This is a genomic window from Pedobacter sp. BMA, assembly GCF_001027745.1.
GTDB lineage: Bacteria > Bacteroidota > Bacteroidia > Sphingobacteriales > Sphingobacteriaceae > Pedobacter.
In genome coordinates this window covers 346,029-403,699 of record NZ_LECU01000001.1, presented here as the reverse complement: position 1 = coordinate 403,699, position 57,671 = coordinate 346,029, and the positions used below count along the sequence as shown (strand labels likewise).

The 57,671-nt window shown below is 42.7% G+C and carries 39 protein-coding genes (2 of these 39 cut by a window edge); 22 read left to right on the top strand and 17 right to left on the bottom strand.

Features of this window, described 5'->3' with window-relative positions; translation table 11 throughout:
- The 8 genes from AB669_RS01580 to AB669_RS01545 all read left to right on the top strand — a co-directional run.
- A protein-coding gene (locus tag AB669_RS01580; RefSeq protein ID WP_197082303.1) for a fasciclin domain-containing protein crosses the window boundary here: on the top strand, positions 1–2,004 show its 3' portion. Its footprint begins 222 nt before the window's first position; 2,004 of the gene's 2,226 nt are visible here — the last part of the coding sequence; the start codon falls outside the window, past its left edge; the stop codon is at positions 2,002–2,004.
- A gap of 5 nt (positions 2,005–2,009) precedes the next feature.
- The gene (locus AB669_RS01575; RefSeq protein ID WP_082120556.1) at positions 2,010–5,270 is read left to right on the top strand and encodes a SusC/RagA family TonB-linked outer membrane protein; all 3,261 of its coding nucleotides are present in this window, start codon (positions 2,010–2,012) and stop codon (positions 5,268–5,270) included.
- Positions 5,271–5,282: 12 nt separating this feature from the next.
- Positions 5,283–6,749, top strand: a complete 1,467-nt coding sequence (locus AB669_RS01570) for a RagB/SusD family nutrient uptake outer membrane protein (protein WP_047797507.1) — start codon at positions 5,283–5,285, stop codon at positions 6,747–6,749.
- 9 nt (positions 6,750–6,758) lie between these two features.
- Positions 6,759–8,576 (top strand): fasciclin domain-containing protein, encoded by a 1,818-nt coding sequence (locus tag AB669_RS01565; protein WP_047797506.1) that lies wholly within the window; start codon positions 6,759–6,761, stop codon positions 8,574–8,576.
- A gap of 33 nt (positions 8,577–8,609) precedes the next feature.
- Complete coding sequence (locus tag AB669_RS01560) at positions 8,610–10,052, top strand: fasciclin domain-containing protein (protein ID WP_047797505.1); 1,443 nt, start codon at positions 8,610–8,612, stop codon at positions 10,050–10,052.
- Positions 10,053–10,081: 29 nt separating this feature from the next.
- Positions 10,082–13,315 carry a SusC/RagA family TonB-linked outer membrane protein gene (locus tag AB669_RS01555; protein WP_047797504.1) on the top strand — a complete coding sequence of 1,078 codons (3,234 nt, stop codon included), beginning with the start codon at positions 10,082–10,084 and terminating at the stop codon, positions 13,313–13,315.
- A gap of 17 nt (positions 13,316–13,332) precedes the next feature.
- The gene (locus AB669_RS01550) at positions 13,333–15,066 is read left to right on the top strand and encodes a RagB/SusD family nutrient uptake outer membrane protein (RefSeq protein ID WP_047797503.1); all 1,734 of its coding nucleotides are present in this window, start codon (positions 13,333–13,335) and stop codon (positions 15,064–15,066) included.
- A gap of 81 nt (positions 15,067–15,147) precedes the next feature.
- Positions 15,148–16,473, top strand: a complete 1,326-nt coding sequence (locus AB669_RS01545; protein ID WP_047797502.1) for a rhamnogalacturonan acetylesterase — start codon at positions 15,148–15,150, stop codon at positions 16,471–16,473.
- A gap of 97 nt (positions 16,474–16,570) precedes the next feature.
- Here AB669_RS01545 and AB669_RS01540 read toward each other — a convergent pair whose 3' ends face one another.
- Positions 16,571–17,167 carry a GDSL-type esterase/lipase family protein gene (locus AB669_RS01540; RefSeq protein WP_053058205.1) on the bottom strand — a complete coding sequence of 199 codons (597 nt, stop codon included), beginning with the start codon at positions 17,165–17,167 and terminating at the stop codon, positions 16,571–16,573.
- A 139-nt stretch (positions 17,168–17,306) separates the two neighbouring features.
- On the opposite strand from AB669_RS01540, the gene AB669_RS01535 reads away from it, so the two are divergent.
- Positions 17,307–17,978 (top strand): YceI family protein, encoded by a 672-nt coding sequence (locus AB669_RS01535; protein WP_047797501.1) that lies wholly within the window; start codon positions 17,307–17,309, stop codon positions 17,976–17,978.
- A 358-nt stretch (positions 17,979–18,336) separates the two neighbouring features.
- Here AB669_RS01535 and AB669_RS01530 read toward each other — a convergent pair whose 3' ends face one another.
- The 6 genes from AB669_RS01530 to AB669_RS01505 all read right to left on the bottom strand — a co-directional run bounded on the left by AB669_RS01530 (position 18,337) and on the right by AB669_RS01505 (position 24,404).
- The gene (locus AB669_RS01530) at positions 18,337–18,720 is read right to left on the bottom strand and encodes a nuclear transport factor 2 family protein (RefSeq protein ID WP_047797500.1); all 384 of its coding nucleotides are present in this window, start codon (positions 18,718–18,720) and stop codon (positions 18,337–18,339) included.
- Positions 18,721–18,791: 71 nt separating this feature from the next.
- Positions 18,792–20,171: an MBL fold hydrolase gene (locus AB669_RS01525; RefSeq protein ID WP_047797499.1), complete on the bottom strand. Its 1,380-nt coding sequence runs from the start codon at positions 20,169–20,171 to the stop codon at positions 18,792–18,794.
- 22 nt (positions 20,172–20,193) lie between these two features.
- On the bottom strand, positions 20,194–20,997 hold the full coding sequence (locus AB669_RS01520; RefSeq protein ID WP_047797498.1) for a sulfite exporter TauE/SafE family protein: 804 nt from the start codon (positions 20,995–20,997) through the stop codon (positions 20,194–20,196).
- A 2-nt stretch (positions 20,998–20,999) separates the two neighbouring features.
- On the bottom strand, positions 21,000–22,154 hold the full coding sequence (locus tag AB669_RS01515; protein ID WP_047797711.1) for a cysteine desulfurase family protein: 1,155 nt from the start codon (positions 22,152–22,154) through the stop codon (positions 21,000–21,002).
- A 131-nt stretch (positions 22,155–22,285) separates the two neighbouring features.
- On the bottom strand, positions 22,286–23,947 hold the full coding sequence (locus tag AB669_RS01510) for a protein-disulfide reductase DsbD (protein ID WP_082120555.1): 1,662 nt from the start codon (positions 23,945–23,947) through the stop codon (positions 22,286–22,288).
- Positions 23,948–23,954: 7 nt separating this feature from the next.
- Positions 23,955–24,404: a protein-disulfide reductase DsbD N-terminal domain-containing protein gene (locus AB669_RS01505; protein WP_047797496.1), complete on the bottom strand. Its 450-nt coding sequence runs from the start codon at positions 24,402–24,404 to the stop codon at positions 23,955–23,957.
- A 257-nt stretch (positions 24,405–24,661) separates the two neighbouring features.
- Here AB669_RS01505 and AB669_RS01500 point away from each other — a divergent pair, with 257 nt between their 5' ends.
- Positions 24,662–27,025: a glycosyl hydrolase 115 family protein gene (locus AB669_RS01500; RefSeq protein ID WP_047797710.1), complete on the top strand. Its 2,364-nt coding sequence runs from the start codon at positions 24,662–24,664 to the stop codon at positions 27,023–27,025.
- Between the two features lie 10 nt (positions 27,026–27,035).
- On the opposite strand, the gene AB669_RS01495 is transcribed toward AB669_RS01500, so the two are convergent.
- The 8 genes from AB669_RS01495 to AB669_RS01465 form a co-directional block, all read right to left on the bottom strand.
- Complete coding sequence (locus AB669_RS01495) at positions 27,036–29,504, bottom strand: glycoside hydrolase N-terminal domain-containing protein (RefSeq protein WP_047797495.1); 2,469 nt, start codon at positions 29,502–29,504, stop codon at positions 27,036–27,038.
- Between the two features lie 67 nt (positions 29,505–29,571).
- A complete protein-coding gene (locus AB669_RS01490; protein WP_047797494.1) occupies positions 29,572–31,242 on the bottom strand; it encodes a beta-xylosidase in 1,671 nt (556 codons plus the stop codon).
- A 39-nt stretch (positions 31,243–31,281) separates the two neighbouring features.
- Positions 31,282–34,242, bottom strand: coding sequence for a glycoside hydrolase family 2 protein (locus AB669_RS01485; RefSeq protein ID WP_082120554.1), 2,961 nt, complete (start codon positions 34,240–34,242; stop codon positions 31,282–31,284).
- A gap of 32 nt (positions 34,243–34,274) precedes the next feature.
- On the bottom strand, positions 34,275–34,463 hold the full coding sequence (locus AB669_RS22005; protein WP_156166624.1) for a hypothetical protein: 189 nt from the start codon (positions 34,461–34,463) through the stop codon (positions 34,275–34,277).
- A 15-nt stretch (positions 34,464–34,478) separates the two neighbouring features.
- Positions 34,479–36,473: a RagB/SusD family nutrient uptake outer membrane protein gene (locus AB669_RS01480; protein WP_047797493.1), complete on the bottom strand. Its 1,995-nt coding sequence runs from the start codon at positions 36,471–36,473 to the stop codon at positions 34,479–34,481.
- A gap of 11 nt (positions 36,474–36,484) precedes the next feature.
- Positions 36,485–39,715 (bottom strand): TonB-dependent receptor, encoded by a 3,231-nt coding sequence (locus AB669_RS01475; RefSeq protein ID WP_053058204.1) that lies wholly within the window; start codon positions 39,713–39,715, stop codon positions 36,485–36,487.
- A 422-nt stretch (positions 39,716–40,137) separates the two neighbouring features.
- Positions 40,138–40,722: a DUF1543 domain-containing protein gene (locus AB669_RS01470; RefSeq protein WP_047797492.1), complete on the bottom strand. Its 585-nt coding sequence runs from the start codon at positions 40,720–40,722 to the stop codon at positions 40,138–40,140.
- A complete protein-coding gene (locus AB669_RS01465) occupies positions 40,715–41,140 on the bottom strand; it encodes a DUF1810 domain-containing protein (RefSeq protein WP_047797491.1) in 426 nt (141 codons plus the stop codon). Before AB669_RS01465 ends, AB669_RS01470 begins: the two co-directional genes overlap by 8 nt.
- A gap of 177 nt (positions 41,141–41,317) precedes the next feature.
- Between AB669_RS01465 and AB669_RS01460 the strand changes: the two genes are divergently transcribed.
- Entirely contained in the window at positions 41,318–43,039 is a 1,722-nt protein-coding gene (locus AB669_RS01460) for an FAD/NAD(P)-binding protein (RefSeq protein WP_047797490.1), read from the top strand.
- Positions 43,040–43,226: 187 nt separating this feature from the next.
- Entirely contained in the window at positions 43,227–43,541 is a 315-nt protein-coding gene (locus tag AB669_RS01455) for a hypothetical protein (protein WP_047797489.1), read from the top strand.
- On the opposite strand, the gene AB669_RS01450 is transcribed toward AB669_RS01455, so the two are convergent.
- Both AB669_RS01450 and AB669_RS01445 read right to left on the bottom strand, forming a co-directional pair.
- A complete protein-coding gene (locus tag AB669_RS01450) occupies positions 43,538–44,761 on the bottom strand; it encodes a metallophosphoesterase (protein ID WP_047797488.1) in 1,224 nt (407 codons plus the stop codon). The genes AB669_RS01455 and AB669_RS01450 overlap by 4 nt on opposite strands.
- Positions 44,762–44,856: 95 nt before the next feature.
- On the bottom strand, positions 44,857–46,554 hold the full coding sequence (locus AB669_RS01445; protein ID WP_197082301.1) for an ATP-binding protein: 1,698 nt from the start codon (positions 46,552–46,554) through the stop codon (positions 44,857–44,859).
- A 206-nt stretch (positions 46,555–46,760) separates the two neighbouring features.
- Here AB669_RS01445 and AB669_RS01440 point away from each other — a divergent pair, with 206 nt between their 5' ends.
- The 10 genes from AB669_RS01440 to AB669_RS01395 all read left to right on the top strand — a co-directional run.
- The gene (locus tag AB669_RS01440; RefSeq protein ID WP_047797486.1) at positions 46,761–47,207 is read left to right on the top strand and encodes an Rrf2 family transcriptional regulator; all 447 of its coding nucleotides are present in this window, start codon (positions 46,761–46,763) and stop codon (positions 47,205–47,207) included.
- A gap of 245 nt (positions 47,208–47,452) precedes the next feature.
- Positions 47,453–49,543 (top strand): HEPN domain-containing protein, encoded by a 2,091-nt coding sequence (locus AB669_RS01435; protein ID WP_047797485.1) that lies wholly within the window; start codon positions 47,453–47,455, stop codon positions 49,541–49,543.
- Positions 49,544–49,590: 47 nt separating this feature from the next.
- Positions 49,591–50,361: a uroporphyrinogen-III C-methyltransferase gene (cobA, locus tag AB669_RS01430; protein ID WP_047797484.1), complete on the top strand. Its 771-nt coding sequence runs from the start codon at positions 49,591–49,593 to the stop codon at positions 50,359–50,361.
- Complete coding sequence (locus AB669_RS01425; protein WP_047797483.1) at positions 50,345–51,856, top strand: TSUP family transporter; 1,512 nt, start codon at positions 50,345–50,347, stop codon at positions 51,854–51,856. The genes cobA (AB669_RS01430) and AB669_RS01425 overlap by 17 nt, the downstream gene beginning before the upstream one ends.
- A 2-nt stretch (positions 51,857–51,858) precedes the next feature.
- Positions 51,859–52,563, top strand: coding sequence for a phosphoadenylyl-sulfate reductase (locus AB669_RS01420; protein ID WP_047797482.1), 705 nt, complete (start codon positions 51,859–51,861; stop codon positions 52,561–52,563).
- 119 nt (positions 52,564–52,682) lie between these two features.
- Complete coding sequence (gene cysD / locus AB669_RS01415) at positions 52,683–53,588, top strand: sulfate adenylyltransferase subunit CysD (protein ID WP_047797481.1); 906 nt, start codon at positions 52,683–52,685, stop codon at positions 53,586–53,588.
- Positions 53,589–53,660: 72 nt separating this feature from the next.
- Positions 53,661–54,911: a sulfate adenylyltransferase subunit 1 gene (locus tag AB669_RS01410; RefSeq protein WP_047797480.1), complete on the top strand. Its 1,251-nt coding sequence runs from the start codon at positions 53,661–53,663 to the stop codon at positions 54,909–54,911.
- Positions 54,912–55,121: 210 nt separating this feature from the next.
- A complete protein-coding gene (locus AB669_RS01405) occupies positions 55,122–55,586 on the top strand; it encodes a hypothetical protein (protein WP_047797707.1) in 465 nt (154 codons plus the stop codon).
- A gap of 124 nt (positions 55,587–55,710) precedes the next feature.
- Positions 55,711–56,505 carry a uroporphyrinogen-III C-methyltransferase gene (cobA, locus tag AB669_RS01400; protein WP_047797706.1) on the top strand — a complete coding sequence of 265 codons (795 nt, stop codon included), beginning with the start codon at positions 55,711–55,713 and terminating at the stop codon, positions 56,503–56,505.
- 189 nt (positions 56,506–56,694) lie between these two features.
- Positions 56,695–57,671, top strand: partial view of a glycogen synthase gene (locus AB669_RS01395; RefSeq protein WP_047797479.1) — the 5' portion only. It continues 436 nt past the right edge of the window; the window shows 977 of its 1,413 coding nt (coding positions 1–977); it begins with the start codon at positions 56,695–56,697; its stop codon lies beyond the right edge, outside the window.

The window sequence follows — 57,671 nt, the reverse complement described above, 5'->3', positions numbered from 1 at the left end:
GTATTTGCACCTACCGATGAAGCTTTTGCGCTTTACCTGAAAGAAAATAACCTGACAGAAATAAGTGCTGACCAAGCTTCCGCGATTGTGCGTTACTCCATGACCTACGATGGCGAGAAGATCGAACGTTTAAGTGATAACCTCACTGCCAGGGGTTTTGTTAAAAACTCTGGTTTCAGACGCAGAACGGTTTTCTACGACTTTGTTTACGATGGTATCGACAATGATGGCCGTTCAATAAAAGTGATCGCGGCTAACCGCAACGGCAGTTACCTGTCAACCGATTTCAATAACAAAAATCTACCGTATTTTTTACCTCCTTTCATGACCTTTGCCGGCATAGGAGCTACTGATTATAATTACTTTTTCCCCGGAACAGAGTATACCGGTAAAAATGTTGGCCCCGCAAAAATTACCGAGCAGGATATTGTAGCTGAAAATGGGGTTATCCATATCATTGATAGGGTATTAACGCCACCGCAAAGCATAGATCAGTACATTACTGCCAAAACACAATACAGCGCTTTTAAATCACTGCTCGATAAATACGTTTCGTATAGCATAAACACCGATATCAGTCACCGTTATCAGGTGCTTACCGGTAAAAGCGATAATGTTTATGCTAAAATATACAGTGGTGTTTTAGGATTTTCACCAAACAATGAAAACTATCTAAAGCTTGATGCAAATGATGCCCAGGCGGGTATGTATACCATTTTTGCACCAACTGATGCCGCAGTGGAAGCTTATTCGAAGGTTTTGCTGAAATATTATGCTAAGAACAGGCTTCAGCCGGGAAACTACAAAGCACAGCTTTCAGAATTATATGCTTTAAGACCGGATATTATCAGGGATTTCGTGAATTCGCATTTTTACACTGTTCCGGTTTGGCCAGGAAAGTTCAGCACCGTAAACAGTTTTTTGGGCGAAGTAACCAAGCTCAGTCCTTCCAATGTAGTGGATAAACAATTTCTGAGCAACGGTTTACTATATGGCGTGAGTACGGCACAAAATGCCAATTCCTTTTCTACCGTATATGGAAAGGTTAACCTCGATCCAACTTTTTACATTATGAAGCAGGCGCTGGATGTGTTAGGTTATACCATTCCTATTAAAACCGCTTCCCTTAAATATGTGATTGTACCCATCCCTGATGCCACGCTGGTGAGTTTAGGTTTTTCTTATGATCCGTTCTTTCCTACAGCGCCGATCAGGGGTGATTTGACTATCCTTCGCCGTTTGCTTCAAACCCATATTATTCCTTTGGGCGACAGGGCAGTGCCTAATTTCACAACTGCTGCAGGTATTCTGGAGACATCGAATGGTGAATACATCAAATACAACAGAGGGGTGCTTTCTTCCGCAGGAACGGAAGACCTTGCAGCAACCGGTGATAAAACCATTCCTATTGATTCCATCACCACGGCGGTTAATGGTGCTGACGTTTATGCCACACGGGTTTTAGCCTACACGGCATTACCGGTAAGTAAACACATTGAAAAATACGGAACGGCTACTACCGATCCATACTACTCTTTTTTTCAGTTCCTGAAGAATAACGTAACCCTTTATAATGCTACAACCGGCGCCATACAGGGTGTAAGTGATGGTAGCTTTTATTCAGTATTTATCCCAACCAATGCGGCCATTCAGGCTGCGGTAACGGCAGGTTTGCTGCCTAAACTGGCAAACGGGCTTCCGAATTATGCACCAACCGATGCATTGGATATCAGTAAGGTATCTAAGTTTATCCAGTACCACATCATTAAAAACAGCGTGGCCAGTGACGGACAAAAAACAGGGACTTTCGAAAGCCTGCTTAAAGATGAATCGGGCGATGCAGCGAAAGTAACGGTGGCCATCAATACAACCACTTCCATTATTCTTCGTGATGTAACCAATGCTACGGTGAATGTATTACTCGGCGCAAACGACCGCAGTAATGTGCTGTCAAACCGCACAGTAATTCACCAAATCAACTCTTACTTAAAATATCAATTCTAACCAATATGCTCAATAGATATCATTTTAGTGTTTTTATCTGGCTATGCTGTATGCTGATGGCTGCTATTACCCATGCCCAGCAAATCAACTATGTAAAGGGAAAGGTAATTGATAAAAAAGACAAGCAACCCATCATTGGCGCCTCTGTTGTCATTATCGATAAGGATAAAAGGGTTATTAAAGGAGTTTCAACAGATATTGATGGAAACTACAGTTTGCCGGTTGCCGATAAAACTTACCGCATTTCAGTTTCTTACATTGGATATAAATCTACAACAGGTGTGGCGATCGACCGGCCGGTAATCAATTTCCAGCTGGAATCTGAAAATAACCAGATGGAGGAAGTACAGATTGTTTCCAGGGCAAAAGCGGCAACGGGTAGCGGAATGGTGATCGATAAACGCGACCAGACTTCATCAACAGTTACGATTGATGCCAAAGAACTTGAAGATATGCAGGCTGCATCGATTGATCAGGCCTTACAGGGTAGAATGGCGGGTGTTGACATCACGGCCAGTACCGGTGATCCGGGAGCACCTATGCAGATCAGGATTCGCGGAACTTCATCAATCAACGGTGCCACAGATCCGCTTATCGTATTGGATGGTATGCCTTACGACATTACCATTCCTTCTGATTTTGATTTTGCCACTTCTGATGAAAATAACTACGGACAATTATTAAACATTGCACCTTCGGATATTAAAGAAATCAGTGTATTGAAAGATGCGGCAGCCACAGCTGTGTGGGGTTCAAGGGGTGCAAACGGCGTATTGGTGATTACTACAAAAAGGGGATCTATCGGCCCACCAGCCATATCCTATAATTTTAAAGGATCCTACTCCAAGCAGCCAAGCCCAATCCCGATGCTGAATGGTAATCAGTATTCTTCTTTGATACTCGAAGAATTTTACAATGCAGGGCGTCAGTTCTCGACCACTGAATTCGCTAAAGAATTTCAGTACGATAAAAATGATCCATACAATTACTACAATTATAGCAACAATACCGATTGGCTTGCAGCCATTACCAGGGTAGGTTATTTACAGGATCACAATCTTTCCATCTCCGGCGGTGGTGAAAAGGCGCGCTATCGTGCCTCTGTAAATTATTTTAATCAAAACGGAACCACGATAGGTACTGACCTCAACCGTATATCAGCAAGGGTGAATCTGGATTATGTGGTATCAGAAAAGATCAGGTTTACTTCCGATTTTGCCTATACACATATTGATCAGAATGCATTGTATAATCCACTGGGTGGCAGAGACCGGATCAGGGAAACGGCTTATACCAAAATGCCAAACCAAAGCCTGTATGAGTATGACGAATATGGTAACCTGACGGATAATTTCTTCAGTCCCGCCGCCACTGCTCAAGGTGCTTATTCAGCAACCTTTAATCCATTGGCGATGGCGAGTGCAGGTATCAACCATCAGCTTGGGGAACGGATTACACCAAAGTTTAGTTTACAATATAAAATTATCCCTGAATTGATCTTCAACGGAAGTTTCCTGGTGAATATCAACAATACCAAGGTTAAAACCTTTTTGCCTCAGATTGCAACCGGCCGCCCTTTTACAGAGTCTGTGGTGAATACTGCTTTCGATCAGGATGGTGATTCCTTTACCATGAATACCAGTATGAATCTGGCTTACAGTCCAACCCTGGGGCCGAAACACAATCTGATCGCTTTTTTAAGGTTTGATAGTGAAGACAGCCGCCGTGCCAGTCAATACCTGCTTGCCACCAATACAGCCTCTTCGTTCTTAACCGATCCTTCAGTAGATAGCCGTACCAACCTGTCAAACTCTACCAGTTCGGCTTTTAACCAGTCGCGCTCCGTAGGTTTACTGGCCACTGCCCAATACAAGTTCCTCGACCGGTACATCATCAATGCAGGGATCAGGGGAGATGGAAACTCTAAATTCGGTGCAGGTAACCGTTATGGTGTATTTCCTTCAATATCCACCCGCTGGAGGATTTCCGGTGAACCTTTCATGAAAAGAACCGATAAATATATTGATGATTTCAGTTTAAGGGCCAGTTATGGTAAAAGCGGTAATGCGCCGCGATATGATTATACCTTTTACAATATTTATCAGAATTATGGCTTTAGCTATCTGGGTAATGCAGGCGTTTATTCCACCAACCTGGAGCTTTCCAACCTGAAATGGGAAACGGTAACCCAATCCAACGTAGGGATTACCTTAAACATGTTCAAAAGGTTATACATCGACTTCGATCTTTATCGTAAACGTACAACCGATTTATTCTATGAAGATTTAGCCGTACCCACTTATAACGGTTATTCTACTGTTGATATGAACGTTGGCACTATGGATAATCAGGGATGGGAATTCAATGTTACGGGTACCGTGATGAAATCACAAAAATTTAGATGGGACATGAGTTTTAATATTGCCCACAATGAAAATGTGATCCGGGAAGTTTCTCCATTGTATCCACGCGAAAACAAAGGCCGGGTTACACAGAATAATGTGTACAAAGTTTTCGTTCAGGAAAATAATCCATTCGGATCATTCTATGGTTTCAAGTTTAAAGGGGTGTACAAAGATAAAAACTCCACAATCGCTGTTGACGAAAACGGCAATCAGATTGTAGGGCCTAACGGAGATAAGGTGTACATGCGTTTTGCCTATCCTTCTATTGATTATGTTTTCCAGCCTGGAGATGCCATTTATGAAGACATTAACCACGACGGTAACATCGATTACAAAGACATTGTGTATCTGGGCAATGGTAATCCGAAAATTACCGGTGGTTTTGGTACCGCATTCACCATCAACGGAAACCTTAAACTTAGCGTGAACTTCTCATTCCGTACCGGATACGATATTATTAACGGCACTAAAATCAGTACCACCAATATGTACAGCTTTAATAACCAGAGTACCGCAGTTTTACGCCGCTGGAAGAAAGAAGGCGACGAGACCGATATGCCAAGGGCAATTTATGGCGGTGGCTATAACTTCCTCGGTTCAGACCGCTACATTGAGGATGGATCATTCGTAAGACTCCGTTCGTTGGGCTTGAAATATGATTTTGCTAAAAATCTGATGAAACGCATTGGGATGAAGTCTATCTCTGCAAATGTCATTGTTGAAAACATCCTGACCTTTACGAAGTATACCGGACAGGATCCTGAAGTGCCCATTAAACTGAACGGATCAAATACTGTAGTTGATAATTCTACCACTCCGCCAATTAAAACGGTTACGCTGGGTTTAACTGCTAATTTTTAATATTCACCTGATATGAAAAAGATATTATATACTACCTGTTTATTGTTTATTCTGAGCTTAAGCAGTTCCTGTAATAAATGGCTTGATCTCGAGCCAAGGGATGGTATTACGCGCCAGGAATTCTGGAAAACCAAAGAAGATATCCTGGCTGCGGTTTCGGGTTGTTATACTTCCCTGCTGGCGGCGCCTCCAACGGCGGGAGACCGCTCCCTGTTGGAATACATGTTTATGTTCGGAGAATTAAGAGCCGACATGATTAGTGCCGGGCCAAGTATTACCCCTGCTGAAGTTGATATTATGAATGTAAACATCACTTCAGATAATGGCATCGCCAGCTGGGCGTCATTCTATCGCACTATCAATTATTGTAATACCGTTCTGGATAATGCCCCTAACGTTAAAAGTACCGATCCAACGCTTACTGATGCCATTTTAAACGGCTACCTGTCAGAAGCTTTAACACTGAGAAGTATGATGTATTTCTATCTGGTGCGTACTTTTAGTGATGTACCGTTGAAGTTAAAAGCGACTGTAAAGGATACTGATCTTGAAAACCTGGCTAAAACCAAACAGGCAGATATATTAAAACAAATTGTAGCCGACCTGAAGAAAGCTGAATCCTATGCGGTAACTACTTATGGAAACACCAAATCAGATAAAGGCAGGGTAACTAAGTTTACCATCAATGCGCTACTGGCGGATATTTATTTGTGGATGGAAGATTATCCGGCTTCAATAGCGGAGTGCAATAAAATTATCGAATCGCAGCGTTATGCATTGGTTGGTTCAAATTCGGCATGGTACAATACCGTGTTCTTTCGTGGCTCATCTACAGAAACGATATTCGAGTTTGATCAGGCCATTGAAAACCCGTTTTTCAACCTTCTGGTAAATACCAGAAGACGTTACATCGCTTCACCCTTCGTCGCTTCAGAGATCTATATTCCTGATGAAACCGATCCGGATAACGTTTACGACATCAGGCCGGGTTCATTTTATAACAATGCATTCACCATCCAGAAATACGGTACAGAAAATCCGTCTTACGTGAAGTGGCAGGCTTACCGTCTTTCAGATATCATGATGATTAAAGCAGAAGCACTTGCCCTTACTGGCGGGGGTGCCGAAGCTTTAGAACTGGTGAGTAATTTACGTACAAGACGGAACGCCGTTAAAGCCACTGAACAGAATGTTGATCCTGGCGATAGTGACGCAATATGTGATTATATCCTTGCTGAGCGTGCCCGGGAATTTGCTTTTGAAGGAAAACGCTGGTTTGACTTGTTGCGCCATGCCAAGCGGAATAATTACAGCAGAATCGACATTTTGCTTGATGTGGTATCGAAAACTGTTATGCCAACCTTACAGCAATCGGCAATTACCAAATTCAGGGATTATAATAGTCATTATTTACCTATCCCTCAGGTAGATATCAATACCAATCCAAGTCTCATCCAGAACCCATTTTACACTAAATAGTATACTGACATGAAAATGAAATTAAACATTCACAAGATCACCTATTTGGTTTTGCTCAGTGCATTTATCCTGTTCCTGATTCATGCCTGCAAAAGGGAACAATATACCATAGCCACTACCGATGATGTGAACATCACGGGTTATCTGGAAAAATATCCTGATAAATTCTCCCTGTTTTCGCAGATTTTAGACCGCTCGGGCACTAAAGGTTACCTGGCCGCTTATGGTAAGTACACCATTTTTACCCCTGATAACAATGCGGTTAATGCATGGCTGAAAAAGATCAATAAAACATCAGTTGATCAGTTGACACCTGAAGAGCTGAAAAATGTGGTACGGTTTCACGTATTGCAGGATACTGTTTCAACAGCGAAGTTTACGGATGGTAAGGTTGCGCAGATTACTTTGTACGGACAATATCTTCTTACAGGTGTTACTTTCCAAAATGGAACGAGTAACATTACCATTAATAAAGAGTCTTTAATTACACAATCCAATGTAAGGGTAGGGAACGGGATCATCCACGTCATTGATCATGTTCTTGAACCCGCAACAAAAACATTGGCTGCTACTATCGAAAGCAATGCCCGTTATGGTATTTTTACCCAGGCTTTAAAAGAAACGGGTTTTTATGACTCATTGAACTATGCACAGTCTGCCGTGCCCGATACTACCCGCCGGTTTCAAACAGTCGTTCTTGAATCTGATTCAGCTATACGTGCAGCAGGGTTTGCAAATTTCGCAGCCCTGAAAGCTAAACTTTCTAAAACCGGGAATACCAAAAGCCATACCGATAGCCTGTGGATGTATGTGGCTTACCATGTATCTCCAGGCGCCAGTTATACAGCGGATATCGTTTCAACGCCATCATTATCAACACTTGTACCGGGGGAAATTGTAACCACTAAACTTTCAGGAACCAGAATCCTGTTGAATGATGATGAATTTAACGGCGTAATAGAACCTGGCGTAGAGGTAAATAGAACCTTTAGTAACAATACCACTTCAAATGGGGTACTACACGAATCGAGAAGCTTTTACAAGATTAAGCCACGCGTTCCTACAGGAGTTTATTTCGACCTGGGCGATCAGCCGGAGCTAAAGGCTATGGCGGCCTGGAGGGTACCTGGACAATCCATTAGTTTGCTTCAAAACGGTAAATTGATTACTGCAGGCATCCGCCTCGACCAGATCAGGTCGAATACCATTGGTCCGGTTTACTCAACAGCTTCCCTTCCATTGGGCGCAGACACCAGAAGTTATGCTAACCGCGATGTCATGAACTTTAACATGAGTATCAGTAACAATGCCCGTGCAGTCTGGATAGAATTCAGATCACCAATGCTGGTAAAAGGTAAATACAAGGTTTGGATCTGCTACACTTATAATAATGCCGGGCCGCTTTTACAGGTCGCTTCAGATGTGGGTACCACTCAAGAACAAGTACTTCCCAATCTGGTTGATTTAACGCAGCAACTTACATCATCAGGTGTTACCGATGCCGGAGCGCTACAATCTTCGTCAGACGGACTGATGCTGACCAATGGCTTTAAGCGCTACCTGGGTACAACTGCTGAAACTGCAACAGACGGGGTGACTAAGGGTTTACAGGCAGTTGGAACGAGCAACGGCTGGAAAATTATGCCTGCGAAACTTGCTGGAACGGTAGACATCAAAACGACTGACCGGCACTGGATTCGTTTAACTGCTTTAAGGGGCAATGGAAATGGTGTTAACCTGGATATGATTCATTTCATACCGGTTGATGATGACCAGAACTATCCAAGATTCCATCCAACACCAGGTGTTATTTTTAAACGCCCTTAAGCAGTCTGTTAAGCTAACCAAATATGTATTGAAATGAATAAAAAATATCTGATATATATCACGCTTCTGGCCCTGAGCATGGGATTGTATTCCTGCAAGGATAATCTGGAGGTGCATAATGAGATCACGAATGCCGATAATACAGTAGACCTTTCTCAAAGACTGGATACTCAGGGCGACTTAAGTATTTTTAACGGCTACGTGAAGAGTACTGGTTATGATAAACTGTTGGCAACGGCACAAAACTATACCGTTTGGGCACCCACCAATACGGCAATTGCCAGTCTCGATCCTGCAATTGCTGCTGATCCGGTGAAACTGAAGGAATTTGTGGGGAACCACATTGCACTTTCCCTTTACCAGGTATCCGTAAAACCCAATGATACTTTACGGATAAAACTAATGAATGACAAGTATGGTAATTTCATCAACAGTACTTTTGAAGAAGGAAATATTGTAGGGAGCGGTCAGTTTGTAAAGAACGGTGTCTTGTATAAAATTGATCAGCCAGTACCCAGTAAATTAAGTATCTGGGATTACATGCAGCAAAGTACAGATGCCAACCTGCAAAAAAACTACATCAATGCCTTATCGATATCGGTGATCGATAGTGCTAACGCCACTATCATTGGTTACAACGCATCCGGAACCCCAATATTTGCACCGAATCCACCCATGATTGCCCGCAATACCTATTGGGTTAATGTTGCCGATCTGCGTGATGAATCCCAACAGTACACCTATTTTATGCTTCAGGATGCGGCCTTTGCAGCTGAATCGGCAAAACTGAGCAGCTTTTTTTCACCAATAGACCCAAATCAGAATGCCGCATTCTATGTAGTGAAAGACCTTACAGTTAAAGGTGTTTATACACTGGATAAATTACCCGATACGCTGATCTCTGTTCGCGGGGCAAAAGTCCCGTTGAATAAAGCCAATGTGGTTAAATCTTACAGAAGCAGCAATGGGATAGTTCACGTTCTACGTGCTTTGCCATTCCGTGTAAAAGATAAAGTGCCTGAGTTTAAAATAGAGGGAGAAAGACTCGTGAATATATCCGCTTCCCGTACCGTTTTATACCGGACCAAACTGGATGATAAAGGAAAGGAATATAAAGATATTGAGGTATACAATCATGGAATCTCAGAGTTTGGCGTATTTTATAGTCGCGCTAATCTGCCTGTGGTAAAATATAAGGTTTATTCAAGGGCTATTTCAGGTGCACTGGGCGATTCGCAGGTGGCGGCATTTACCCAGCGTTATTTCATTTTTAATCTGAACTCAACAACACCGGGTTACACGCTTGCCTTTACGCATCTTGTTAATCCACTTACTTATACTGAAACTTACCTGGGCGAATATACACCCGGCAGTTTTGGACCATTACTGCTGAGGTTGACATCTGCCGCAAGCACTGCCCAAAATGTTAATACACTGATTTTGGATTACCTGCGCTTTGAACCTGTTTTACCTTAATTATTAACGCTGCTTTGAAAGAAAATACTATGTATAATTTTACTACGATAAAAAAAGTTTGTATGCTCACGGTGTGCTTGCTTGTGCTTGGCAGGATGGTTAAAGCACAGGAAACAGACTCTGTTGAAACAAAAACGGATACCACTACTGTAAAGGTGAAAGCCCGTGCAGTAAAGGGCGAAAGGGTGAGGGGGATTGTCATTGACGGAAATACCAATAAGCCTCTTGTTGGGGTGAATGTTACTGTACCTAATTTTACGGCTTCCATTACGGATGAAAAAGGAAGGTTCAATATTATTGTTCCCGATTTCAACGCTACTGTGATCATTTCAGCCGATGGTTTTCAAACCAAGGTATTACCGGTTTACAAAGAGAAAGAAATCAAAACCAGGCTATATCCCTTAAGTTTCACTTCTGTGTACAATGAGGTCGTTACACCATCCGGGGTAGAGTCGCAGGCCCGTACCATTTCCGCTGTAAGCAACATCGGTTTGCAAAACAGCTGGGCCAACAACTCTGAAACCCTTATGAGTTTCCTACAGGGTAAAGCGGCAGGTGTACAAGCTGTTCGGAAATCGGGTACACCAGGCATTGGAGCAGATGTATTCATCCGTGGTTTCAATTCATTATATACCACTAATCAGCCCCTATACGTGGTGGATGGGATGATTTACGACGCCAATAGTTACGGCACATCCCTGACTAAAGGTCATATCAACAATCCTTTGCAATTTATCGACGTTAAGGATATTGAAAACATCAGTATATTAAAAGATGCGCTTGCCGCGGCTACCTTTGGCACGCGTGCAGCCAATGGCGTGGTGATGATTACCACTAATCGTGCGCATGATCAGGCTACTAATATTGATTTCTCTGCTTTTAGCGGCGTAAACCTCAGACCAAAAAATCTGCCACTGATGAATGCAGATGAACATCGCCTGTATTTGTCAGACATTTTAAAAAGTCAGGGCCTTAGCAATGTGGCCATTGCTGCCAAACCCTATATGAGTACCAATCCTGCAAGTGCAGATTATTTTAAATACCATAATGAAACGGACTGGCAGGATCAGGTATTAAGAACAAGTTTTGATCAGAATTACTTCCTGAAGGTATCAGGCGGAGACAACATCGCTAAGTATGCGCTTTCAGTGGGTTATAGTAATGATAAAGGTGTGTTGGACAGTACCAATAACCTGAAATACAGTACAAGATTTAACAGTGATCTGAACCTGACCAAAAAGTTAAAGGGAACCACCAGTTTATCTTTCACTTATACCGAGCAGCGGCTTAAAGATCAGGGCATTGCCAGTGCTACAAATCCACTGTTTCTTTCGCTGGTAAAATCTCCGTTTATGGGACGCAACGAAATCGATGCTTTCGGTTCGGTATCACCAAATCTGGCCGATTACGATACCCTTCAGGTGAGTAATCCAAGATCACTGATTGAAAAAGGAACCAATTTTAAAAAGGCCTACCGCTTTTTTGGAAACATTAATTTCGATTATACCTTTAACAAAAACTTTAAGCTTTCCAATTTATCAGGGATTACCTATGATAAAACACAGGAAACACTGTTCATCCCAAGAAAGGGCGTTACCAATGATACGCTTTCGAATGTGGTGGGCGATAGCCGTTTAGGTACCCAGGTTGCCAGGTTCTTCAGCTTCTATAACGATCTGCGTTTATCCTACGACCAATCATTTGGCAAACACCATAAGGTACATGCTATTGTGGGATTCAGGTATTCGCAAAGTGAAGCAGAACAGGATTTTGCTACCGGATTTAATTCTGCAACAGATGATCTGATCAGTATTGGAAACAGTAACTCGGCATTCAGGACTTTCGGTGGTGACATCGGTAAATGGCGCACCTTGAATAATTATTTTACTGCAAATTACAGTTACGCAGATAAGTACCTTTTAAACGTTGCTGTTGCCGTTGATGGTTCATCGAGATTTGGAATCAAAGAAGGGCAGGGATTTATGAACTTCGATGATGGTTTAAGGATTCAGGGCAGCAGGTATGCTGTTTTGCCCGCTATCGGCGCAGCATGGGTAATCTCTTCCGAAAAATTCATGAGAAACCTGAACCGTGTTGATTTACTGAAATTGAGGGTTACTTACGGACTAACCGGAAACGATGATGTAGGTAATTACACGGCACGTAAATACTATATTTCGCAAAACCTCTTCGGTATGCGTGGTGTAATCACCGGAAATTATGCTAATCCGAACCTGCAGTGGGAAACTGTACGGAAGCTGAATGCAGGTATCGACGGATCATTTTTCGGCGAACGCCTGAGCATTAGTCTGGATTACTGGAATCACCATACCGACAACATGCTGACTTATCAGCTGGTAAATTCAGTTGGTGGAACAGCTTCTTATCTAAACAACAACGGTGGCATGAAAACTCAGGGATTAGACCTGGCGCTAAATGGCCGTATTTTAAACAAAACATTCAAATGGGATGCCGGCATCACCATCGGTACTTCGAAAAATAAAATCACCAGCCTGCCAGGTGGCAATGCAATCATTACCAGTTATGCAGGTGGCGCATATATCACACAGGTGGGTGGCGCTGCCAATCAGTTTTTCGGCTTAACCACTAATGGCGTGTATTCCACTAATGCAGAAGCCGCTGCTGCAGGGCTATCCATCCGCAACAGCCTGGGTAATCTGGTGCCATTTACCGGAGGGGATGTTAAGTTTACAGACCGTAACGGTGATAAAATTATTGATGCCAACGACCGCACCGTGATCGGCAATCCGAATCCCGATTTCTTCGGAAGCTTCAGCAATACCTTTAGCTACAAACGCTGGAGTCTGGATGCCCTGATCACCTTTGTACAAGGAAATGATATTTACAATTATACCCGTGCACAGCTGGAATCGGGAAGTACTTACTATAACCAGACACCTAACCTCATTAACAGATGGAAAGGGAATGGCCAAGTTACTGATGTACCTAAAGTGGCCTATGGCGATCCGATGGGAAATGCGAAGTTTTCCGATCGCTGGATCGAAGATGGTTCATACCTGAGGTTGCGTACCGTTTCACTGACCTACAACATACCACTTAAGTTTAAGTCGGTGAAATATGCCAGGGTATTTGCAACGGGTAATAATCTGTTCACTGTTTCAAATTATCTGGGCTACGATCCTGAATTCAGCAACTCGGCAAGTTTATTTACACAGGGTGTAGATACTACGCTCGAACCGCAGTTCCGTTCGTTTCAGTTGGGTGTAAGGGTAGGGTTATAATTTTAGAAAAATTCATTATGAAAATCAATTTCAATAAAAATATTGCAGCGTTATGCTTACTTGGTGTTTTGTCGGCGGGCCAGTGGTCGTGCAAGAAAATGCTTGATGTACCTGCAGAAGATAAACTGGATAGTGCCAATAGTTTTAAAACGGTTTCTGATGCAGATGCCGCTGTAATTGGGATTTACGGGCAATTCCAGGGGCTTGAAAAACTATACGTACTACAAAACGAGCTTCGCGGCGACCTGATGGATGTGACCAGCAGATCGACGGCCGATTTGCAGGAGCTCTCTTCACATACCGAAACAAAAAACAATCCTTATGTGGATCCAAGGCCTTACTATCAGGTAATTGTGAATTGCAACGATGTGCTTAAAAATTTCGATGCGATGAAAGCCAGCCTGAGGATGAGTGTGGATGACTACAATAAACGTTACTCTGATATTGCATCCCTTAGAAGCTGGATTTATTTACAATTGGGGATACAGTACGGTAGTGTGCCTTATATTACCGACTCTTTCAAAGCGGTTGAGGATTTAAATAACCTGAACACCTATCCTAAAATTTCTTTTGATCAGTTATTAGACCGTTTGATTGCTTTAAACGAAAGTTTACCTTATAAGGAACCTTATGCTTATCCGGCAGGTAGTTCGCTTCTGGTAACCATTGATGGGAACTACACGCAAAAGCTTTTCATGTCGAAAGCATTTTTATTGGGTGATCTATATTTGTGGAAAGGTAATTACCTGAAAGCAGCAGAAAACTATGCTAAACTGATGAATGCTGAAAATACTAATACTAACGATAACGTACGTTTTAACTTCTATAAAATAAACAATTTTGTTGATGCCGTATACTCTAACCTGGCTGTACAGTTCACCAGAAGTCAGGACGATAGCAGCTTGCTAAACAGTGCTGATGCAGGCTGGCGTGGTATATTTGGTTTGCCAACTACCCTCAGTGCATGGAGCTCTGAATGGTTTTGGGCGATGCCTTACGGATCTACGTTTAAACCGGTTAATCCGATGATTGACCTTTGCTCACCCCTTAAAAGCTACCAGATCCGTCCGTCTCAAGCGGTGAAAGACCTGTGGACTAGCCAAAGAGGTAACAATGGTATTCCTTATGATTCGAGAAGTAAGCTTTCTTTCACAGCTTCAGCAATGGGTGATGCAATTACGAAATTTACAGATAATGGCGGAAAATGGGGTATCTACCGTGCTGCATTGTTACACCTACGCTTTTCTGAAGCGGCTAACCGCGATGGACAAACCAAACTGGGTTGGGCATTCCTGAATATCGGTTTAAACAGAACTTATTATGTAGGAACATTTGTTGCTGGAGCGATGTCACCCGCTACCGTTGCGGAACTCAATACCATGATTACCCCTTATCCACAAAGCTCGCCTTACTACTTTGATGCGAGGAAAAATAACGATGTGTCTGGTACCTGGTACCGCAGTATCGGTATAAGAGGCAGGGCAGTGTTAAATCCGATTGACGTAAGTTTTCAGACCGATATGATTGGCCTGGAAGGCAAGCTTATTGAAGAAGCCGCATTGGAGCTTGCATTTGAAGGTAACCGCTGGCCAGATTTATTACGAATTGCCCGCCGTCAGAATAATCCGGCATTCCTTGCCGATAAGATCTATCAGAAACTGTTAAAAGCCGGAAATCCTAATGCGAGTGCGGTAAGAGAGAAACTAATGGATCCTGCCAACTGGTATTTACCTTTCGACTGGGCTAAATAAATAATCCGGTCGGCCCTTAAAAGAATAAGCAAAAGATTTTAATCCATATCTTGTAAAAAAAATCAGTCACCATCAGTACTAATGATTAAATTCAAATCCATATCATCACTTTCCGTTCTACTATTATCAAGCATTACCCTCTTCGCCCAGCAAAGCAATTACAAATTCAAATTTGGCTCCGGCAAAGTACCCGCAGGTTATGTTTTGGTCAGCGAAAAATCTACTTTCAAGCCAGAAAAAGGATATGGATTTGAACCGGGTACGCCGGTTAATGTAGCATTGAGTGGAGGGAAAGACCTCATCAAACAAAGCACGATCACTGCAGGCCAACCCTTTTATTTTTCGGTAAATGTACCGGAAGGCAATTATAAAGTGACGCTAACCCTGGGCGATGCGAAAGTAAAAACCGCAACGACTGTGAAAGCCGAAGCGCGCCGTTTAATGCTTGAAAACATCACCACTAAACCGGGTGAGTTTGTAACGAAAACTTTTATTGTAAATGTACGTAATCCTGAAATCAGCACAGGCGCAATGGTGAAACTGAACGACCGGGAACTAAACAGCAGAAGCTGGGATAAAAAACTGACGCTTGAATTTAATGGGGCTAAACCTTCGGTTGCTGCATTGGAGCTTACAAAGGTGGAAGATCAGGTTACAGTTTATTTGGCCGGAAACTCCACCGTCGTTGATCAGCGTGCGGAGCCCTGGGCTTCATGGGGACAAATGATTCCGCGTTTTTTCGAGCCGGGAGTGGCTTTTGCCAACTATGCCGAATCGGGATTAACCCTGGCCAGCTTCAAAGGACAGAAACGTCTGGAAAAAATACTCACACTCATCAAACCCGGCGATTATCTTTTTATTGAATTCGGTCATAATGATCAGAAAATGAAGGGTGAAAATGATGGTGCATGGAAATCCTATACCGACAACTTTAAATACTATATCGCTGAAGCGAAAAAGAAAGGCGGAATTCCGGTAATCGTAACTTCCACCAGCAGACGCCGTTTCGATGAGAATGGTAAAACGATCAATACACTTGGCGATTTTCCTGCAGCGGCCAAAAAAGTAGCAGCCGATGAAAAGGTGGAGTTAATTGACCTGAACGCCATGACTGCCGTTTTATACGATGCTTTGGGTGTGGAACCTTCAAAAAAAGCTTTTGTGTTTTATCCTGCTAATACCTATCCGGGTCAGGATAAAGAACTGGCAGATAATACCCATTTTAATTCTTATGGCGCTTATGAGCTGGCGAAATGCGTGGCATTGGGTATTCAACAGTCGAATCTGGGGATCAAAAAGTTTCTAGTTCCCGGATTTAGCTTTAACCCATCGAAGCCCGACGCTGTTACTGACTTTGCTGTTCCGCCAAGTCTGGATATGGATTTGGTTAAGCCAGCGGGTAATTAGGTAGTTACCTGACAGTAGGTTTGGCGAAGGTTCGTATAGAACTCATATTACATGCTTAGCAAAGAAAGTCGATAATTCATCTGCTTAATATCATGTGCTAACCTTTTAATGAATCGTTTTGCAATATCGCAAGCAAAGTGGGCCAGATATTCTCAGCTGCTTTAATGTAGCCGCTGGCAAGTGGATGTACACCATCGATCATATTTAAGCTGCGGTTTCCTGTCACCCCTTTTAAAAAGGAAGGCACCAGAAAAATTTTATTCACAGTGGCCAGTTCACGGAAGATATTCGCATAACCTGATCCCTGAAAGGCTTGCGCCCATGCCGGTAATTCAATACCCAATAGCAAGATCCATGCGGCAGGATAGGCTTTGCGCACCTGGTTAATGATCGTTTGTAAATTTGCTGACACCTCTGCAGGCGCATGCCCTCTGAGAAAATCATTGGCGCCAAGTTCCAAAATAAAACCAGCCACGTCGCCCTGTAATACTGAAGAAAGCCTGCTTAAAGCAGAGCGCGACGTATCGCCACTTATTCCTGCATTCACCACTTCATAGTTAAATCCTGCAACCTGAATATTTGCAGCAAGCAAGGCTGGGATGGCTTCGTTTTGTGGTTGTCTCAATCCGTAACCTGCAGTCAGGCTATCTCCGAAAAATATAATTTTCTTATTTTTACTCATACTGGCATTCATAACCAAAATTTTGAGGAAATGGTTTATAGAAATGATTGAAAATGAAGTTTATTAACATACATCAATTCTTTCTTCAAATTCAGGCACTACTTTTGAAATTCAGAAAAAGGTAATATTTTTTAACTTAAATTTATATCAGATGAAAAAACTATTTCTTGCGCTTCCAGCGCTTCTTTTACTCGCATCCTGCGGAGGTTCTTCGAACGATAGTGCGAAAACAACCACAGAACAAACTGCTGCAACACAAACAGGTGAAACTTTAGCACTTGATACCGTAGGTACTTCGGTTGACTGGAAAGCTACCCATAAAGGTGGACTTGCTCCACGTTGGGGTAAAATCAGCGTGACTTCAGGAAGCGTTTCTGTAAATAATGATTCATTAACTGGTGGTGAATTCACCATCAACCTGGCTTCTTTAAAAGTGGATCCGGCATCTGTTACTGAAAAAGACAAAAAAGCCAGTGATTTGGAAGGTCACCTGAAAAGCCCTGACTTTTTTGACGTAGCTAAATTCCCTACTGCTAAATTTGTGATCACTAAAGTAGAGCCATTTACCGGCGCACAGCCATCGAGCCTGTTAAAAGATCCTAACTATTTGATCAGCGGAAACCTGACTCTTAGAGACAGTACATTGAACATTACCTTCCCGTCGAAAGTAGAAGTTGCTGCTACCGGCGTTACGGCAACTGCCAAGTTCATCATCGACAGAAGTGCATGGGGAATTAATTATAAGGCAGAAGGAAGTCCTGAAAACTGGATTATTTCAAAAGATGTGGAAATCGGTTTGACGCTTAAAGCTGATAAAAAATAATTTCAGATACACAATCTTATCATCATATGAAACGCTCCGGATGAACATTCGGAGCGTTTTTTTTAAGATTACTTTCTTCCGGGAAAAATCTTATTTTCAATTACCTAATTATAGAAAACGCCACGGGGGCCATGGTTTGCCATAGGTTTCCTTATAGGTTTGTAGTACCGTCGCAGGTAACAGCTAGGATATTGCAAGGAACAAGAAAGGAACCAGATAGGAACATGCTAGGATAAAATGCCTAGGAAAGTGCCAGCGTAATGCCGCCAAGGCCGTTTTTGAGTGCTTTTATCCTAGCCGAATGCTGGAATCGGCATTTTAGCCATTCTTTTATGCTTTTATTTGAACCTTCGCTTTGCTAATAATCAGATGGGGATTTAGTACTATTGTCAATAACATACGAAACCATGCGAACAATTTTATCGTTGGAAAAATGATAAATATCGCATGATGCACCACTGTATTGACTTCCATCTGGTCTTACACCTGAGCTTGTGCATTCCACAGATGCTTTGTCGCCCTCAATGATAATGGTTCCAAATTGAAAATACATCCGTTCAGGCATATTCTCGCCTCCGTCCATATTACTGATCTCCTCTTTTCCCCGTAATGTGGTATGTCCGGTAGATGAGCTGAACATCTCCCAGATAATGTCATCTGACAGGAAGTCTATAAATTCGTCCATCCTATTTTCCCCGAAAATCTGATTGACTTTAGTGATAAGTTCTCGTGTAGTTGCCATGAGGTTTAAACAAAGCTATAGTGCAATAGTTTCTTTCAAAGCCTTTTAAATTAGTTATTTAGCATCAGCGTTCAGTGAACAATAGCACTGATTGCGTGATAGCCTCCGGTAACATTGGTCAGTTTCCTGATTCCTTGCGCTTTCAGTATGGAGATGAAGATCATCGAGCGGTAACCGCCTGCACAATAAACCAGATAGGGTTTACCAGGATCAAGCGCTTCAGCGGCCTGAGCGATCTGATCGAGCGGAAGGTTCAATGCGCCGGATACCGTTCCTTGTTCGTGTTCTGATTTTGCACGCACATCAATGACATTATATCTCCCTTCGGCAAGGAGCTGATTAAAACTTTCAGCGCTGATGTTTTCAATGGTATCTGTTGCGTTGCCACTGTTCACCCACTCCTCAAATCCGCCCATCAAAAAGCCTTCGCACTGGTGATAACCGATGCGGGCCAGTCGCCTGATGACTTCGGTTTCACGGCCTGGTTCGGCAATGATCAATATACGTTCCTGATCAACGGGAAGCAGGGCACCTACCCATGGTGCGAAACTGCCGTCGAGCCCGATGTTGATTGATCCGGGGATATGTGCTGAAGCAAAGATATCGGGTTTTCTGGTATCCAGAACCAGGGTTCCGGGTGCCGCCATGCGGCTTTTAAATGATGATGCGCTAAGTCCCTGAATGGCCTGATGAAGTACCTTTTCAAGCAGGGGATAGCCTTTAATATTCATTTCGACATTCATGGGGAAATATGCGGGCGGGGCCGCAAGGTTGCCACAGAGTTCGCTGATGAAATCTTCACGTGAAAGATCGGCAGCCAGGGCATAATTGCCCAGCCGCTGTGAACCCAGGTCGCCAATGGTTTCCTTACTCATGTTCTTGCCGCAGGCACTTCCTGCGCCGTGGCCTGGATAAATAACGGTATGATCGGCTAACGGAAGTATTTTATTTCTAAGCGAATCGTAAAGCATGCCTGCCAGATCCTCCTGACTGATATCCAGGTCAGGCGACTGCGCAAGGTCGGGTCTGCCTACATCGCCGAGAAATAGAGTATCTCCGGTAAAAATGGCTTGTTCAATTCCCTGCTCATCCAGGAGCAGGAAACAGGAACTTTCCAGGGTATGCCCAGGGGTATGTAAAAGTTTCAGGGTTGCTCCGCCAATGGAAAAGTTTTCGCCATCTGCTCCATTATAGCTTGGGTAGGCAGTTTGTGCGCCTGGTCCCAATACAATGGTGGCACCGGTTTTTGCCGCAAGTTCCAGATGTCCGCTCACGAAGTCAGCATGGAAATGCGTTTCCATGATGAAAGTAATGCTAGCCTGATCCTGTTCTGCCAGCTCAAGATAAGCATCGATATCCCTAAGCGGATCAATCACCACAGCTTCACCGTTATGTTCGATATAATAGGAAGCCTGTGAAAGACATTTCTCGTAGAGCTGTTTTATTTTCATGTGGTTTTTTATTGGAATAAAATTATAGATTGGTGATCTCGCCGGCCTGCACCGCAAGAATGACAATGGCCAGTATCAGTATAAACCAGCCGAAGCAAAGCCTGAGCTGCCGGGTATTGAACAAGTGGGAAATTCGCTGCCCCACCACAGCACCAGTAATGGCCAAAGCGGTGGTTAACAAAAGAAATGTCCAGTTGACTTCCTGTAAACCAAGATCGCTCAGGAAGCCTGACAAGGTATTGAGCGAGATGATAAACAATGATGTACCGACCGCCTTTTTGATGTCAAGATGAAAGAATAAGGTTAAAGCCGGAACAATCAGAAAGCCACCACCAGCACCAAGGAAGCCTGTTAACACACCTGTGGCCACAGCGCATCCAATCAATATCGAAATGGAATTTGATTTTTCAGCTTGTTCCAGGTCGCAGTCCTTTTTCGCCTGCATCATCGTTCTGGCGGCCATCATCATCAGCAAAGAAAAAATAATCATGCTAAGCATTCCAAAAGTCAGCGTTACATCATGCCAATGCCATAGCACTGCCGGGATTTTCGGGATAATAAAACTTCTGATCAGCCATACCATAACAATGGATATGGAGGCAAAAATGATCCCCTTTTTGAACAGAACTTCTCCCTGTTTAAATTTAGCGATGCTGGATATGGAGCTGGTAGAGCCCACAATAAACAGCGAATATCTTACCGCGGAAGCCGGCTCCAGCCGGAAAAAATAAACCAGTACCGGAACAGTAAGGATACTGCCCCCGGCACCCATGAGTCCCAATGAAAGGCCGATTAACAGCGTAGATAAATAGCCGACTACCTGCATGTTTAGGCTAATGATAATGGGTATTTCAGGATGCCTGCCAATGTGGTTATCGCAATGTCGATGTCTCCCATCCGCGTTAGCTTGCTGAAAGAGAACCGTATTGTGGCCCCCGATTGCTTTTTACCCAATGCATGCATCACATGGCTGCCATGGTCGTCGCCGCTGCTGCAGGCACTACCACCAGATGCACATATGCCTGCCTGATCCAGCATGGCCAGCAGCAGATCGGTATCCATATTACCCGGGAAGTTGACACTCAAAACTGTGTAAAGTGCGTTATCATTGTTGTTAAAGCTGATTTCAGGCGATAATTGCAGCAGGCCGTCGCGCATGGCTTTGTTTAGTGTATTGATGTAGATCTGATCGGCCAGGTAATTTTCATGGGCCAGCTCTAGCGCTTTGGCAAAACCAATCATTCCATGTACGTTTTCTGTTCCTGCCCGCACTTTTCTCTCCTGGCCACCGCCATGAATTAAAGGGGTGATTTTGGTACCTGCGCTTACATAAAGTATCCCGGTACCTTTAGGGCCGTGGAATTTATGTCCGGAAGCGGAGGCGAAGTGAACACCGTATTCAGCCAGTTGCAAAGGATAATGACCAATGGTTTGCACACAATCTGAATGAAAGATGGCGCCATAGCGGTTACAGATTTCTCCCGCCCTTTTAAGGTCGAGCAAAGTACCGATTTCATTATTGGCATGCATGAGGCTAACCAGGCACTTAATGCCGGCTTTGGTTAGGGTGTTTAACTGTAAATCAAGATCGTTATAGTCCACCTCCCCGTATTCGTTCAGTTTTACAAATGAACAGGTGATGTTTTTGTCGGCGCAATAATGTTCAACGGTGTTTAACACGGCATGGTGCTCGATAGGAGAGGTGATGATGTGCGTGCAGCCCAGTGTTTTTACCGCCGTAGCGATAGCGGTATTATTGCTTTCGGTACCGCCACTGGTAAAATAGATGGAGGTGCTTTTAACACCCAGCAGATCTGCCACTTTTTTCCTGGCAGCCTCTATGGCTGTTTTACTTTTTCTGCCTATGCTGTAGGAAGAAGAAGGATTGCCATAGTGCTGCGTTAAAAAAGGCAGCATCGCCTCTAATACAACCGGATCCAGTGAAGTGGTAGCAGCATTATCTAAATATACGATCTCGTTCATGGTGAATTTATATTTTATATTGATGGTAACAGGATAGCGCAAACATTAAAACAAGGGCACGCTATCCAGCCATGCCCCCTGTTTATCATTAACTAACTAAAACTAGGTGGTAAACTTCTAAACACCTGCTTTTATCTTGTCTGGAAAGCGGCAAGGCCGGTTTCCAGGAATTTTTTATAATTGGCCACTTCGTAATCTGCTCCCTGCGGAGGGCTTAACAGCGTTTCAGTTGCCGGGTCAAGCAATACATAGAACGGCTGGGAGTTCGACTGAAATTTCCTGGCCTGCAAATCGCTCCACTTTTTACCAATGGTGCCAAGTGTTTTTCCTTCAGGCGTTGTTACCACATCTTCCGGTGCCAGCTCGCTCTTGTCGTCTACATATAACTGCACCAGGATGTAATCCTTGCTGATCATTTTGTAGACTTCCTTATCCGGCCATACATTGGCTTCCATTTTACGGCAGTTTACACAGGCATGTCCGGTAAAATCGATCAGGATTGGTTTATGCTGTTGTTTCGCAGCTTCGAGTGCTTCATTGTAATCAAAGTAGGCATCCAGTTTCAACGGAGCATGGAACTTATCGGCATATTTATGAGGGCCTCCCGACACCGTTTTTGCCGGTAATGAACCGCCAACTAAACTGCTGGTGTACAAATCAAAGTCCTGTGTATCCTGAGGGGGCAGAAACGCGGATACCGATTTCAATGGAGCTCCCCATAAGCCAGGGATCAGGTACATGGTAAATGCCAGGATAATCGTTGCCATAAATAACCGCGGCACAGATATATAGTTAACCGGACTATCGTGTGAAAATTTAAGCTTACCCAGCAAGTAGGCACCCATCATACCGAAGATGATGATCCACAGCGCAAGAAAGATTTCTCTGTCGAACCATTCCCAGTGATAGGCCAGATCGACATTGCTCAGAAATTTTAAAGCAAAAGCCAGTTCCAGAAAACCCAGCACTACTTTCACGCTGTTTAACCAACCACCGGATTTTGGCAGTTTGTTCATCGCAGAAGGAAAAAGTGCGAATAAGGCAAAGGGAATGGCAAGCGCAAATGAGAAGCCGAACATGCCAATCGCCGGCCCTAACAGCGCTCCGGTTGTGGCTGCCTGAACCAATAGGGTTCCGATAATCGGCCCGGTGCAGGAGAATGAAACCAATGCCAGTGTACCTGCCATAAAGAATAAACCGGCAATGCCACCCTTATCTGCATTGCTGTCCATTTTGTTGGCCCATGAGGATGGAAGCGTCAATTCAAACGCACCGAAAAATGAAGCCGCAAAGGTGACCAGTAACAGGAAGAAAAAGAAGTTGAATATTCCGTTTGTAGATAAACTGTTCAGCGCATCGGCTCCAAAAATAACGGTCACCAGGAGTCCGAGTACCACATAAATCAGAATGATAAAAAAGCCGTAAAGGGCGGCCTTTCCAAAAGCCCTTCCTTTTTCTGCTCCCTTAGTGAAGAAACTCACGGTTAAGGGTAGCATGGGGAAAATGCAGGGCATCAGCAAAGCAGCAAGTCCGCCTACAAAACCTGCTATAAATATACCCCAGAGTGTTTGCTCCTGCGGTTTGGCGGGGTTTTGAACTTGTTCAGCTTTCGTCGCAGCTTTAACTATGGTAGCTGTGGTGTCAGTTGCCTTAGAGATCGTGTCTGCTGTTGCAGGGGTAATTTCCGTAAATACCAGATCATCCGTTGATGTACTGTCTTGCGCGTATCCGGTTGTGCATAGGGCACAGGATAGCAATAGCCCTAAAAATAAGACTTTAAATGTGTTCATCATGATGCTATTATTTTACAGCGATGCTGAATTCAATTTCCTCAGGCGGCAGACATTGTTTGTCGTTACACACCATAAATTCTACTTTTCCCTTAACCTTTGCGTTTTTTGCGGTAAGCTTCACTTTCTGTTGAAAGATCACCGATTTCTCAAAATAGCTTACATCCATTTTGAATGTAGATTCGAATTTGGTAATTGGTTTTGGTTCAATGGTTTTTCCGATAAGTGTGTATCCCTTGCCGGCAGGAAAAGTGAAAGTAGTTTTCACTGGTCCGCCATCTTTAACAAATTGTGAGTACAGGTGCCAGCCTTCGTCAACAGTTGCTTTAATATAAAGCGTTGCAGTTGTTGCACTTGTTTTTTTGGCAGCATACGACCAGGTAACTGGTTTAAGAATCTGGCTTTTTGCGCCCTGATAGGAAAGGGTTAGCAAAGCAATGGCGATCAGTAATTTTTTCATCGTGGTTGTTTGTTGATTATTTTGTAAATATCAGCATTGTTGTTTTTTATAACAATACAATGCCTTATTTCCGTATATTTTATTGTTTTATCTTGTTATTTTGAATATTTTACGGAAATGGGTTTGTTAAAGGGTGCAAATCATATTTTTTTTCAGAATGCGCAATGATGTTATGGAAATTTTACAGAGTAACCCAAGGTGCAGGACAGTTATGCTGGCTGAAAATCTTAACTTACGGACATCATAACGAGCAAATAATGAAAAAATACTGGATAGCTTTTATCGTGATCATGCTGGCCATGCACGATAACGTATCTGCTGATTTTATATTTAGTAAAGGGAGAATATTAAAAGTTAGCCTCTCTAATGAGGAAGAACAAGTGGTGCATACCGCATTTGGAATGTTCAGCCACGATTATCATGCGGTGTTCGGTGGATATGCAATCTTGAGTGCGAGTTCAAAGTTGCTTATCGGTACGCTGGGCAAAGGCTCAGAGGCTGAAAAGCTGCTGGATCAGAAAGCATTGCAAGACTTACGTTTACACCCTGAAGCCTATGTAATCAAAGTACAAAACGACCAGATCTGTATCGTTGGCAGTGATAAACGCGGTACCGCTTATGGGATTCTGGAACTGTCGAGGCGCATGGGCGTTTCCCCCTGGGAATGGTGGGCAGATGCCAAAATCAGTAAAATGGATTCTTTGGTGTTTAAAAATGGTTTTAAGTTATTTGAATACCCATCAGTAAAGCTCAGGGGAATTTTTATTAACGATGAGGATTGGGGACTTACACCCTGGAGCTACCTGACTCACGAACCCTCAAAAATCAAAGGGCAAATCGGACCTAAAACCCATGCGCGGATTTTTGAACTGCTCCTGCGTTTGCGCGCCAATACCTTCTGGCCGGCCATGCATGAGGTATCTGTAGCTTTTTACCTCACTCCCGGAAATAAAGAAATTGCCGATAAGTATGGAATTGTAGTAGGTGCATCACACTGTGAACCCATGATGCGGAATGCCAATGCAGAATGGAAATTAGAGGGAACAGGCAATTATGACTATGTACACAACAGACCTGCCATACTGAAATTCTGGGAGGAACGCGTAAAGCAGCTCAAAAACTCCGATAACCTTTACACGCTTGGGATTCGCGGTGTGCATGATGGCAAAATGCAGGGTGCCAACACTTTGCAAGAGCAGTATGATGCGTTGACGAATGTGCTGAAAGACCAGCGGGAGATGATCAGAAAAAACCTGAACAGCGATGTAGAAAAAATACCGCAGGTATTTATTCCATATAAAGAGGTTTTGGATGTGTATAATATGGGACTTGAAGTGCCCGATGATGTGACCTTGATGTGGTGCGACGATAACTATGGCTATATCCGCCATTTGCCTGACAGCGCTGAGCGTGCACGTAAAGGTGGCAACGGCGTGTATTACCACGTTTCTTATTGGGGAAGACCACATGATTACCTCTGGCTGTCAACCAATCATCCTGCCCAAATCTACACACAGATGAAAATGGCCTACAATAAAGGCGCTAAAGACATCTGGATACTGAATGTTGGCGACATTAAACCAGGCGAGTATCTGACTGAGCTGTTTCTGGATATGGCATGGAACATCAATGCCATAACCGATAATAAAGACGGGCTCGACAAACACTTGCTTAACTGGCTTGCACGGGAATTCGGGCAAAAAAAGGCGGCTGATTTAGCTGATGTAATGCATGAATATTATCGCCTGGCCTATATCCGCAAACCCGAGTTTATGGGTAATACCCGAACAGAAGAACAGGATCCAAAATATAAAACAGTAAGCGATTTGCCCTGGGATGAGCAGGAAATCAAATCCAGGATTTCTGCCTATGATAAAATTTCGGAAAAAGTGATTTCATTGTCTAAAGAAATCGGCGCCACCAAACAGGATGCCTGGTATCAGCTAATTGAATATCCGGTGAGAGGGGCTACAGAAATGAATAGAAAAATGCTTTATGCACAGCTGGCAAGACATGGTAAAGCGAGCTGGGAACAAAGCGATAAGGCTTTTGATACCATTGAAACACTTACTTCTAAATACAATAACCTGGGCGGAGGCAAATGGAAGAATATGATGGAAGATCAACCGCGAAAACAACCGGTTTTTATGAAACTGCCACATACCACCAGTACAGCGCCAATGCCGGTAAGCCAGAAAGCGCTGGTGACGTTGAATGGCAATCAGTTTTCGAAGTTTGAAGGCAAGGTACCTGTTGGCCATGGCTTAGGTTACGAAGGAGGGGCAATCAGCCTGGCAAAGAACAGCTCCGTATTTTATGCGGTAAAAAAGATCAAAACCGATTCGGTTAGCATTGAGGTTGCACTCGCACCCAATCATCCGGTAGAGGGGAAGCTGATCAGGTTCGCCATTTCATTGAATAGAAAAGATTTGCAGGTAGTTGATTATCACACAGTAGACAGGAATGAGGAATGGAAAAGAAACGTGCTGACCAACAGGGCTTCGAGAACTGTCCGGCTGAAAGTGGCAAACGCATCATCCACAGTTGCGGAGGATGAGATTCAGATTAAAGCGCTTGATGAAGGGGTGATATTGGATCAGATTAAAATATTGGCATTTTAAGGTATCGCCATCATTTTGATGGCGATACGGTGTAACTTATTCCTCTTTTAGCACTGAAAGTCGTTTTATAAAAGCCACCTGTTAGCGTGGAAGCGATTTTTACGCCCTTTACAGCAACCTTCATTTTGGTTAATAATGTGCATGGCCCATTCAAATTGGCTTTAATGGTTGCCGTTGATAGTACACCTTTTTGCCAGGCGATATCTATGGTGTAGTTTCCTCTGGCCTTCAAACCTTTTACACTTCCGTTTGCCCATGCGGCAGGTAGTGCGGGTAATAATTGTATTTTATCCAGGTGGCTTTGTAACAACATTTCCGTCATGCCCGATACGGCACCAAAGTTTCCGTCGATCTGAAACGGAGGATGTGCATCGAATAGGTTAGGGTAAAGTCCGCCCCCTTTTGATACGCTCAGGTCGCGCATTAAATCCCTGATCAGTTGATACGCGTGATCGCCATCAAGCAGTCTTGCCCAGAAGTTAATTTTCCATGCTAAACTCCAGCCGGTACCGGCATCGCCACGGAGTTCGAGTGTTTTTTTCGCGGCCTCGGCAAACTGCGGATCCAGTAATGGTGATATTTCCCGGCCCGGATGTAAGCCATAAAGGTGACTCACGTGCCTGTGGTGTGGATCAACATCTTCCCAATCCTGCGACCATTCCTGCAGATTGCCTTTGCTTCCGGTTTTTAGGGGATAAAGTTTAGCCAGTTTCTGTTTTAAAACAGCCTGAAAAGCAGGATCTATGTGTAGCGCTTCGGCAGCTTCCAGGCAATTGCGGAAGTGATCCCGGATAATCGACATATCCATTGTGGTGGCAACCGAGGTGTTGGCCTCATGGCCTTTTCCATCGAAGTAATCGTTTTCAGGTGAAAAAGAGGGTGCGGTAACCAGCTGGCCCTGTTTGTTTTCCACCAGGAAATCAATCAGGAATTCGGCTGCTCCTTTCATCACGGGATAAGCATTTTTTAAAAATTGTTCATCTTTGGTAAAGCGGTAATGCTCATAGAGGTGGCGACAAAGCCATGGTGCGCCCATGTACCAATTGGCCCATTTCGGATCGCCCTTTCCATAATCGCCCACCGGGTTGCTAAGTGCCCAGATATCGGTATTGTGATGGGCTACCCAACCTTTCATGTTGTAATAATCTTTGGCCGTTTTGCTACCGGTGACAGACAGCTCCTTGATGAGATCAAAAAGCGGATACTCCATTTCTTCGAGATTACTGATGGCTGCCGGCCAGTAATTCATTTGGGTGTTAATGTTGATGGTGTAGTTGGAGCTCCAGGGGGCACGCATCAGGTTGTTCCAGATTCCCTGTAGATTGGCCGCAACACCTCCAGCTCTCGACGAACTGATGAGCAGGTAGCGCCCATACTGGTAAAATAAAGTTTCAAACTCCGGATCCTTTGCTCCTGTACTGAACTGTAAAAGGCGTTCATCGGTTGGTAGCTTGCCTTGCGCTTCGCTGGAACTACCCAGTTCCAGGTTTACCCTTTTGAAGTATTGCGAGTAATCGGCATAATGCCTTTGGTAAATTCCATTCCAGCCTTTAGCTGAGGCAGCCGAGAGGGCTTTTTGCGACAGGGCAAGCTCGTCTTTTCCCTCCTGATCAGGACATTTATCATAGCCGTTAAAGCTGGTTGCTGCAGTGATGTATAAGGTGACTTCATCGGCATTGGTGATCGATAATCCAGTTGTATCGGTGCCTGATTTTCCACCTTTAATAATGGCTTTGATTCGAACTGCCGCACGCATTCCGCCACAACCCGTACTATCCAGGTACTTGACAGGTTCTTTGTTGTATTTCACATAATTTGGGTCAACTTGCGCCGGTGCTTTTGCTTTCAGCAGGAGACCGGAAGTTCCGTCACCTGAAACAACATATTGCACCTGACTGCTCAGGCTGCTATGTAAACTGATGCTGCCGGGTTTAGAAGCGGTAAAGTGGATCACGATCGACTGATCAGGGAACGACGCGATCAGTTCCCGTTTATATGAAACGCCGTTCGCCTGAAAACTTACCGCTGCGATGCTTCTTTCCACCGAAAGGCTCCGTTCATATGCACTATATCCATTGCTTCCGATATCCTGTTTGATTTTTAGATCGGCAAGCGGAAGAAAGGATTGGGTGTACGGGCCTTGGATACCTCGGATCAGTTTGTTGGCTTTAACGTAATCTTCTTCTTCAAACAAGGCTTTGCGCGTATTGGCGAGTGCTTGTGGTGCACTTGCTCTGGCACTTTGCCGAACAGGCCCTCCGCTCCAGAAGGTAGCTTCATTCAGTTGGATCAATTCTTCACCGGGAACACCGAAAATCATGGCGCCTAAACGGCCATTTCCGATAGGCAAAGCTTCCGTCCATTTGCTGGCAGGTTTTTTATACCACAGTTTACTTTCTTTTTGTGCAAAGGATACGCCTGTGTTAAGAAAGGTGATGAGGAGCAATGCCCATCCTGTAAATCTTGAGATGTATTTCATGAAATATTATACGGTAATCTGGTTAGATGCTGTGTGATCCCCCAAATATAAAACTATTAACCAAATCCTACCAATCCAGTTTCAGCAGCACCACCGCCTGCCGGCTAAGTTCGAGTTCAATTTCGCCGTTTGCGGAATTGAATTTGCGTGGCTTATCAACCCTTTTCAACTGACCTGATTGCTCCAGCACAGCGATTTGTTTTGCATCCGGCTGTTGTGGCGAACCCATCTTCTTCCACATTTCATAGGAGTTGCTATTTTCCTGATCAATCTGATACCGGGTTAAGGTTACCGTTGGCGTGGCCAGTCCGTTGAGTTTCACCCTAACCAGTGCTTTAGTCCCGGTTTTATCTTCATCGTGGTAATTCCAGATCATGACTGCAGCACTGCGCTGATCTTTTGTAGCCAGGGCACCCAGATCGGTAGTCGCTTTTCTAATGCTTGAATCAAGTATCGTTTTTAACGGATACATGCCATCGCTTTTGGCTTCTACACGGTTCCCCTTCATTTGTCCGAACATCCTGAACACATTTAATACTGGTTTGTCGACGCCGTTTGTGGCCAGATCTCTGAAACCTGCAAACCAGGGTTGATTTTCGAATTCAAAAGACCAGGTAACCGCTCCAAGCAGGTTGATTTTATATTGATCGGTAAGTTCATATAACCGCGCAAAAGAGGCTGCGGTGTAGCTCGAATACATGGTGCCATTGCGGTAGGCATTCTCCGGATTAGTCGACATACCACAGGCGGCACAGCCTTCAGGATCAGATTCGCCAATGATCACCGGGATGTTTTTCAGCTGCGGATATTTGCTGATTACCTTGTAATTGGATTCAATGTTTTTTAGTTGCGTTTTGATGCTCATCACCACCGTGCCATTCACCACCTTCGGCGACCCTTTGGCATGGAACAACACCGCATCCAAAGGCGAGCCGACTTTACCGGTTGCATAATTGGTATCGAGCAGGCAATGTTTAATAAAGGCATCCAGGTATCTGAAACCGCCACCGGTTACATTTGCGCCACCAATCCGGGCTGTTGGTAAAGCCCTTTTCAAGCCGTAGGCGGCATAATCGTATAATTTGAAAAACTCCTGTTGTGTTCCTTTCCAATACGCCCCATCGGCTTCGTTCCATACTTCCCAGTACCAGCTTTCCACCTCGGCTTTGCCATAGCGGTCGATACTGTGTTTTACCCATTCATAAACCAGATTGCTCCACCTTTGGTAGTCCTTTGGCGGATAGGCCCATCCCGTTAAGATTTCCTCGTAACGGGTGCCGGGTTTCCATTTGTGCTGGTAAGGTTGGGGGTGTGTAGAAAGTGCTTCGGGCATAAAGCCAATCTGAGCGAGTGGTTTCATTCCTCTCTTTACATAAGTGTCGAAAATCTGATCTACGATTTTCCAGTTGTAAACTGGATTGCCATTGGCATCTTCGGTATAGGCATTGGTAGAGCCCCACTTTAAAGCCGGGGTGCCATCGCCTGAAGTAAGCAGATTATGTGCCCGCACAAATACCGGAACCGGACTGAGTTTCGAAATTTCGGTCAGCAATTTCTGCCCGTCTTTCATGTAAGTATAATTCGGTTCATCGTAACCAAACCAGGCCCATACGGGTTTCATAGGCGCAACATTACGGTCAAAGTTTACTTCTATATTTCTTTTTCGCTGCGCGAATAGGCCTGCAGATAGAAAAGCAAATGACAGCCACAACAGCAATGCTTTGGTTGATGTTTTCATAGTAGAGATGGTGAATTTCAGCAGCGGAATATTTTTATGTTAAGGATTTTCATATATTTCTGCCTCAATTATGCTAAGCCCGCCGTTTGATTTTGTTTCTGCGCGTTCTATGCCATCATCCAGTTTCTTTCCGTTTACCTCCACACCAATATTGGTGTTTTCATCTTTTCGTGAGCCGGCAAGCTGAATAGTCACGGAGCTTCCTTTTGTAGGCGTAAAGCTGGTTACGAAGTAACCCAAACTTGGCTTGCTGTTTCCGGTAAAGACTGTTTTACCATCAACTAAGATTTTAATGGGGTAAACCTTTGTTCTGAAACCGTTGAGTTTTAGGGATACAGCATTAACCAGGCTTTCTTTTTCCAGTTTATATTTAATCCATGCCGTTTGGATTTTACCATCATTTACCCAGTCGCTCAGTTCATTGTCGTCAAAACTTAATTTTGCTTTAGCCTGATTAGCGCCGGCTTCTGCATCTATGATCTGCACAGATTTACGTGATTCGGTGTACAACGCACCTGCAGGTGTTGGTCCTTTTACCAAACCTGGTTTTAACCCTTCGGAAGGTAGTTGCAGGGCAAGTCCTTTTTCCACCCTCACCGGCAAAGTTTCCAGGCTGATCGTTGAAGATTTCAGTCCGTCTGCATTTGCGGTCAGGTTAATTTTTCCTGCCTTTATCGTCGAGCGGATCAGCACCCGGTTTACACCACCTTCTACGGGAAGTACTTTCGAAAGAATATAATTATCGGGGCCTTGTGCAAGGCCTCCGCGCCATTCTGCCGGTCCTTCCAGGTTGAACTTAATGGTGTTTAACGCAATCGGACAACGCATGCCAGATTGATCTACCACTTCTATCTGAACTAAAGCCACATCTGCACCGTCGGCTTTGAAGCCTGCCGGATTTTTTATCGCAGTTAATTTCAGCGCAACCGGAGCGCCTGCAGTTTTTAATTGTGTTTCGGCTAGTTTTTTACCAGCAGCGCTGTAGGAAACCGCCTTTAGTATGCCAGGCTGATAGCTGATGTTTTTGAAAGTAAAGAGAAAGCCATTTGATTTTTCTCCAAATCCAAGTGATTTATTGTTTAAGATCAGCTCTACTTTATCTCCGGATGCAATGGCATAGACGTCTTTTTTGGTTGCTTTGTTATAATTCCAGTGGCCAACCAGGTGAAGCCCTGTTTTTTTGGCGTCAACCCAGCCATCCCACATCACCTGATGGGCAAAGAAAGCATCTTTTGGGATCCTCATGGCATCTACTTCGCCACTCCGGCGGTAGTTTTCTTCTCCGCGGTAATGGGTGTTGGAATCGGAGAAAATGATGTTTACACCACCCGAGCTTACCCTTTTGCCCGTTCCCGGCCTAACTTCATAGTATTCATTCCAGCGGATCACATCTTCAATAGCCTGCGAATCCTGATTGCGGTTATAGTCGCTTGCATCGGCTCCTTTGTAAAGCGGACCGGCTCCGTTTTTATGAAACGGAGGTGAAAATTCGTCCCAGTATTTACGAAGGGCTTCATCTCTCGAATATTCCATTGACCATACTGGTTTGGTTGCACTTTTGTTGATGTACAGCATTTCTCCTCCATATTCTGCGGAAGGGATGTCGAGCATTTCACGGGAACCAATTGCCCTGCCGCCATAAGGATCAAACTGATCCCTGATCGCCCGCATTTCCTGCATGTGTTCGGCACTGATGGATTCGTTTCCACATTCGTAGAACAGGATGCTCGGGTTGTTGCGGTTGTAGATGATGGCGTCGGTCATTACTGCTTTACGCTGATCCCAGCGGGTACCAGTTACATCTTTCTCTGAATCTCCTGCCGGCATGGCCTGAATCAAACCTACACGGTCGCAGGATTCAATGTCTTGTTTCCATGGCGTGATGTGCATCCAGCGAACCAGATTGGCGTTGCTCTCCACCATCAAACCATTGCTGTAATCGCTTAACCATGGTGGAACGGATAGGCCTATGGCAGGCCATTCGTTGCTGCTGCGTTGGGCATAGCCTTTCATCATCAGCACACGGTCGTTCAGGTACACCATTCCATTTTTAAATTCCGCTTTTCTGAAACCGGTTTTCGTGCTGAGTTCATCAACCGGCAGTCCGTTTATTTTTAACCTTGAGGTTACCGTATACAAATAACCGTATCCCCAGCTCCAGAAGTTTAAACCAGATACTGCATTTTCGGCAGATAGGGTAGTACTATCGCCGGCATTTAGTGTTTTCGCCGCCGACTGAAATGTTTTGATGATCTTGTTATCGCCATCTTTGATTTCAACTTCATAAACAACTGATTTTGGATCTGCGCTTTCGTTTTTTACCTGTGAGGCAGAAACGATCGTCGCCGTTCTGTTTTTAATGTCGAAATCTTTGGCGTAAATATAGTTTCCTGTATGGTGGAGGATGGAATAAATTGGAAGGGTTTGGTAAATGCTGCCTGTAACATGCAGGCGTACATTTTTAGACATACCGCCATAGTTGGCATTGAAGTTTTTGTCATTCCACTGGTAGCCTGAGTTGGTTGCTTTTTCCCTGTAGTTCCAAGCATTGTCGATTTTTACGGCTATTATATTTTCCTGCCCTTTTTTGATCAGTTTTGAGATGTCGAAGCCAAAAGCCATCACACCGTTTTCATGCCTGCCAATAAACTGACCATTCAGATAAAATTCGCCCGCTTGCCTGATCCCCTCAAACTCAAGGAAAACTTTTTGTTGCTGATCGTTTTGAGGAACGGTGAAATGTTTCCGGTACCATACAATGCCTGTAGATAGTGCTTCGATGGATTTTTTAAAAGCTTCATCTTCATTCCAGGCATGGGGTAGGGTTATGGCCTTCCAATTTGTATCGTCGAATGCAACAGCATCAGCGCCTGTAGTGTCGCCAACAAACAGCTTCCAGCCGGGATTAAAATTATAGGTTTTCCGAAGATTGTTTTCCTGTGCACGGCCGATCATGGAGAACAGGCAGAGCATGAAAATGAAGATTGGTCTTCTGATCATGATTAGCGTTGGGTTTAATATATCTGGTTAAATTAAACGAGGTTAAGGATTTTAGCTTTCATTGCCGTCCTGTGCCATCCTGTTGATGTGCACTGGCGGTTGACCGGAGCTTTGTATTCGGTTTCAATCGTTTGAAAAAAATGAGTGGTGCCTGGGCAGATTGCTGTGTATTGTATGGAAGCAAAAAAGGCAGTTAACATTACGTCAACTGCCTTTAGCATAATAAATAATATATTTTACCAGCCTGGATTTTGCATGGCTTGTTTTTGGGCGCCGCTTAGTGCAGAGCCTCCACTTTTAAGTGCATCTAAAAAAGTTTGAGGAATTGGACGCAAATAATGTTTGCCGTCAATTGGTTTAGCCTCAGAGTTGAATGCTGCCGTGCGGGCAACTAAAGTTTTGGTACGGGCCAGATCTTCCCATCTCATTAATTCTCCCATGAGCTCTCTCGACCGTTCATTTAAGATAAAGGCGGTGAATTTATCAGCTTGTGACGTTGCTCCAACTTTATCGTAGAAGTTAGTGGTAGAGTTGAAAATATCTGTCTCACTGTTCAAGTGCATGGATGTTAACGTACTTGCAGTTGTAGCCGTTAAATTGTTAGATTCGAAATAGGTATTTTTATCTGAATACGAAGATAAAGCACTGGAAATAGTTACAGGATTAGTTTTGTAAGCAATACCTCCATCTACATAGCTTTCTCTGTTTTCGCCGTCTTTATAAGCTGCGCGATCCCTTACCCTGTTGATGTAGGGTACTGCCGCTGCGTACTGACCTAAACGTCCATAAGCCTCTGCCGCGATCAAATAGGTCTCCGCTAAGCGTGCTAAAATACCATCGCGCTGACCAAATTGAGAAGCCACCAGATTTCTTGATCCGTCCATGAATTTAGAGAGCGCAACAAACTGACTTACACCATAGTTTCCATGACCGTTTAAATAGCTTTGAGCCTCTCCCGAATAATAGCGTACAAACATATTTGGCTTGCGACGACCAATATCAGTCGGTAAAGACGCTGAAGTTGTAGCGGCAGTATATCTGGTGTCTCCAGCGTTGTTAATAATGTACAAGACAGCTTCTTCTCCGCCTACAAATTTCACCTGACCAGCTTGTGCAGCAGTTGGCGCATTTGCAGCAGTCCATTTAGGTGCACTGGCAGGATTGTTACAGATATATCTGGTTTTAAAGCTTTTCCAGAACCGTGAATCATTTACACGGTCGAAAACATCCAGTGCATAATCGGTAGAACGCATTCTCTGAAATTCGCGTCCACCAGCTAAGTCGCGTACCATTCCTGGAAGTGTTTGATAAACTGACGGGTAATAAAGGTGTATCTGGTTTCCGTAACGGCCCTGGGTAGTCGTGTTATTAGAAAATTGTGCAGCAAGTATTACCTCTTTATTGGTCTCATTTGCCCCATCAGGCGTAGTGAAATTCCATAGGTCGCTATAATTCGTAGCCAGGGTATAAGCACCACTATTGATTACCAGGTCGGCATATTTAACGGCATTTTGTAGGTCGGCCGTTTTAGTATCGCTATTCCAGTCATTATTTAATTCACTTGCACGGAACAAATAAGCTTTAGCTAAAAAGTGTGCAGCAGCCCATTTGGTAATTCTGCCGGTTTCTGCAGCAGTTGCCGGAAGCAGTTCGTAGGCTTGTGTAAGGTCTGAAATTACCTGTGCATAGGTTTCTTTTGCAGAGCTTCTGCTAAATTCTTCCTGAACGGTTTCGGAAGGCTCTAACTTTAAAACTACGCCACCAAACTGCTTTACCAGTTTGAAGTAATCAAATCCCCTCATAAAGTAGCCTTCGCCTAAGCGGGTATTTTTGTTTGCTCCGGTGTAATATTGTGGTACATTGGTGATAACAATGTTAGCGGAGTTGATATTGCCATACATATTGTCCCAGACAGATGCTATATCTCCGGAAATTGAGTTAAAGTTTCCGTCGTATGAGTTGAACATCTGCTCCGTTCTGTCACCCCCCACAGTGAATTCGTCAACACCATAGTTTGTGGTCGTGTAAGCCCAGGTGTAATTAAAATGAAACTTTAAGCTCTGGTACATTCCGATTACCAGGCCATCTAAACCTAAGGTCGTTTTGAACTCAGAAGTATTATGTGAATTAATTACTTGTTCATCCAGAAAGCTTTTTTTGCAGGATGTAGGCACAATCATGATACTGCCTAGCAAAGCCAATCCTGATACTATATTTATAATCTTTTTCATGTTATCTGTTATTAGAAGCTGGCGTTAACACCAAATACAAAACCTCTGTTGAAAGTTGAACCACCCAAATCCGGATCAATCCAACTGATTTTAGAATAAATTAAGCCCGGATTAATTGCCTGTGCATATATTCTCAATCTGGATAGTGTTAATTTTTTAGCAATATTATCAGCAAAATTGTAGCCTAACGAGATGTTTCTGATTTTGATGAAGGAAGCATCCTGATAGTTTAAAGCATTTACATATTGATCTCCCCCGGCACTTGCGTAATTTGGAGCTGGATAGGAATTCGTTGGATTTGTTGGCGTCCAGTAATCTACCACACGCTGTGCGAAACGACCCTGTAATGCTTCTGCACCAGTTGCGATCATATAATTGAAGCGTGATACAATAAATATGGAAAGGTCGAAACTCTTGTACCCAAATGTATTGGTGATACCTCCTGTGATGCCAGGATTATAATGGCCTAAAATTTTACGGTCATTGTTTGCATCTATCTTGTAATCACCGTTTAAATCAGCAACTCTGACACTGCCTGGGCTAAACCAACTGGTTTTACTGGCAATATTAGCATTGAATTTAGCCATTTCAGCTCTGTCTTCTGGTGTATCCTGCCAGATCCCAACTTTCTCATAATCGTAAGCTACTCCAACTCTTTGCCCGATGAATAAGTTGTTTGAAACAATGTCGCCGTTGTCAAGCTTAACGATCTGATCTTTACTAAGGGAAAGATTCAGTGTAGATTCCCATGTAAAATCTTTAGTCCGGACATTTGTTGAGCTTACCGTTAAGTCGATCCCCTTATTTTTAGTGGAACCCACATTATCGTATGCCGTTGTGTATCCGTTTACAGACGGGATTTTTTTCAGTAAAATCAAATCTGTGGTTTTAGACTTATAAACGTCTAATGATCCACTGATTCTTCCTTTTAAGATATCAAAATCTAATCCAAGATTATATTGAAGTGTTTTTTCCCAACTCAGCGTTTTATTCGGTAAGGGAATAGGACTGGCTAAAGAAGCATCAGAAGATACGTAACCTGTTTGCGCCGAACTTCCAAAAGTGTAAGTTAAGGGCTGTAATAATCCTAGTGTACTTCCTATATTAACAGAAGAGTTACCGGTACTACCAACTCCAAGTCGTAATTTTAACTGATTAATCCATTTGATATCTTTAATGAAATCTTCCTGCTCTATACGCCATGCTAATGCAGCTGAAGGGAAGAAATCCCATTTATTACCTTCAGCCAATTGTGATGCACCATCCCAACGTGCGGACGCCGTTAAAAGGTATCTGTTGTTGAAACTATAATTTATCCTCGCCATGTAAGAAACCAGGGTCGATTTACTTAAGTTGCTGTCAAATCCGTCTAAAGCAGTAACATTTGCTGAGTTCAATCCATACCACAGTGCACCTGGTAAAGATATTTTACTCCCAGTTAATGATGATGATTCATCTCTGTTTAACGATGAGCTTTGTAATAAGGTTGCTCCAAAATTATGTTTGCCAATAGTTTTATCATAATAAATCAGATGATCTAGTGTATAAGCAAATTTGCTACTTTGATTTAACTGGGCATAGTTATTGGTTGAACCCGGAACGCCAGCGTCACGGTTAACAGATTTAGCATCCTGGTATCTGCCATTATAATAGTTGGAAAAATCTGGACCAAAATTAATACGGTATTTCAGACCTTTCATTAAACTCACTTCAGCGTAGATGGATCCTAAAGTACGCAATGATTTACGAAGATTAATATTGTAATCAGCCTCCAGAATTGGGTTCTGGATATTAATATCACCACCTGGCAAGTTGATTCTGTTTCCATTTGCATCGTAAGGTATGGCGAGCGGTAGCATACTTCGGGTGGCGCTGTATATATCTGCTGCACCTGTAGCACTGGCAGCCTGAAAACCATAATTTTGTAAGCCATAGGTAGCTGTAATATTCGCTCCCATTTTAAACCATTTGACCGGGTTAATTTCTATACTTACCTTACTGCTGTATCGCTCGAAATCCTGACCAAGTTGTGTTCCTTTCTGGTTAAGATAACCAAATGAGCCGTAAGCTTTGATTTTATCTGTACCTCCACTTAAACTCAATATATGATCCTGAGTAACTCCGGTACGGGTTACCAGATCTGTCCAATTAGTTGTTGGAACCAGACTCCCATCAAAAACGCCATTCACCCAACCTTGATCCAAATTGGTAAGCATGTTTGCATCCTGTTTAAATATTTCCCTGTCAGCTGCCTGCGTTGCTACAGTAGGATAATTGTAGATTGGCGTTGTTGTAGTTCCGTTAATGGAATTCAAATAGGCAGTTCTGCGGTAAGCATCCCGACGGAATTCGATATATTGTCCCGAATTCATCATATCGATTCGATCATTTAATGTTTCTACGGTCGCAGTACCTACGTAATCCATAGTCAACCTTCCAGCCTTACCTTTCTTGGTGGTCACTAAAACTACACCGTTTGCACCACGGGATCCATAAACAGCAGTTGCAGAGGCATCTTTTAAAATGTCAATATTCTCAATGTCGTTTGGATTAATCGCGTCGATACCGCCAAACTGCAATGGAATTCCATCAACCACATATAATGGCGAATTGCTGGCATTGATTGATCTGACCCCACGAATCAGAATACTTCCTAATTGGCCCGGGCGCTCATTCGAGGTAACATCGACCCCTGCAGCTTTACCCTGAATGGCTTGTAGCGCATTGGCTACCGGCCTGGATCTGATCTCTTCCGCCCCAACGCTTACCACCGATCCGGTTAAATCACTTTTTTTAACGGCATTGTATCCCACAATAACAATCTCATCCAGATCGTTAGTGGTACTTTTCAATTGTACGGTAAGTGTTGTTTTGCCATTTACCGGCACTTCAAGCGTTCCATAACCTACGTAAGAAAACACCAGAATGGGGTTCGCTGTTCCGGTTGGTACCGTAATTGAGAATGCACCATTGGCATCTGTTGTGGCAACAGCCGAAGTTCCTTTAACTTTCAGCACCACCCCAACAAGGGTCTCACCTTTTTCGTCGGTCACTTTTCCTTTAATCACATCCGCAAAACGGATGGGAGCCATGGCCGGCGCATGATGGGTATGAATCGTATCAGCCGATACCTTTTGAGAAGCCACTGCAACAGAAAGGACGGACATACTGAAAATAACCAGCTTTTTCCCATGATAACGGGTCACTCGCTGATTAAAAAATGGAGGTAAATTAAAATGCATAAGCTTTAATTTTTAAATATTTGGTTTTGTTTATTATGATGTCTTGCGACATGATAAGCAATAGCAATTCCTTAAAATGCCTTTGAACAGGAATAAGTACTTTCCATATTCATGGTGCAGAAGGAGATTTTGAGTATTAGCGGAGGGCTTAATTAGAATGCAGAGGATAGGGACAAATATTGCTGATCTATCAGGTGCGTGTAATGGTTATAGATGACATTGAAACTGATTTTGATATATACCTGGTTAAATATTACACGAGGTTAAGGCTTTTATTTTGCTATTCCATCCTGTTCTATCCTGTTTTTGAAATTGGATGAAATAAATCGAAATTGAAAACGGAATCATTCGAAGCCGGGGAGGCTCGGTTTATGGAGTTTGAAGGTTGATTTTGAGTGCGTTAAAATAGGTTTCCTGACTTGCTACAATTTGTCCAGTTTAAAATAACCCAAATGAATTTCATCTTCAGGCAGGTCATTCTGTTGATTATAGTCAATCTCTATTTCATACCTGGCTTTCATTTCAGCACTCAACACATCTTCGATCTTATAAATATCATCTACATCGATACCGTATTTCTCATCGACATGGGCATTAGCCCCCTTAATGGAATTGGTCTTGAAAAAGACTGATTTTTTAGCTTCCTGAACGGCCTGTGCGCGGTCATCATGAACTGAAAGTACGATGTAGTGCTGCTCGGCCAATATGTTCGACTGATACCCACCCAGGTTGATGAAGAACAGTTTCTTTAGAGAAGGATGAGTGTTTTCGTTTTTTTCTCTCACCCTGATCACGTAATTACCTACCTTATTTACTTCCCGCCAGCCGTCTACATGGATACTGTTTCCGGCCTCTGGCCAAAAAGATTTAATTTCCTTAACAAGATCTTTCAAAGCATAAGCAATACCAAAAAAATAATCGTGCTGCTCTACATTGCGCTGGGGTGCTTTTGATCCCAGTAGCAGCATGAAAAGTTTAGGTGTTTGTTTTAGTTCCGGGTTAATCATTCTGAATTATCTTTAAGGTTTGAGGATCTTGCTGACCGTTGAAAAATTTGTTTAAAACAGACTGAAATACTGGCGATGCGTCAGGAAGACTCGAAAAAAGTGTCATGCAGGATTTTAACTTCATATCATCCGGTGAACCAAAGATTTGGAGTGCATTTGTTTCATCAAGTTCAAGCAGTACCTGAGAAATTTCCAATAGGCGTTTTCCCACAACAGGGTGACTAATATATTCCTTCGCTTCGTTTATGTTCTTGATGGCATAAAATTTAGAAGTTTCGCTGAAGCCTAATCCGCCTATCTGAGGGAAAATATACCACATCCAATGGCTTCTTTTTTTTCCTTTTTTAATTTCGCTTAAAGCCCGCTCATAATCTGTCGCCTGTGCCGAAATAAATCGGTCAAGTGTTCTTTCTACCATCGTTTTGTCAATCTAAAAAGATTTAACAAGTGATACCGCATTTGGTTTACAAAAATTTACCAGCACATTTTTATGGCATGATAAAACAATTTGGTTTTTTATGGATTATAGGTGGATAAATGCGATGAAATGGCGGAACATCAAAACATCGTGATAGCAAAAACCAGGTAGAACCTTATGGGCAAATTAACATCTAAGAAACGAATAGCAATAATCGGCGGTGGACCGAGCGGTCTGTTTATGTATAAACGTTTGGTTGAATCGGGACAAACAGATATTGAAATTGAAATCTTCGAAAGAAAAGGATTTTTAGGTGCAGGGATGCCCTATAGTGAAGAGGGGGCGAATGTTGAACACATCACCAATGTTTCAGACAATGAAATTCCTGGCATTTATAATTCTATTGAAGATTGGGTGAAGGTTGCGCCTCAGGCTGTACTGGATAAGTTCCAAATCAATTCAGCAAACTTTAATGAATATAAGGTACTTCCGCGCCTGTTTTTCGGCGAGTATCTTAAAGCACAATTTGGCTTGTTAAAAGCAGCTGCAGATCATAAAGGCATCGTGACCAGGGTACATCTGAATAGTTTAGTCAACGATCTGATCGATCGACCTGAGCGCCAAATGGTGAGTGTGGTTACTGCGCAAACTGGTTCATCCGATTTCGATTATGTGATGATCTGTTCGGGGCACAACTGGCCACAAAAATTTGAAGGTAAAATTGACGGTTATTTTGATTCGCCATATCCGCCAAAAAAACTATTGGTGAAAATTAACCATCCTGTAGCGTTGATGGGATCATCACTTACAGCAATTGATGCGGTGAGGACGCTTGCAAAATTAAACGGAAACTTTGAAGATGGGGAGGATGGTAAGCTGGTTTTTACCCTTAATGAAGACAGCAAAGATTTTAAATTAATTCTGCATTCGCGTAATGGTTTACTCCCTGCTGTTCGGTTTCACTTAAAGGATTCCCATCTGGGTAAAAATGAGACAATATCTCAGCAGGAATTTAAGCGGAATATACAAGAAAATGGTGGGTTCGTTGATCTGGATTATGTGTTTGAGAAGAACTTTAAAGCTTCTTTCATTAAAAATGATCCCGCATTCCACAAGATAATAAAAGATATGAACCTGGAGGAATTTGTGGATGCCATGATGAATATGCGCGAATCCATGGAGCCTTTTGATCTGTTTAAAAAAGAATATGAAGAAGCTGAAAGATCGATAGCGCGTAAGGAATCTATTTATTGGAAAGAAGCGCTGGCGATACTTAGTTTTGCCATGAATTATCCGGCTAAATACCTGTCGGCCGAAGATATGGAACGCCTGCAGCATGTGCTGATGCCGTTGATTTCCATTGTAATTGCCTTTGTGCCGCAGAGTTCGTGCAGGGTATTAATGGCCTTGCACGAAGCGGGCGTGCTGGAGATTGTTACCGTTGGAAAAGACAGTGAGGTTGAGCCAGTTGAATCGGGGGGTATTGTATATCACTATACTGATAGTAAGGGTGAAAAGCTGGCTATACCTTTCAAAACTTTCGTAAACTGTGTAGGCCAGCCCCATCTTTCATTTGAAGATTTTCCTTTTAAAAGTTTAATTGATCAGGGTGTGGTAAGTCCGGCAAAATTAAAGTTTAAGTCGGATGAGCATGCGAAAAATGCAATTGATGATGGAAATGAGCTCGTACAAGAAGAAAACGGAACGTATTTCCTCAAAGTTCCGGGAATAACAATTAACGACAACTTCAATGTAATTAATATCAACGGCGAGGCAAATGCCAGGATTTACATCATGGCCGTTCCTTACATCGGAGGCTACAATCCCGACTATTCGGGTATTGATTTTTGCGAATCCGCTTCAGAAGCCGTTGTTAAAAGTTTGTTTAGTACTACGTAAGGGGAATTTACTCAAACGTTTGCGCTTTGATTTCAGGATTTGCTATGTGTATTCGTTTTATACTCTCATGATTAATGAAGCATAACCCAAATAAACAAAGCCATTGGGCAAACGTTTGCGCTGCTTCAGTTACCGGAGATGAGGAGGCGAATGAATACCTTGCACATCTTATCCCCCGTGTATTCAGATGTCGCTCAGCAATAGTAATCATAAACCCGGTGATCGTGTGATCAATCCACTTAATGTATCTGAAATAAATCCGATTATTTTTTATTCAGGTAAGGAAGATGAACTGATGGTTGAGCTTGTTGGAGTGAAGGTAGGAGAGTTAATAATTAAATCGTTATCTACTGATGTGTTGTTGGTGAAAGCGTTGAAAATAGCAGACGAAGACATCTGCCTTGCCTGGAAGCAAACTGAAATGGGATTAAGGATAACGCTACCTGAACTTGTTACAGGGGAAGCGGAAAGAAAAAAGTGCCGGTTGATCATCAGGTTTTAAATTTTCTTTTTCAGCTCAATCACAGTGACTTCAGGCCATATTCCTATGCGTCCGGAAAAACCCAGGAATCCAAAGCCCCGGTTCACATTGAGATACCTGCCGTTTTCTGACTTGACCCCTGCCCAATGCTTGTATCTGTATTTAACCGGACTCCACTTGATGCCAAAGGCTTCAATTCCAAACTGCATGCCATGAGTATGGCCAGCCAGACTCAATTGAATTTTTGAGGGGTAATTTTTAACCTGTGCATCCCAGTGAGAGGGATCGTGTGAAAGCAGAATTTTAAAGTCGTTTTGTGCAGTTCCCTGCAAGGCCTTATTCAGGTCGCCTCGTTCGCCAAATCCTATTCCCCAGTTTTCGATACCGGCAAGGATGATTTTTTCACCGTTTTTATGTAATTCTACATGTTCGTCCAGCAAAAGTTTGAAACCCAGTTCCTGGTGGTAAGCTTTTAATTGGTTGAGGTTCTTAATTTTTTCGGCTTCACCAGGCCACTTCACATAATCTCCGTAATCGTGATTTCCAAGAACGGAAAATTGCCCGTAAGGTGCTTTGATTTGGGAAAAATGCCCGATGTACGGAACAATCTCATTGGACATGTTATTCACCAGGTCGCCAGTGAATACAAATAAGTCACTTTTTTGTGCATTGATCAGGTCAATTCCTTTTTGAACGGCCTTAGGGTTGGTAAAACTCCCTGCATGTACATCAGAGATCTGCGTTAATGTAAAACCGTCAAACTGTTCTGGTAAATCATCGAAATATAAAGTATGCCTGATTACCCGGTAGGCATATTTTCCTTTTGTAATACCATAAGCAAATAGTATAATAGTTAAACAAAACATGACAAACGCAAAGCCTATCCAATCATTACTTCTGTTCAGGGTATGATAACCTCCTGCTTCGAATTGGGTGGGTACAGATAACAGTACCCGGTAAATATCGCCAATGAGTAAAAATACAGCAAAGATGAGTTCGGAAACGAATACAATTAAAAATGCATGTGCAACTACCTGAAAAAGTTTCGTTACACCTTTACGCTGAACCGTACCGATCGCGTATATGAGTAGTAAGGTTAAGCCCGAAATGATTATCCAAAGTGAGGTTTTAAGCCAGATACTTTTATAAATTACACCTAGTCCTGAAATGAAATAGGCATTAAGACTGAAAAATAAAATTGCAATAACTAAAATAGGGAGCAGGCTGAATTTTCTTCTCATTATAAAAAATTGTTAGCAGAATAGGTAAAATTAGGATTTAAAGGTTAATAAGCCCTGATTACTTGAACGAACGCATTACTTTTACAATGATTTGATTAAGCTGAAACACCTGTTTTCGTCCATTTAATCATCACTGTTCTCAGGTCGTTTAGGGTGAATGGCTTGGGGAGGAAATCTTTCATGCCGGCGTTCATGCAGGCCTCTCTATCTATCTGCATGGCATTTGCAGTACAGCCAATGATGATTGGGGGCAGCACCTGCTGAGATTTGTAGAACTTTAATATTTCAATAGTGGCCGATATGCCGTCCATTTTTGGCATCTGCATATCCATTAATATGATGTTGAAATATTCCGCTTTAGCCTTGATCAGCGCTTCCTCGCCGTCGCTGGCAACACTATACCGGTATCCGGATTTTTCCAGCATTTTTGAGGTAATGATCTGATTAAAAACGTTATCTTCAGCAATCAGGATGTGCATACCTGCAATAGGATAATGGAGGGTGCTGGCCTTAAAGTCGCGGCTTTTAATAAGTGAATGGGCATAATACGATGCGGCGGGTAGTGAGAATGTAAATGCGGATCCTGCCCCGGGCTGGCTTTTTGCCGAAATTTTTCCACCCATCATTTCCGCCAGTTTTCTGCAGATCACCAAACCCAGGCCCGCACCACCGAACTTTCGTGTTGTAGATGGATTAATCTGAGAAAAAGGGAGAAAGAGTTTTTCCATGTCTTCTTCATCAATACCAATTCCTGTATCTTCCAATACAGATACCAACGTTTGTACCTCGTTAATCATAATATACTGAACGCTCAGTTTGGCATAACCTAATTCGGTAAATTTAACCGCATTCCCTAGCAAATTAATCATAATCTGCTTGAATCTGATTTCATCGGAGATAATGATTTCAGGTACGCTGTTGTCAATTTCGATAACCAGCTGCAGGTTTTTTCTGGTAAATAAGGGTTTTACGATGTTCTCCGTATCAATAAGGCATTTGCGGATTTCAAAGGGATGGTTATGAATCTCCATTTTATTCGCCTCAATCCGGGATATATCAAGCAAATCATTCACAATATCTGTCATGATACTATTGCTGGCCTGAAGCGTATTGAGTAATTCTGCTTGTTCCTGATTAAGTTTAGTGAGCTTGAGCAATTCTGAAGCACCAATAATTCCATTAAGCGGCGTCCTGATTTCGTGGCTCACATTAGCCAGGAAGTTGGATTTTGCCATGGTGGCTTCCTCTGCTGCTTCTTTTGCCAGAATCAGTTCCTGCTGGGAGCTTTCCAGGTGATGTTTGCTTTTTAGCAGTAAGATTCGCTCATAGTCGAGCACCCGTCTGTAAGCAATCAGCATAAAAATCATCATGAATGAGATGTTTAAAAAAGCAAAGATCAAATCCAGGTTTCTGGCCTTTTCAGTTTCATATGGAGTAACCAACGATGGGATGAGCTGCTCCAACAGAATACATAAACCGGCAGTGGAAATGAAAAGAAATATAAACCACCATCTGAATTTTTTAGAAAGTGAAAGTACTGCTACGCTCAAGTAGAATATCAGGAAAACAGGCGTTGAACCCCACGAACCTCCGTTAAGGAACCAGGCCGGAAACATGGTAAGGCAATTGAAAATAAAAAAACAGAAACGCCAGTTTTCTGATACGCGATCTTTCAGGGAATAATAGTAGAAGATAACGTAAACAGCGATAAAAAATAAAATGGATGCGTTGTTGATCCAGGCTAATCCTATAATAAGATTTAATACGATACTGAATGCAGAAACGATAATCATGCACAAACAGAGCAGTGCAAATAATTTGGATTCAATGCTGATTTTGCGGTTCCTTATGTTTAATAATCTGACACTTTGAAGCATTGAAAAGATATTTTTGATAAATATATAGAATAAAGACAAATTTTATTTGAGTATCCGTATGGGCATGCCCTCGTTGAGATTAGTTTTATATATGGCTTACTTTTATTAGCTTTGTACGATATATGCTATCCAAAAAGACAAAATACGCCATTAAAGCGCTTGTTGCGCTTGGAAAAAATGTAGAAAAACCACCGATGCAAATCTCCAAGATTGCTGAGGAGGAGCATATCCCCAAAAAGTTTCTCGAACAAATCCTTCTTGATTTGCGTAACGCAGGCTTTTTATACAGTAAAAAAGGTGCTGGTGGTGGTTACAGCTTAAACAAAAAACCTGAAGATATACTTTTGGTTCAGGTGATGCGTGTAACCGACGGACCTATTGCCATGGTTCCATGTGCCAGCTTGAATTTCTACCACAAGTGTGATGAATGTGAGGATGAGAAAACCTGCGGTATCCGAAGCGCTTTTATTGATGTAAGAGATGCAACGTTGAAAGTATTAAGTGAAACCAGTGTTGCAGATGTAATCGGTCGCGAACATTCGCTGAAGCTGGGTATCGATATCCTATAAAAACTTCCTCTTTGTCACTTCAACATAATGGTTAGTAATTTTTTTCATAAAAAACTACGACTATTTCTATATACTTTATATATTTGGAGCATGAACTTCAAATTTACATACAATCAAAACCATATGTTCTCCATGCGCTGTTGTTGCGAAACAAAGTAAGAGGGGTATTAAATGATTTGATGTAAACATTTGAATGCTTCTCAGTAACCGGAGAAGCATTTTTTGAATAAAAGCTAACAACACATATGCAAAGTTTCAGAACAGAACTCGAAAATCCTATTGTCGAGCAGGACATTATTGATTTAGAGAATAAGATTAAAGCTTTTCGTGATGGAACTATCCACGACGAAAAGTTTAGAAGTTTACGATTGGCCCGTGGCGTTTATGGTCAGAGGCAGCCGGGCGTGCAGATGATTCGCATAAAATTACCTTTCGGAAAGGTGACTTTTAAGCAGTTATTGCGTATTGCAGATATTGCCGATGAATATGGCAGTGGGAATTTGCACCTCACTACCCGTCAGGATATTCAGTTGCATTATGTGAGTTTGGATAGAACGCCTGAGTTATGGGCCAAGCTGGAACAAGATGATATAACTTTACGGGAAGCTTGCGGAAATACAGTACGTAATGTTACGGCATCTCCCAACTCGGGAATTGATAAGGATGAACCTTTCGATGTTTCACCTTATGCCCATGCGGTATTTAAATATTTCCTGCGTAATCCGATTTGTCAGGAAATGGGTAGAAAGATTAAAATTTCTTTCTCTTCAAGCGATAAGGACACTGCATTCAGCTACATACATGATCTAGGTTTTATTCCCAAAATCAATGAGAATGGTGAACGCGGTTTTAAAGTGCTTTTCGCAGGTGGATTGGGTGCACAGCCTTTTTTAGCAAGTGCAGTTCATGACTTTTTACATGAAGATCAGTTGATTCCTTTTACTGAATCGGTTCTCCGTGTATTCGACCGTTATGGTGAACGTTCAAACAGAAATAAGGCCCGCCTGAAATATCTGGTGCAAAAACTTGGATTAGAAGAGGTATTAAGACTGGTTGCCGAGGAGCGTACTGCTAACAAGGTTAAAACTTTTACAATCGACAGAGACACGGTACCTCAACCTGCCTCGCCGGTTGATCAGGAGTATGCAGCAGTGGAGATTTTAAATGAAGCACACTACAAACACTGGTCGGCCACAAATGTAGTAGAACAAAAGCAGGAAGGCTTCTTCGCTGTGTATGTTAAAGTCCAGGTTGGGGATATTAAAACGGATAAAGCACGTGCCTTTGTGGAAGCCATCAGGCCATACGTGGCTGATGAAATCAGGATTACGCAGAATCAGGGATTGCTTTTGAAATTTGTACGCAAGGAAGCTTTGCCTTCGCTTTATTCAGCGCTGAATAAAATTGGCTTTACTACGGCAGGTTTCGATAGTCTGGCAGATATTACGACTTGCCCTGGTACGGATACCTGTAACCTGGGGATCTCCAATTCAATGACCCTTGCCGAGGTGCTGGAAGAGGTGATCTATACGGATTTTCCGGAGTTTATCTACGAGAAAGATATCAAAATCAAAATCAGTGGGTGTATGAACTCCTGCGGTCAGCACGGCCTGGCCGAGATCGGTTTTCATGGCAGTTCACTTAAAGCAGAAGGTAAAGTAGTTCCTGCAGTTCAGGTGATGCTGGGCGGCGGAACGGTTGGAAACGGTGTTGGCCGTGTAGCAGAACGTGTGATCAAAGTGCCTTCTAAAAGAGCTACCAGTGTGCTACACTACATCTTGAACGATTTTAAAGCCAGTAATGAGGAAGGTGAAAACTTTCACCAGTATTACGATAGGAAAGGTAAAGATCATTTTTACCAGTTGTTAAAACCACTGGCAGATTTAACTTCGTTAAAGCAGGAAGAATTTGTAGACTGGGGCCATGTGGAGCAGTTTGTCACAGCAATTGGCGTTGGCGAATGTGCCGGCGTAGTGATTGATTTAGTGGCAACCCTGCTTTTGGAAGCTGATGAGAAATTTGGATGGGCAAAGCAGAACCTGGATAAAGGAGCGTATGCTGATGCGATTTACCATACGTATGCAACCTTTGTAAGTGCTGCCAAATCGTTATTATTAGATAAAGGCGTAAACAGCAGTACTCAGGTTGGCGTAATCAGAGAATTTGATAATCACTATGTAGAAACAGATGAATTCAGTTTGCCGACTAATTTCTCAGACCTGGTGCTTCAGATTAATAAAAATGAACCGGGCGCCGAATTTGCGAAAAGTTATTTTGCTCAGGCAGAAGCATTTTTAGCGCAGATTAAAGAGAAGAGGTCAGTATTAGTAAAGTGAGGTTTGAGAAAGTTGACATCGAAACCCCACAACCAAAATTTAAAATTATGATTAACCACAATAAAGAATCAAAAATAACCCTTTTAGGAGCTGGTCCCGGCGATCCGGATTTGCTGACACTGAAAGGTGTTAAGGCTTTACAAGCGGCTGATGTGGTGTTGTATGATGCTTTAACTAATGAAGCCTTATTGCAGCATGCCCCGGCGGAAGCCATAAAAGTATATGTTGGTAAACGTTCGGGAGAACATTCCTATCCACAGGAAACCATCAATAAATTAATGATCGATTATGCCCTAAACTACGGCCATGTGGTGCGTTTGAAGGGTGGCGATCCCTTTGTTTTTGGCAGGGGCTACGAGGAGCTGGATTATGCTGCATCATATAGTATTCCTGTCGATGTGATACCCGGTATATCAAGTTCTATTGGTGTTCCCGGGTTGCAGCAGATTCCCGTAACACACCGAGGGTTGAGCGAAAGCTTTTGGGTAATTACGGGAACCACCACTTCGGGAGAAGTTTCGGCAGATATTTACCAGGCGGCCGAATCGAATGCTACGGTACTGATATTAATGGGCCTGAAAAAGCTTTCTAAAATTGTTGAAATATTCAAGGCTGCCGGAAGACATCAGCTTCCTGCTGCAGTAGTGCAGAATGGTTCCTCGGAAGATGAGAAGCTGGTAGTAGGTGTTGTGGAAACCATAGAGGAACTTGTTCAGCTTGAAAACCTGAAAGCCCCGGCGCTGTTGATTTTTGGCGAGGTTGTTTCCTTACATCCATCATTTAAAAAACTTGTAAAACAGTATGCAAATATTGCCTAACCAACCCGATAATGAAACCTTCCTGCATGAAGATGAGAAAGGAAATCAGCTTTTTCCGGTTTTTGTAAAGCTGAACAAGCTGCGTACATTATTAATTGGTGCAGGAAATATAGGGCTGGAAAAGTTAACAGCTATTGTTAACAACAGCCACCATGCTAAAATTACCATTGTTGCAGAAATCGTTTCACCCGAGGTATACGCTTTAATCGCAAATTATCCTCAGATTAAAGTGAAGCAGAAAAGTTTTGATGTTTCTGATCTGGAGAACATTGATATCGTTTTTGCCGCAACGAACAACAATATTTTAAATGAAGAGATCAGGGTAGTTACCCATGAAAAGGGACTGCTGATTAATGTGGCCGATAAACCCGATTTATGTGATTTCTATCTGGGGTCTATCGTTCAGAAAGGTGATCTGAAAATCGCCATCTCTACCAATGGGAAATCGCCGACCATCGCAAAGCGTTTAAAACAGATTTTGAATGAGGGTTTACCGCCAGAGCTGGATGAAACCTTACAAAATATGAGTGCTTTGCGCCAGACTTTAAATGGTGATTTTTCGGCGAAGGTTAAAAAGCTCAATAAGGTTACCCAAAGTTTAATTAACCCCAGGAAAAGCTTTGCGGAAAGAAATATTAAATGGCTGATCTGGCTTGCTGCGATTTTGTTGATTGGCGCAATTGGAGTGTCGCTTTGGAACACAGAACCAGAATTCCAGTCGTTTTTGATTCACATCGATCCTTTGTTTTACTGGTTCCTGGGGGCTGGTTTTGTCTTTGCCCTAATCGATGGAGCCATAGGGATGTCGTACGGTGTAACTACAGCATCTTTTTCACTGGCAATGGGACTGCCACCAGCATCGGCGAGTATGGCAATCCACATCTCAGAGGTGATGAGCAATGGTATTGCCGGTTGGATGCACTACCGAATGGGGAATATAAACTGGAAATTGTTTAAAATTTTAATTCTTCCGGCCATTATTGGTGCTGTTTTAGGTGCATACATCTTATCATCTTTAGAGCATTACAGTGCATACGTAAAGCCTGTTGTAGCTGTATATACCTTGTTTTTAGGCGGAATCATCCTGATGAAAGCTTTTAATATCAAAAGAAAAAAAGCGGATGAGAAAATTAAAAGGATAGGGGTGCTGGGCTTTTTTGGTGGTTTTATAGATGCTGCTTTTGGAGGTGGCTGGGGATCTATCGTTTTATCCAGCTTAATTGCCGGAGGACGCCATCCGTTATTTTCCCTTGGAACTGTAAAAATCAGCAGGTTTTTTATTGCAACCCTGAGCTCACTTACATTCTTTACCATGCTGGGTGGAAAACATTGGGAAGCCGTATTGGGATTAATTATCGGTAGTGCTGTCGCATCTCCGATTGCAGCGCGGGTTTCTAACAAAATTTCAGCAAAAACAATTATGGTGGCAGTTGGAATTATCGTAATGATTGTAAGTTTGCGTAGCGTAGTGATGTTTATTTTAAAATTAATATAGTGATGAGTGTAGAGGGCCTAAAACAAGAATTATCAGGTTTAAATACAATAGAGAAGTTGAAGTTTCTGGCAGATAAATTTGCCGGCAAAATTATATTTTCCACTAGTTTTGGCTGGGAAGACCAGGCCATTACCCATCTGATTTTTGCGCATAACATTCCAATTAAGGTTTTTACGCTGGAAACAGGCAGGTTATTCCCTGAAACTTATTATGTGTGGAACAGAACGCTGGAAGTCTACAATAAACCCATTCATGCATACTACCCGCAAAACGAGTTGTTGCAGGACATGGTCAATACCAAAGGTCCGAATAGCTTTTACGAATCGGTTGAAAACAGAAAGGAATGTTGTTACATCCGGAAAATTGAGCCGCTTAAAAGGGCGCTTAAAGGTAATGAAATATGGGTAACGGGGATTAGAGCTGAGCAGAGCGCTAACCGCGAAGACATGCACGACCTGGAATGGGATGAAGGTAATAACTTAGTTAAATTTCATCCGATTTTCGACTGGACACTGGATGACGTAAAAACCTATATTAAAGAAAACAATATTGTGTACAATACATTGCACGATAAAGGTTTTCCAAGCATAGGATGTGCCCCTTGTACCAGGGCCGTACAGCCGGGCGAAGATTTCAGAGCGGGCAGATGGTGGTGGGAAGACCAAAGTAAAAAAGAATGTGGATTGCATGCTACTGAAAAGGCTTAAGCCTGTTTGCCGGCAATCATAAAGAAAAAGACAACAACAACAAATGATATCATAATTGAAGAGTAGAAAAAGAATTTATCGTTTACTTTTCCGAAATTCAATCAATCAAAACTTACTAAATGAGTACATATAATTTTGATTACTTAGATGAACTAGAGGCCGAAGCCATTCACATCCTGCGTGAGGTTGCCGGCCAGTTTGAGAAACCTGCCTTATTGTTTTCCGGAGGAAAAGACTCAATTACCTTAGTTCGCTTGGCAGAAAAAGCTTTCCGTCCAGGAAAATTTCCTTTTCCTCTAGTGCACATTGATACGGGTCATAACTTTCAGGAAACGATAGATTACCGTGATAAGATGATTCAAAGAATCGGCGAAAGGTTAATTGTCGGTTCAGTTCAGGAATCTATCGACCAGGGTAAAGTTGTGGAGCAGAAGGGTAAAAATGCCAGTCGAAATGCCTTGCAAACGGTTACTTTATTGGATACCATTGCGAAATATGAATTCGATGCCTGCATTGGCGGAGCACGCCGCGATGAGGAAAAAGCACGGGCGAAAGAACGTATTTTTTCTGTGCGCGATGAATTCGGTCAGTGGGATCCGAAACGCCAGCGTCCTGAACTCTGGAATATCTATAATGGTAAAATTCATAAGGGTGAAAACGTTCGGGTGTTCCCAATCAGTAACTGGACAGAGTTAGATGTGTGGAATTATATCCGACGGGAAAAGATTGAATTGCCAAGTATTTACTTTTCACATGAACGGGAAGTGATTACCCGAAATGGACAGCTCATGGCTGCCTCTCCATTCCTGAATATGGACGAAGAAGATTTCATTTTTCGCAAGCAGGTTCGTTTCCGTACCGTTGGAGATATGTCGTGCACCGCAGCAGTAGAATCAGAAGCAACGCTGATTGATGACATCATCGATGAAATCAGCGCTTCCAAAATTTCTGAACGCGGGGCACGTCTGGATGATAAGGTTTCGGAAGCTGCAATGGAAGACAGGAAAAAGGGCGGATATTTTTAGTCTCGAGTCCGGAGTCTTGAGTCCGGAGTTATTCAAAATTTAATCCCTCATTCATTCAATCATTTTATTAACATGAACATTCTAAAATTTTTCACAGCAGGCAGCGTAGATGATGGTAAAAGTACCTTAATAGGCCGTTTGTTATATGATACCGATTCCATTTTAGCTGATCAGTTGGAAGCTTTACAAAGCTCTAACCGTAAGAACGACGATGGAACAATTGATTTAGCTATTTTAACTGATGGCTTAAGGGCGGAGCGCGAGCAAGGCATTACCATTGATGTTGCTTATAAATACTTTCAGACCGATAAACGCAAATTCATTATCGCAGATACCCCGGGGCATATTCAATATACCCGAAATATGGTTACCGGTGCATCGACAGCCAATCTGGCCATTATTCTGATTGATGCCAGAAATGGCGTGGTGGAGCAAACCATTCGTCACTCCTATATAGTTTCTTTACTGGGTATTAAGCACGTAGTTGTTGCGATCAATAAAATGGATATGGTAGACTATAGCGCAGAAGTTTACAATACCATCATAGATAAATACAAAGTGTTGGCCCAACAGCTTAACCTTGCTGATGTCAACTACATTCCGGTAAGTGCTTTAAAGGGCGATAACATTGTTCAGAATTCCGATCGGATGGATTGGTATAGTGGAGAAAGCCTGTTGCACTTTTTAGAAAAAGTGGATACGGATAATCTGGATAAATCTCAGTTGGCGCGTATGCCTGTTCAATGGGTAATTCGCCCTCAAACAGAAGCATTGCACGATTATCGGGGTTATGCGGGAAGGGTACTCAGTGGTACATTCAAATTAAATGATAAGGTGACCATATTGCCTTCGGGTGCAAGTTCAACGATAGAAAAAATTGAGTTTTTTGATCTAACCCCTGTGGCGGCACATGCCGGTCAGTCAGTTACCCTCCACCTTAAAGATGATGTGGATATCAGCCGTGGCGACACAATTGTAAATGCATCTGCTTTACCTCAGGAGTCGAAATTAATTGAAGCGGATTTATGCTGGATGGATACACGTGCACTGGATACATCCATCATGTACCTCATTCAGCATAACAGCAAGGTAACTAAATGCAAAATCAGTGAAATCCTGCACAAAGTTGACATCAATACACTTGAAAAACATCAGGCAGATGAATTCAAACTGAACGATATCGGCCGCGTAATTGTTAAAACGGCTGATGCTTTGGCCTTTGATCTGTACGACGATAACCGGGCGAATGGTTCAGCCGTTTTGATAGATAGCCGAACAAACTTAACGGTAGGCGCTTTGATGTTCAGAGCAGCGGTAGAGTAGGGTTAGATGTAAAATCCGGGGGTGACAAACTAAGAAAACTACGACCAAATATAATTAGGAAAGCTTTTAGTAAATCTTTAAGCGAAAGCAATTTCAGCGGGGTACCGGTAACGGAGCCCCGTTTTTCGTATAGGAGATTTATTTATGGAAAAATCAGGAACCTTTCATCATCATCTTAAATTGATAATACAAACCAACATGATTCGAGTTATGAAAAAGAACATCCTGTTTTCGGCCCTTGCCGCTGTCCCGTTTATTTTTGCCTGCAACTCCAGTGAACAAAAAGCTGCTTCAACCAGGAAAGATTCGGTGATTAATCAAACCTGTTATGCCGCAGCTTTCGAAAAAGACAGCGCTGCAATGATTGTCAGAACAATGGCGTCAGGGAAAATTGAAGGCTCCTTGCTGGTCAAATACGCAGAAAAACCTCAGAATAACGGCAAGATTACCGGCAAGTTAAGTGGCGATACCTTATTGGTCGATTATCGCTTTAACACGGGTAACGATACGACAAAGGCTTTTACCAATCCCCTTGCATTCTTAAAGAAAGATGGTAATCTGATCATGGGAGTAGGTCAGATTGAAACGACGCTCGGCCGTTCTTACTTCGTCAAAGGGAAAGAAATCAATTACGAAGCAGGTAAATTTATCTTTCAGGAAGTGCCATGTAAGTAGCTTTGAGGGTATTTGTCACCAGTTTTATGCTTTAATAAATTATTTTAAAATAAATTACTACCTTTTCGATAGACTTTGTATATTTGTAATGTTAATAAAGTTATCACGAGCTAATATTTCTGTTATGATTTTAAGTAAAGTAGAGAAAGCGAACATTGAACCAAAAATTACACTAATAGGTGCGGGCCCTGGTGACCCTGATTTGTTTAGTTTGAAAGGTGTAAAAGCATTAAAAACAGCTGATGTTGTTTTATATGATGCGAATGTGAACGAAGCTTTACTGTGTCACGCTCCAGACGGTATTCCAAAAATCTTCGTCGGTAAACGCAGTGATGATGAAGGGTTCTCTCAGGACGCGGTAAATAAACTGGTGATTGATTATGCTTTGAACTACGGACATGTGGTTCGTTTAAAAAGTGGCGATCCGTTTTTCTTTGCCAAAGGTTATGAGGAAATAGATGCTGCCGAATCGTATAGTATTCCAACAGAGATCATCCCTGGAATTTCAAGTGCTACCGGCGCACCAAGCTTACAAAAGATTCCTATGATTTACAAAGACCTTAGCGAAAGCTTTTGGGCCGTAACCGGAACGAACGCTAAAGGTGATATTTCAGAAGATTTATACATCGCTGCAAAAACCAAAGCTACAATTGTAGTTTTAAACGGAATTGAAAAGGTAAAAGAAATAGCTGCTATTTTCCAGGCTGAAAATAAGCACCTTTTACCCGTGGCTGTGATTGAAAATGGCTCAACCCCACAAGAAAAAATTGCCGTAGGCATTGTTGACACTATCGCCGAGCTTGTAGAAGATAAAAAAATCAGTGCACCTGCACTGCTGGTATTCGGAGATGTAGTTTCGTTGCATCCTCAGTTTCAGCCCATCAGAGATTTTTACGAAACCCTGGCCGAAGAATACTAAAGGTAAATTACTCATATTTGTTTTGTTGTTAAAAACCGCTGGCGAAAGCTTAGCGGTTTTTTTGTTTACTAACTGGATGTTTTCAGAGCCTTTCAGATGCAATATCTGCTCCTTGAAAATTAATTTTAGATAATTTCTAAATCAGAAAACAATTGCTAACTTAACAGGGTTATCTACACCAAATATTTAATGGAAATTATACATATAAGCGCCGAGTGTTACCCTGTTGCGAAAGTTGGCGGATTAGCTGACGTAGTAGGGGCCTTACCAAAATATCAAAATAAAACAGGCCACATTGCCAAGGTGGTGGTACCCGCCTACGAAACTAAATTTGTACGCGAAAGCGAATTTGAAGTGGCTTACGATGCGTGGTCAAATTACGGAAATCATCACTTTTCTTACCGCGTGTTAAAAGAAAAGACCAATAAGCTTGGTTTCGATTTATATGTGGTGCATATACAGGGATTAACCGACCGCCCAAATGTTTATGGTTACGCCGATGATACAGAACGCTTTGTAGCTTTTCAGATTGCTACGTTAGATTGGATCGCCCAATGGGAGCATCGTCCGGACATCATTCATTGCCATGATCATCATACGGGTTTAATACCCTTCATGGTGTCAAATTGTTTGAAATACCAGAATATCAGTAAAGTGCCTACCATTTTAACCATCCACAATGCCCAGTATCAGGGACAGTTTGGCTGGGAGAAATTGTATTACCTGCCGGCTTTCGATTTATGGAAAGGTGGCTTGCTGGGGTGGGACGACGCCATTAATCCATTAGCCTCCGCGATTAAATGTGCATGGAGGGTAACAACCGTTTCGCCTAGCTATCTTGAAGAGATGATGAACAATGCACGCGGACTGGAAACTCTCCTTCGTCAGGAACGTTGGAAATCAGTAGGGATCTTAAACGGAATCGATAGTGAAGTATGGAATCCGGAAACCGACCCGATGATAGGCAAAAGTTACAATTTAAAAACGGTTGAAGCAGGAAAAGAGGCAAACAAAAGGGCTCTTTGCGATGTTTTTCAATTAGACGCTTCCAAACCGCTGTTTACTTTTATTGGCAGGCTGGTGGATGAAAAAGGTGCTGATTTGCTTCCTGATATATTTTATAGCGCCTTACAACAACATGGGGATAATATTAATGTATTGGTATT

Excerpts from the sequence above, each read along its gene's own strand:
- AB669_RS01575 (WP_082120556.1), top strand. The coding sequence starts at position 2,010 with ATGCTCAATAGATATCATTTTAGTGTTTTTATCTGGCTATGCTGTATG.
- AB669_RS01570 (WP_047797507.1), top strand. The coding sequence starts at position 5,283 with ATGAAAAAGATATTATATACTACCTGTTTATTGTTTATTCTGAGCTTA.
- AB669_RS01565 (WP_047797506.1), top strand. The coding sequence starts at position 6,759 with ATGAAAATGAAATTAAACATTCACAAGATCACCTATTTGGTTTTGCTC.
- AB669_RS01560 (WP_047797505.1), top strand. The coding sequence starts at position 8,610 with ATGAATAAAAAATATCTGATATATATCACGCTTCTGGCCCTGAGCATG.
- AB669_RS01555 (WP_047797504.1), top strand. The coding sequence starts at position 10,082 with ATGTATAATTTTACTACGATAAAAAAAGTTTGTATGCTCACGGTGTGC.
- AB669_RS01550 (WP_047797503.1), top strand. The coding sequence starts at position 13,333 with ATGAAAATCAATTTCAATAAAAATATTGCAGCGTTATGCTTACTTGGT.
- AB669_RS01545 (WP_047797502.1), top strand. The coding sequence starts at position 15,148 with ATGATTAAATTCAAATCCATATCATCACTTTCCGTTCTACTATTATCA.
- AB669_RS01540 (WP_053058205.1), bottom strand. The coding sequence starts at position 17,167 with ATGAATGCCAGTATGAGTAAAAATAAGAAAATTATATTTTTCGGAGAT.
- AB669_RS01535 (WP_047797501.1), top strand. The coding sequence starts at position 17,307 with ATGAAAAAACTATTTCTTGCGCTTCCAGCGCTTCTTTTACTCGCATCC.
- AB669_RS01530 (WP_047797500.1), bottom strand. The coding sequence starts at position 18,720 with ATGGCAACTACACGAGAACTTATCACTAAAGTCAATCAGATTTTCGGG.
- AB669_RS01525 (WP_047797499.1), bottom strand. The coding sequence starts at position 20,171 with ATGAAAATAAAACAGCTCTACGAGAAATGTCTTTCACAGGCTTCCTAT.
- AB669_RS01520 (WP_047797498.1), bottom strand. The coding sequence starts at position 20,997 with ATGCAGGTAGTCGGCTATTTATCTACGCTGTTAATCGGCCTTTCATTG.
- AB669_RS01515 (WP_047797711.1), bottom strand. The coding sequence starts at position 22,154 with ATGAACGAGATCGTATATTTAGATAATGCTGCTACCACTTCACTGGAT.
- AB669_RS01510 (WP_082120555.1), bottom strand. The coding sequence starts at position 23,947 with ATGATGAACACATTTAAAGTCTTATTTTTAGGGCTATTGCTATCCTGT.
- AB669_RS01505 (WP_047797496.1), bottom strand. The coding sequence starts at position 24,404 with ATGAAAAAATTACTGATCGCCATTGCTTTGCTAACCCTTTCCTATCAG.
- AB669_RS01500 (WP_047797710.1), top strand. The coding sequence starts at position 24,662 with ATGAAAAAATACTGGATAGCTTTTATCGTGATCATGCTGGCCATGCAC.
- AB669_RS01495 (WP_047797495.1), bottom strand. The coding sequence starts at position 29,504 with ATGAAATACATCTCAAGATTTACAGGATGGGCATTGCTCCTCATCACC.
- AB669_RS01490 (WP_047797494.1), bottom strand. The coding sequence starts at position 31,242 with ATGAAAACATCAACCAAAGCATTGCTGTTGTGGCTGTCATTTGCTTTT.
- AB669_RS01485 (WP_082120554.1), bottom strand. The coding sequence starts at position 34,242 with ATGATCAGAAGACCAATCTTCATTTTCATGCTCTGCCTGTTCTCCATG.
- AB669_RS22005 (WP_156166624.1), bottom strand. The coding sequence starts at position 34,463 with ATGCTAAAGGCAGTTGACGTAATGTTAACTGCCTTTTTTGCTTCCATA.
- AB669_RS01480 (WP_047797493.1), bottom strand. The coding sequence starts at position 36,473 with ATGAAAAAGATTATAAATATAGTATCAGGATTGGCTTTGCTAGGCAGT.
- AB669_RS01475 (WP_053058204.1), bottom strand. The coding sequence starts at position 39,715 with ATGCATTTTAATTTACCTCCATTTTTTAATCAGCGAGTGACCCGTTAT.
- AB669_RS01470 (WP_047797492.1), bottom strand. The coding sequence starts at position 40,722 with ATGATTAACCCGGAACTAAAACAAACACCTAAACTTTTCATGCTGCTA.
- AB669_RS01465 (WP_047797491.1), bottom strand. The coding sequence starts at position 41,140 with ATGGTAGAAAGAACACTTGACCGATTTATTTCGGCACAGGCGACAGAT.
- AB669_RS01460 (WP_047797490.1), top strand. The coding sequence starts at position 41,318 with ATGGGCAAATTAACATCTAAGAAACGAATAGCAATAATCGGCGGTGGA.
- AB669_RS01455 (WP_047797489.1), top strand. The coding sequence starts at position 43,227 with ATGTCGCTCAGCAATAGTAATCATAAACCCGGTGATCGTGTGATCAAT.
- AB669_RS01450 (WP_047797488.1), bottom strand. The coding sequence starts at position 44,761 with ATGAGAAGAAAATTCAGCCTGCTCCCTATTTTAGTTATTGCAATTTTA.
- AB669_RS01445 (WP_197082301.1), bottom strand. The coding sequence starts at position 46,554 with ATGATTATCGTTTCTGCATTCAGTATCGTATTAAATCTTATTATAGGA.
- AB669_RS01440 (WP_047797486.1), top strand. The coding sequence starts at position 46,761 with ATGCTATCCAAAAAGACAAAATACGCCATTAAAGCGCTTGTTGCGCTT.
- AB669_RS01435 (WP_047797485.1), top strand. The coding sequence starts at position 47,453 with ATGCAAAGTTTCAGAACAGAACTCGAAAATCCTATTGTCGAGCAGGAC.
- cobA (WP_047797484.1), top strand. The coding sequence starts at position 49,591 with ATGATTAACCACAATAAAGAATCAAAAATAACCCTTTTAGGAGCTGGT.
- AB669_RS01425 (WP_047797483.1), top strand. The coding sequence starts at position 50,345 with ATGCAAATATTGCCTAACCAACCCGATAATGAAACCTTCCTGCATGAA.
- AB669_RS01420 (WP_047797482.1), top strand. The coding sequence starts at position 51,859 with ATGAGTGTAGAGGGCCTAAAACAAGAATTATCAGGTTTAAATACAATA.
- cysD (WP_047797481.1), top strand. The coding sequence starts at position 52,683 with ATGAGTACATATAATTTTGATTACTTAGATGAACTAGAGGCCGAAGCC.
- AB669_RS01410 (WP_047797480.1), top strand. The coding sequence starts at position 53,661 with ATGAACATTCTAAAATTTTTCACAGCAGGCAGCGTAGATGATGGTAAA.
- AB669_RS01405 (WP_047797707.1), top strand. The coding sequence starts at position 55,122 with ATGAAAAAGAACATCCTGTTTTCGGCCCTTGCCGCTGTCCCGTTTATT.
- cobA (WP_047797706.1), top strand. The coding sequence starts at position 55,711 with ATGATTTTAAGTAAAGTAGAGAAAGCGAACATTGAACCAAAAATTACA.